Below are 57,671 nucleotides of genomic sequence, written 5' to 3'. Positions count from 1 at the left end.
TTCTCCCGGCTGCGGATGTCCCGGTTCCGGGTTTTCCTCTCCTGGGACCTGTTTTTTTCTCTGCCCTGGCTGCTGCGCCGCTCCGGTCCCGGCAGATCCGGCTTTTCGCTGCCTGTCCGGGCATCTGCCGGCTGACCGGGATTGGCTGTTTCCCCCTGGGAGACTGTCGGATTTCCATCCTTTGAATCTGTGTTTTCTTCACTGCCCCGTTCCGGCCACAGCGTGGAAAACTCCACAAACCGGACCTCTTCCCGGTTTTCCAGCTTGGCCTGCTGCTGGAGCAGATTCATGGACGACAGCCGGTATCTGGTGCCTTCAAAGACCAGCTGGGAATTGATTCTGGGCAGATCGCGCCGCATCTGGGTATAGAGATCATTCTCAAACCGCAGACAGCATTTCAGTTTTCCGCACTGACCGGAAAGCTTTGAGATGTTCAGAGCCAGCAGCTGGTTTTTCGCCATGTTGATGGACACGGTATCAAATTCGCTCATGAACCGGCTGCAGCAGCATTCCATGCCGCAGGAACCGATGCCCCCCACCATTTTGGCTTTGTTGCGGGGGCCCACCTGCCTCAGCTCGATCCGGCAGTGCAGCTGATGAGCCAGATCCTTGAGCAGCTGTCTGAAATCCACCCGTTCATCCGAGACATAGGTGAAAATGATTTTTGCGCAGTCCAGTGTGTACTCGGAACTGATCAGATGCATGTCCAGGCCCAGCCGGCGGATGCACTGCGTGCAGACCGCCAGGGCATCGGCGGCTTTCACTTTGTTTTCTTCCCGTCTGGCCAGATCTTCGGGTGTGGCAAGTCGCAGAACCGGCTTGCAGTCATCTTTGGCTTTCCGGCTGTCAAAGGGCATTGCCGGCATACACACCGTACCGATTTCCTGCCCCCGAACAGTTTCCACCACCACCTGGTCTCCGGTGTCGGCTTTTACATGGGAACCGAAGGAGTATGCTTTTCTGCTTTCTTCAAACTGTATATATATAAGATACGGAAACTCTGTCCGTTCGTGATCATTCATGGTTGATCCCCTTTCTGATGCGGCTGGCCATCTGATCCAGAACCAGTGCAGGATCCGCGGTGCGTTTCACAGCTTCAATGCCCTGAACCAGGGCATCAAAGATCATGGCTTTGTCCCGGATGGGCAGTTCAGTCTGTCTGACCTGCCACTGCAGGGCTTCCAGAAACAGCCTGACCATGGGCCGTGTCGTATGGGCACCTTTAGCCGGAAACAGATTCAGCTGCAGTTCCAGCAGCCCCTCCGGCCGGTCCCAGCCGGAAAGATACTGCCTGGCTGCGGGCATGATCCGGGCATAAAACTCATCCGGTTCCGGAAAGTCCTGCGGTCCATAGCCTGCTGCCGCAGCGGCCTGCCGCAGATCCGCCGGCAGCGTGTCCAGCGAGGCGGATCTGTCTTTTTCGGGCATGGGACGCAGCTGAATGCACAGACATCTGGATTCAATGGTTGGAAGCACGGCACTTCGCTCGGCTGCGGTGAGAATGGCGGTGATTCCCGGCTGCGGTTCTTCAATGAATTTCAGCAGCGCATTGGCTGCCTGCGGCGTGGCTTCGTCAAAATGTTCCAGCACACTTACACGCTGCCCCTGACTGGTGAGAGAAAACTGTTCCTGCAGATCAGCTGCATCTTTTTTCTGAAGCCGCTGATTCCAGTAAAGTCCCACGCCACGATGCTGCAGCACGTTTCGGCATGCCAGACAGGTTCCGCAGCCGAAACCCTCTGCATCCGGATGTTCACAGACCAGAGCCTGCGCCGTCAGCTCCGCCGCTTCCTGCAGAGGAGCTCCTCTGGGTCCCCAGAACAGCAGCGCGTGCGCCATCCGCCCCGTTTCCAGCATCCGCTGCAGAATCCGGGCGGCACCGGGCTGTGCCGCAAAAAAATCACTTTTGTTCATGATTCACACTTCTTTCCCGGTGCCTGCAGTCAGCGGCACCTCAGCGGCACCTCAAAGGATGTGCCGGTCTCTGCATACCCGGAGAATGGCTTCGGTAACCTGCTCCCGGGTCTGAGAACCATCGATCCGCACGATGCGCCCGGGAAACCGGCGCAATGCCGCCAGAAATCCTTCCCGTACCTGCTTTCTGAAATCCCGGCCCTCCAGATCGAAACGGTCCAGCTGTCCTCTTGCCTGAATGCGCGCCAGTGCCTGTTCATCTTCTATGTCCAGCAGAATTGTCAGATCCGGAAGCAGATCCTGCACCGCCGGTTCATTGATTGACCAGACAGTATCAAACCCCAGTCCTCTGGCATGACCCTGATACGCCAGACTGGAATCCACAAACCGGTCGCAGATCACCGTCATGCCCGCTTCCAGCGCCGGACGCACCACTTCCATCAGATGCTGCCGTCTGGCAGCGGCATAAAGAATCGCCTCCGTAACCGGATCCATGGCTGTATTCTCCGGATTCAGAAGGATGCTCCGGATCTGTTCGGCAATGGCTGAGCCGCCAGGCTCTCTGGTCAGCAGGCAGGGAACGCCCATGGCCGTCAGCCTGTTCCGCAGATCGGCAGCTGCAGTGGTTTTTCCTGCTCCATCCGGTCCTTCAATGGTAATGAATGTGCCTGTCATGCTTCCTCCAATCCATGTGATTATACCAAACTCTAGTATAATGAGGAGAACGAAGGAGGTGCCATTCATGTGCGGTCGATTTCAGATGACACCCGAAGCCTGGGCTGCCGCTTCCAGACTCGCATCCGTTCCCGACTTTATCGAAATACCTCTGGGTTTCATCTATCCGGGAACCCCTGCCGGAATCCTGACAGCTGGAAAAGAGGGCCTCACCTCCCGCATCGCCCGGTTTGGCTGGAAATGGAACCCGGACAAAAGACTTCAGATCAACGCCCGCTGCGAGACGGTCTGGAACAGTGCGCTCTTCGGTCCCTGGATGAAAAAGGACCGGGTCGTGATCCCCGCCTCCTGCTTTTTCGAGTGGACACCGGACAAGGAAATGATCCGCTGCATGGAACCCGGATCGAAGGTCCTTTACATGGCCGGATTCCTGGCGGAAAATTCCTTTGTCATTCTCACCACCGCAGCCAATGCCAGCATCCGGGACATTCATCACCGGATGCCGCTTGTCCTGCTTCCGGAGCAGGTGGCTCCCTGGATTCAGGATGAAACCGCTGCCCGGCGGATGACACAGCTTGTGCCCCCCGGGATGGAAACAGCGCCGTATCTCTTCCAGCAGCCCAGGCTGTTCTGAAAGTGCGGAGATGACGGCAACCCCGGGATTCATCAGCCCGAAAAAGCTGCGGCAGCAGCATAGCAGACAGGCAGTGACGGACTGCCTGCAGGAGGACAGAACATGAATGAGAAACTGATCAGGGAAGTGCAGTCCGTTCCCGGACTGCAGCTGGTGGCTGTCACCAAAAAACATACAAAGGAAGAAGTGGACGAACTGGCCCGCCTGGGGTTGCGGGTGTTCGGCGAAAACCGCGTTCAGGAGTTTCTGGAAAAATATGATCCGGCATATGAATGGCACATCATCGGCCATCTGCAGACCAACAAGGTGAAATATCTCATGGGCAAAGTTTCGCTGATTGAAAGCGTGGATTCCATAAAACTGGCTGCTGAAATCGAAAAACAGGCAGCAAAAGCCGGTCTTGTGCAGCCGATTCTGATTGAGCTGAAGATTTCGGATGATCCCAATAAAACCGGCTGCCCGCTTTGCGGGTATCCGGGATTGCTGGATTTTGTTCTGCAGCAGCCGCATCTGCGTCTGGACGGTCTGATGTGCATTGCTTCCCACACAGACGATGAGAACAAAGTGGCAGAGGAATTCGACCAGATGAAGGAATTCTCCCGGCAGCTGCAGCAGAAAGTTCCCGGAGCGGATATCCTGAGCATGGGCATGTCCCAGGACTGGAAGCTGGCTGCCGCCCATGGAAGCACACAGGTCCGGATCGGCACCGCTCTGTTTGAGCCGCAGGACTGATTCCACACAAAAACTCCGCACCGGCATTTCCCGGCTGCGGAGTTTCTGGTGGACAGAACCTGCCTTTATTCTTTGTCTGCCCGGACCTGTTTTTCCTGATGCGTTTCCTCCGGGTCGGGAAACAGGAGCCGTATTTCCTCGATGCGGTTTTTCTGTGTTTTGGTCACCTGCAGCGTTACGCCATCGGGCAGCGTCACCTGATCCCCCAGCCTGGGCAGACGGCCAATGGCATCAATCATGAGCCCGCCAATGGAATCAAAATCCTCGCTGTCCAGATGGAGTCCCAGTTCATCATTGATGTCATGCAGACTCAGATAGCCTTTCACCACATAGGTTCGGTCGCCGATTTTCCGGATGTTCTCGGCTTCATGGGCATCGTATTCATCATGGACTTCACCGACAATCTCCTCAATGATGTCTTCCACCGTGATGATTCCCGACAGCTCTCCATATTCATCCAGCACAATGGCCATGTTCACCGTGGAATTCTTCATCTCCATCAGCAGATCGGAGATGTTTTTGTTTTCCACCGTGAAATACGGCTTGCGCAGCATGGCTTTCAGATCGAACTGGGAAGGATCATCCAGAAGCAGGAGATCTTTCATGTTGACCAGACCAATGATGTTGTCCACCGTGTCTTCGTAAATCGGAATCCGGGTGAACTGCTCCTGCCGGAACAGGGACAGAAGATCTTTGTAGGTACTGCCGGATTCCGCCATGACAACATGCACGCGGGGCACCATGACTTCCTTGGCCCGTGCATCTCCGAAGTCGAAAACATTGTTCAGCAGTTCCTTTTCATCCGACTTGATGACACCTTCTTCATGGGACACATCCACAATGGTCCGAAGCTCGCTTTCTGTCATGGAAGGACCACTGGTGCCGCGGCTGCTGCCAAACAGTTTCAGAATCAGGGAAGAAAACAGATTGATGAACCAGATCACCGGTGTCAGCAGCTTCATAAGCAGGGATATCACCGGTGCATAGAGCAGAGCAAGTTTCTCCGCGTTCTGGGTAGCCAGAGTCTTTGGCGTGATTTCTCCAAACACCAGGATCAGGAATGTGATCACAAAGGTGGCAATGGATACAGCCGCTCCGCCGAATCCGGCTGCAAGTGTCGCCGCGGTGCTGGCCAGCCAGGTGTTCACCAGGTTATTGCCGATGAGGATGGCGCTGAGCATTTTGTCTTCGTGCAGAAAAATGTTCAGCAGCATTTTCGCCCGGTGGTTTCCCTCATCTGCCAGGGTCCGGACCCGGATCCTGCTTACTGCCACCAGACTGGTTTCAGCGGAGGAGAAAAAAGCGGACAGGAGCAGAAGAATGACTACGAGCAGCAGGGAAGATTGTATGTCTCCGTTCATATGATTCAGTTTCAGTTCCTTTCGTGTTTTGCGTCCGCATCGGGCTGTGACAGGATGCGGACACATTCCGCCCCCATGAGCAGACCCGCTGATGCCGGGACAAACATCATGCTGGGCAGCGGACTGCCGGCTTCTGCCGGCTGCGGCAGCTCATCGGAACAGCAGACAGGGATCCTGCCCCGCAGCCGCTGCTTCCGTCTCCAGACTCTGAGCCGTTTGGCCAGCGGGTCGCCGGCCGTCTGATCCAGCTCCGTGATCCGAAGCCGGGAGGGATCCCGGCGTCGGGCCATGCCCATGCTGGACACAAACGGAATCCGGCGGCTGACACAGTATTCAATCAGATCTTCCTTCGCCCGCAGTGAATCAATGCAGTCCAGCACAAAGCCGGGTTTCAGTTCATCCAGCCTGGTGTTCATGTCCCGCTCATAAAAATCATGAATGGCCGTCACCCGGATGGAAGGATCAATCTGTCTGATCCTGTCAGCCAGGACTTCAACCTTGATCTGTCCCACCGTGTTCTGCAAAGCCGCCAGCTGACGGTTGGTGTTGGACATTTCCACTTCATCCCGGTCAATCAGGATCAGATGTCCGATCCCGCTGCGTGCCAGAGATTCCACTGCCATGCCGCCTACACCCCCGCAGCCCACCACCAGCACAGTGGCCTGGCGCAGCCGGCCGGCGCTGTCTTCTCCAATCAGCAGCGCAGTGCGTTCATTTGTCATTCAGCCACCTCTTCACATCCTGTTCGATCTGCTTGTCCTGATCCGGTTCGTACCACTGCATTGGCAGCTGACGGGTGAACCAGGTCCGCTGTCTGCGGGCATACTGCCGGGTATGAATGAATATCTGCTCCAGCACTTCTTCCCGGGTGCTGACTCCCTGCAGACAGGGTTTCCATTCCTTGTATCCAATCCCCTGGAAAGCTGTCGTTTTCCAGGACTCCGGATCATGAAACAGTGACCGGACTTCCTCTTCCAGCCCCGCTTCATCCATCTGCCTGATCCGTTCCAGAAGCAGCGGATCATTGTCCTGTTTTCTGAGCCCCAGCCAGAATACATCGTACAGAGGTTCATGCCGCTGCTCTTTTTCTCTCTGGGACTTGGGCTTTCCGGAGGCTGCAATCATCAAAGCCCGGATGACCCGTTTCCGGTTGTTGGGATGGATCTGCCGGGCACTGTCCGGATCCTGCTTTTCCAGAAGTGCATGCAGCTCACCGGTTTCCATCGCTTCCAGCCGTATCCGCAGTTCTTCATCCTCCGGCTGTTCTTCAAACACATAATCATACAGTGCAGCTTTCAGATACAGTCCGGTTCCGCCGCAGAGAATGGGGAGATGTCCCCGTCCGGCAATTTCGCTGATTTTACTTCGCGCCAGAATCTGAAACTGACGGACATCATACGGATCTGCGGGATCGCAGATATCCAGCAGGTGATGAGGGATCCCCTGCATTTCTTCCTTTGTGATTTTGGCAGTCCCAATGTCCATGCCTCTGTAGACCTGCATGGAGTCTCCGGAGATGACCTCTCCATGCAGCAGGTGGGCGAGTTTTACCGCCAGCCGGCTTTTTCCCGTACCGGTGGATCCTGCAATGACCAGGACTTTCGGAAATGCCGGATTCTTTCTTTGTGCCTCAGCCACGTTCAAACTCCCGGCGAAGCTGTGCATCAGAAAGTGTGATGACCGTTGGGCGGCCATGGGGACAGTGATACGGCTGGACGCATTTCTGAAGATCTTCGACGACCTGTTCCATTTCCTGCATAGTCAGTCCACGGTTGAACCGGATGCTGGAGTGACAGGCCATGGTAGCGGTGATGTGCTTTCGCAGTCCGGCGGGATCCACCAGTTCGGCAGATTCGAACTGATCCAGCAGATCCTGCAGAAAGGCGGTCTCATCTGTATCATTCATCCACACCGGCAGTTCCCGGACTATCACCTGATTCTGACCAAATGCCTCAAAATGCAGACCATGTTCCTGCAGGCGGCTGTTTACGTCTTCCAGACCCGCCAGAACTTTCGGTCCGGCCTGCAGAAGCAGCGGCACCATGAGCGGCTGGGTCCTGCCATCGGGATGCATGATTTTCTCCCGCAGCTGCTCATAGTGATACCGCTCCTGAGCTGCATGCTGATCAATCACCACGAGTCCTTCCGGTCCTTCACACAGAATATAACTGTCCCGAAGCTGTCCGATCACCCGGAGTTCATGGAAAAAGGCTTTTCCCTGAGCCCGTGGATGAAACGTGTCTTCGGTCCGGGAAGTCACCGGAACCGGATAATCGATATCCGCTGATCCGGCAGGTTCCGCAACCCGCATGGACCGGCCAGATTCCGGAGATTGTCCGGGTGCAGAAACAGACACTGTGTCAGCTTGTGTCTCCATCCTGTCAGAGGGCTGTGCAAACAGAGACGGCTGCAGAGAAGGTGCTTCCTGCGGTTTGAAAAACCCCTGACTGATACTGTTCTCCTGCCGGGCTTCAGGTACAGCTGCCTGGTCAGATGAATGCCAGCTCATACCGCCTGCGCCTTTATGTACAGGCTCTTTCTCTTCTTTTTCTGATTGTTCATATGACTGGAAGACGCCTTGTTTCTCCAGTTCCCGGGTCTGCTTCTCAAATCTGTTCGGACCCGGCGCGACGGTTTCCATGGCAGCCGGCGTTATTTCCACCGTCCGCAGCTGCAGATCGAAGGCCTTGCGGACAGACTGACCAATCAGCTCAATCAGCTGCGGCTGTTTTGCAATGCGGACCTCCCATTTGTTGGGATGAACGTTCACATCCACCAGCTGCGTATCCACCGCAATATCCAGAACCGCAATCGGATACCTTCCAGGGGGCATGTAGTCTGAATAGGCGTCAATCAGTGCATCCTGCATCTGTCTGGATCTGACGATCCGTCCATTGACCGACACAAACATATAATGGCGGCTGGCCCGGGAAATTTTCGGCTGGATCACGTAGCCGGTGATGTGGAAATCTTCACTTTTTTCATCGACTGCCACTGCAGCAGCCGCCACATCCCTGCCGTACATCTGATACAGGATTTCCTGACGGGAGCCACTACCGGCCACGTTGAACACCGGTCTTCCATCATGTGAAAGCCGTATCCGCACCTCCGGATGACTCAGCGAAATCTTGCTGATGATATCGGAAATGATGCTGAATTCATAAGCCGGACGCCGCAGATACTTGAACCTGGCCGGTGTCTTCACAAACAGCCCGGACACTTCGATTCTGGTTCCCCGGGGAAACCGGCCTGTTTCCCTGGAGACGAGTTTTCCATAGGAATAATGAAGCCTGGTTCCGGTTTCTCCGTCATCTGTCTGCAGCACCACATCTGCCACACTGGCAATGGAAGGCAGCGCTTCTCCGCGGAATCCCATGGTGGAGATATTGAACAGATCGTCTTCTGTTCTCAGTTTGCTGGTGGCATGACGGCAGAAGGCCAGTTCCGCGTCTTCCGGATCCATGCCAATACCGTCATCTTCGATGATCACTTTGGTGATCCCGCCCTCGAACACTTCCACGGATATCGAATGCGCCTGGGCATCCAGGCTGTTTTCCACGCATTCCTTGACGATATTCGCCGGGCGCTCCACCACTTCACCGGCTGCAATCATATTGGTGAGATGTTCATCCAGAACCTGTATTTTTGCCATCAGTCCTGTGCCTTCTTTCTGAGTTTCTTCAGTTCATACAGACAGTCCAGTGCTTCTCTGGGAGTCATTTCATCCACGTTCAGACTGTCCAGGCGATCCAGCAGCCGGTTTTCTTCCGGACGTTGCCGGTCCGTCACAAACAGACTTGGCTGCCACCGCGTATTGTCTGTATCAGCTTCCAGATCCTGCAGCAGTTCCACAGCCCGATCCGTCACCGACCCGGGCAGATGAGCCAGCCTGGCCACATTGATTCCGTAACTGCGGTCGGATTTTCCTGGAATGATCCGGTACCGGAATTCGATGCTGTCCTTTTTTTCCTTCACATCCACATGAACATTCTGTATTCCGGGATTGGTCTTTTCCAGGGCAGTGAGTTCATGATAATGCGTGGAAAACAGAGTTCTCGCATGAATGGAGCTCTCTATGTATTCCAGAATTGCCTGCGCCAGTGCCATGCCATCATAGGTGGCTGTTCCCCTGCCAATCTCATCAAAGAGAATCAGGGAAGAATCCGTGGCGTAACGCAGAGCATTGTTGGCTTCCATCATCTCTGCCATGAATGTACTGGTCCCAGTGAGCAGATCATCGCCTGCTCCCATCCGCGTGAAAATCCGGTCAAATACCGGAAGCTGTGCCTGCCGGGCAGGAATGAAACTCCCTGCCTGCGCCATGATTACAAGCAGCGCATTCTGCCGCATCCAGGTGGACTTTCCACCCATGTTCGGTCCTGTGATCAGCTGAATGTCCGTATCGCTTTCCATCACCCAGTCATTGGACACAAAGCTGCTCAGCCGGGTATCCAGAATCGGATGTCTGCCTTCTTCAATCCGGACAGATGTTCCTTCGTGAAACGCAGGACGTATGTATCCGTACTTGACCGCCTGCCGTGCCATGGCCAGCAAGGCATCTGCCTGCGCTGCAGTTCTGGCAGCTTCATGGATTTCAAAGAGATGAGCTTCCACTTCCTGCAGCAGTTCCTGAAACAGCTGATTCTCCAGCGCAATCCTCTCTTCATTGGCGGACAGAATCCGGTCTTCTCTTTCCTTGAGCTGCGCCGTGGTAAATCTGGTGGAGTTCGCCAGGGTCTGTCTTGGAATATAGCCAAATTCTTCCTTGATTGCTCCCAGATTTGATTTCCGGACATCAATGTAATAGCCAAACACCCGGTTGTATCCGATTTTCAGAGACTTCACGCCTGTGCGCTCCCGTTCTTTCTGTTCAAGTTCGAGAATGAAAGACTGACCATCCGCCGACAGCCGCCGCAGTTCATCCAGACGGCTGTTGTAGCCATCCCTGAACAGTCCACCATCTTTCAGTGTCAGTGGGATATCATCGTTCAGCGCATTTTCAATGTGGGTCTGCAAATCAGCACAGTCCGGCGTCAGCTGCCATTCCGGCCAGGATTGAACTCCTTTCAGAGCCTCAATCAGTCCGGGAATCTGTTTCAGGGAAATCCCCAGCTGCTGCACATCCCTGGGTCCGGCGGATCCGTAGGCAATCCGCGCAGCCAGTCTGTCCATATCATAAATAGATGACAGATATTCATTCAGCGTCTCCCGCAGCAGAAACTGATCCGTCATCGTCTGTACGGCTTCCTGTCTTTTTTCAATGCCCGCCCGGTCTGCCAGAGGCTGTGTCAGCCACCGGGCCAGAAGCCGGCTGCCCATGCTGGTGCAGCAGACATCCATGAATTCCCAGAGAGAAACGGCTCTGGCTGCACTGGACTGAGATTTGGTGATTTCCAGATGACGCCGTGTTTCCTGATCCAGAATCATGGTTTTCTCCTGCTGCAGAGGCTGCGCCTTCTGCAGGTGACGGATTTTCTGCTTCTGCGTATCCTCAAGGTAATTGAACAGAAGGGACAGAGTTTCCGAAAGCACAGCCGGTTCCGGAGGAACCAGCCCTGCTTCCCCATCGCCCAGTTCTCCTGTGACGGATTCCGACAGAACCAGGCCACCGTCTTCAGCAAGAACCTGTTTCCAGTTCCGGGAAATGCTGCGTGACAGAACTGCTTCGGCAATGTCTTTTTCCTTCAGTGCTTTCTGAAGTGCAATCAGCGACTTCTCCCGGATATCATAAAAAAGCTCTCCTGTTGAGAGTTCACAATACAGAACACAGAGATTCCAGCCATCTGCATGCACAGCAGCCAGATACTGTTCCCTGCGGGAACCGGTCTCTTCCAGAATCGTGCCCGGTGTCACGATTTTGACAATATCCCGGTCCACCAGACCCTTGGACGCCGCAGGGTCGGAAAGCTGCTCGCAGACTGCCACTTTGTAGCCTTTGTTGACCAGTCTCTGAATATAGTTGTCCGCAGCATGAAAAGGAACACCGCACATTGGCGCTTTCTCTCCGTTTCCTGCAGCACGGCCTGTCAGAACAAGATCCAGTTCGCGGCTGACTGTCTTCGCATCCTCAAAAAACATTTCATAAAAATCCCCCAGCCGGTAAAACAGAATGGCATCCGGATTCTGCTCTTTCATACTCAGGTAATGATTCATCATGGGGGTATACTTGGTTTTTTCCATGGCCTGATTATACCATGCGCCGATATGGTAAAATGATTCTCACATGAAAGGGGGATGACAGTGAAACACACCATACATATGGGAAAATGGACCCTGCGGATGGATTTTGGTCTGGTGGCAATTCTGCTGCTGATGGGCGCAACAAGCTGCTTTGCTCTGTACAACGCCTTCAATCTGATTCGCGATGGTTCCGGAATGAGCAATCTGATCAAGCAGATTTTCTGGTACTGTGTCGGATTCGCAGTCATGTTCGTGATTGCGAGCCTGAACCGGAAAACGCTGTTCAAACTGATTCATAAAGCATATACAGTCCTGATGATCTGTCTTCTGTATCTGCTGGCATCCAGCCTTCTGTTCCGCTTCACCGGGCATTCGCTTCCTTTTTCTCCCTGGATCAATGGTGCCTTCTCCTGGTTCCGTCTTGGAGGACTGGGATTCCAGCCCAGTGAATTCATCAAAATCGTGCTGATTGTCATGGTATCTGAAATGCTGTCCGGGTACTGGAGAACACATGCAGCCCCCACGATCCAGGATGACTGGCATCTGCTGCTGAGAATTGCCCGTATAGCTCTGCCACCCCTTGTTCTGATCTTCCTCCAGCCGGATACCGGAGTGTGCATCATCATCGGCTTTACACTGCTGGTACTGATTCTCTGCTCCGGCCTGCGAAAAGAATACATCTGGGCTGTGGCTTTTCTGACCGTGGCTGTCCTGGGGCTGTTCTTCTATCTGTACTTTTTCCAGCGGGATCTGATGATTTCAGTTTTCTCTGCTTACCGACTTCAGCGGATTGATGCCTGGCTGGATCCTGAATCCCACATTCTTGGTTCATCCAATCAGCTGTATACATCTCTGCTGAGTCTGGGAAGTGCCGGGCTTACAGGCTACGGACTGCAGGCCAACATCATTGCCATCCCCGAAGCTCACACCGACTTCATTTTTGCAGCATTCGGCCAGTGCTTCGGACTTCTGGGTACGGTGTTCATCCTGGGAATCTGTCTGATTCTGGACTTGTATCTTTGCAAAATTGCCTACAACATGAAACGTCTCACTGACAGATACATCACCATTGGAGTCATTGCCATGCTTCTGTATCAGCAGATTCAGAACCTGGGCATGATTGTGGGGCTGATTCCCATCACAGGCGTTACCCTTCCGCTTATTTCCTACGGCGGCAGTTCCATTGTTTCCTACTTCATTGCATTTGGTCTGATTCTGAGAGCAAGTCCAAATGCTAAAAAAGAATACCGAATCGGGCGCAAAAAGCAGCAGTCACTGTAAACTGCTGCTTTTCTGTTTCAGTCTGAACTTTTCCCTGCTAGAACAGATTCTTCAATCGCCGGAGATACGAATAAGGTCTGAATCTTGCAAACCGCACCCGATGCTTTGAAAGCCGGATCACCACCTGTGTTTCGCCCTGGAGTTTGTATTTCAGATTATCATAGGAGCAAATCACTTCACGCATCGGTTCAGATCTGAGTTCAATCACTCTGTCCTTTCGCATCACATAGGGATTTCTGAGCGTATGATGATTCCGGTGGGCAATGGGCATGATTTCCACAAGCTGCAGGACGCTGAGTCCTTCATCAATAATTGCACCGTTCAAAGAACGGTTGATGGCTGTGCTGCCTGCCTGTGTGCTGACACAAATTCCTGACCCATTGGATTTCTCAAAATAGTCGCCGTCAATCGTGATTTCCAGAGAAAGAGTCTGACTGATGGACTCCAGCCGGATTTCGTTCAATGCATACAATGTATTTCCGGTTTCCGGAAAAAAGGCTTCGATCAGACTGTACTCTTCCACGCTGGGTTTGCTTTTCAGACATTCCAGCATTGACACAAGCTCATCCTCCGTAAAATCGGTAAAGAATCCCAGTGTTCCTGTATGGATTCCGATGAAGGACAGCTGATCCAGCTGATCCATATATTCGTGAATGGCTCTCAGGATGGTTCCGTCTCCTCCAATGCAGAACACTAGGTCCGGATTTGTTCTGTTCTCTGTCCAGCCTCGTTCAGAGAGCAGACTGATCAGGTATGCTGCTTTCAATCTGGAATTTTTGTCTCCTCTGTCTATGATTGCAAACCGCATTACATTTCTTCCCTTCCGTTCTGGATAACAGTAATATTTTATCAGAAACAGCAGGTGATGAATATGTATGATCAAATCGAGCGGGAACTGAAAGTCCTTATTACAAAGGATCAATATGAGACTCTTCTTCGTTCATATGATTTTGGAAAACCCGTGATTCAGAAGAATGTCTATTTTGATGATGACAAAGGATCGGTCAGGCAGCTGGGTGCACTGCGGATTCGTACAGTGAATGGGAAAAAGATTCTCACTCTGAAAATCCGGAAAGACAGTATCACGCAGACGGAACTGGAAAAGGAAACTGATACAGAGAATATCTCTGCAATTACAGACAGTGAAATCCGAGACTGGTTTGCTCTTTACCAGATTCCGGATACCCTCCATCCATTTGCATCCTCTGAAACTGTCAGAAGGACTGCAGAACTTCCGAACGCTGAGCTGTGTCTGGATATTAGCCGCTTTGGAAATCATACAGATTATGAAATTGAGTATGAATACAAAAAAGACCACGATGGTATTCATTGTTTCAATGAAATTTTGAGCAGAGTTGGCCTTGTGTACAAAAAAAACGCTCCTTCCAAACTGGCAAGAGCGGTTCAATACAGTTCTGATCAGAATTTGTGAAGCAGTCTGTAGAAAAAGGATTTGGAATTATACTCCTCTTCCTTTTTTTTCAGTTCTTCGTATTGCGACTGCATGGATTCGGAAGACTCCAGCTTTTCTTTCAGTTTCTGATTTTCCTTTTCCAAATCAGATATTCGTTCATCTTTCGTCTGTGTTTCCAGCAAATATGTTTTCTTTGAATTCTCCAGTTCCAGCATCAGCCTCTGATTATAAAGAGTCTCTATCTGTGTAAAGGCTTTTTCCTTTTCTTCTATAATTGCTTTCAGTTTCTCATTTTCATATCTGAGTTCCATCTCCACTGCTGATACTTCATGTTTTTCTTTTCGGAAATAGGTACTCAGACGTTCAACACCTTCAGCTTTGATTGTAATCCGCCTGGTTTCTGGATTTTTGTATTTCCAGTCCTTGTCCGGATTGTCTTTTACCAGCTTCGCAATAGCCTTGTCGACAGTATTACGGGACTTGTTGAAGTGCTGGCAGATCTGTGCAATGTCCATATCATAAAAGACATCTATCGCCTTGTCTGAATCTGACATATCTTCCACATCCTTTCATACCCTGATTCATATCCATCGCTGTATTCTGAACTACCATAATATCATTCACATGACATTGCGGGTGCATTATAACACAGTGGTTTTTGACAATCTATCAATTCATATGATATGTGGCGAAGTCTTTGTATTCACTATCTGCATATCTGATGTTCTTCTATACGATTATGTGATAAGTTTCCATGTTTTCTAAATCGTGTGAAACTCCGATATTCTTATCCATTGTCACAGGATAATAATCTGAACAATATATGTTTCTGTTATCCATCACTGCAGTCTGTAAATCAGATCGGATCACATTTCATATGATTATACAAGCAGTATTGATTCTCACCGATTGTACACTTACACACGTTTTATAGAATATGTGATTTTCCTATCCGCTTGTACCTCTCTTATTTCTTTCTCATATGAAATAGATGTTTCATGTTTTTATAAGTAGATATACAAACCTGGTAAGGAATCAGGTATTGGATCTAATATGAGAATTAATCTGATATTCATATTTTACTGAAAACTGCGAACACCATCAAAAGTCAATAAAAGCACCGGCTGTTCTTTCTTTGTTTCTTTTTCCTATATATGTCATATGAATTAGCAGAAATCATTGCTGTGTTACTTTCCAAAGTATTATAGTCATATTATCGTTGAGCGGATGGTCTGAACTGGATTTCTGATTGTTCATATTTTTCAGAATTATATTCTATGAATATCCTATTTTGCTGTAATTCCTATTGTTTTTTTTTTTTTTTTTATATGATTAGCTGAATATGTTTATATTCATGGTTACATCAGAAGATGTGCCCTATGGAATATGAATTTGAAGAATTCTTTGTGATTGGTCATTCCTATTTATTTCGTATGACCATTCATAACTTATTCTTATTTTCTCTATTTACCTGAACGTTTGTGCCTTATAAGTATGGGATTTTCATCTGGTTGGCATATTTTTGTTATCTGTGGATTCCTTTTATCCTGGCTCGCTGTTTCTTTGTTTTGATTTTTCCGACAGAATTCCTGTGATTCGTCATATGGATATTTATTCAATTATGAAAAAGAAATCAGAATCCTATCTTCTGATTTCTTTTTCATATGAACTTTTCATTCAGTTGTATCGGCTGCAGTTCTGCCTGTAAATGCTCTTTGCAGCGTACGCGTATCAGCATAATCAAGTCTGCCGCCCATTGGAATTCCATTCGCAAGTCTTGTAACTTTTACTTTGTCTTTCAGTAATCGCGTCAGATAGAGTGCTGTAGTTTCTCCATCTACTGTCGGTTCCGTTGCCAGTATGACTTCATTGGTTTTTTCATTTATTCTGTTCAATAGAGAATTGATATTCAAATCATCTGGCATTATGCCTTTTGAGGTATTGATCGTACCGTTCAATACATGATATACGCCATGAAAGATGCCTGTCTGTTCCAGAACCTGAACATCCTTCGAGGTTTGTACAACACAGATTGTGCTGCTGTTCCTGTTGGAATTCCGACATATTTCGCATAATTCTCCTTCACAGATATTGCCACAGATTCTGCATATTCCTATCTCCGGAATTTGATGTATACTCTTTTCAAATTCCATTCTGATTTCTGGATCCCAGGATAAGGCTTCATAAGCAAAACGCTCAGCTGTTTTCTGCCCAACACCTGGCAGTCTTCTGAATGAAGCAATCAGATTTTCAAATTTGGCAGGGTACATGATAATCCTCCTTAATCATGTATGATTTTCAGATTTGGAAATATTTCTCTCATATCTTCTTCTGTTGTTTTCATATGATTCTCTTTTTTCCCGGTTTGCCTGACTTCAGGGGGGGTTGGAAATGTACCGGATTTCATGCACTCTCTGAACATCGCCAATGCATCTTTGTATTGAGAGACTGGAACCGCAAATATCGTCTTGCTGGTTCCTGTCAGTTTTTCCATAAACTCTGAAAAACCATCATCCAGCTGCAGATCGTTGATTGCATCTGCTTCCAGCTGTCTCGGTGTATACACAACCATATAGTTTTCTCCGGAAGCAGCCAGTACACCCGAAGATATCATACGTGTATATTTCCCATATTGAAGAGAGGTACCATACAAAGACCTGCGGTCCCATGCAATCATATCCTTCTGACGCCTGGTCTTATCTGCAGAATGCAGCAATCCTACAATCTCTTCTGTGGTATATCTGATTTTCCTGTCCACTGTCTGAGATTCTTTTTTCTTCACAGATGTTTCACGTGAAACATCAGATTCAGAATTCATACCATCGCTTTTCTTCTGAGCTTCATCTGATTTTGATGTGATTTCTGCAGAATGAATATCATTCCTTCTTTCAGAAGATCCGATTGATTCATGATTGGCTTTCACATCTTTATCAGATACCTCTGAATTCTCAGGACCGATATATCTCAGAATCACAGCTTCCAGATAATCAAGAACACTGGAGGCGTGTGCAAATTTCGGATACAGTTCCATGAGAGCATTCAGCAGATCCTTTCTCCAGGAAAGAGGTGAATTCAGAAATTTTTCAGATAGAAGTTTTTTCCGGTCTGCTGCAATCAGAGTCGTTTCTTCGGAATATGCGAGAATCAGACTGTCTTTGATCAATGAAATCAGATCTGCTGTAAATCTTTCCAGGTCCAGGCCGTTGTCGTAAATCTCCTTCACTGACCGAATGACAGTTTCAGCATGGCCATGAGCCATATCACTGAAAATTTCGGCAATATCAGCAGGGGCTACAACCCCATACACAGTTCGTATATCTTCAGCCTTTAAATGCTCAGATTCATAGGCAATACACTGATCCAGAATGGACAGTGCATCACGCATTCCACCATCCGCCAGCATGGCTATCTGTGCTGCTGCTTCCGGATCCAGTAGTGTATTCTCCCGCTGAGCAACAGACAGCAGCCGTTCTTCAATCTCGTCATCTGTGACTTTCTTGAAATCAAATCTCTGACATCTTGAAAGAATGGTGGGCAGGACTTTATGCGGTTCAGTGGTTGCCAGGATAAATACAACATGTGCAGGGGGTTCCTCTATTGTTTTCAGAAGTGCATTGAATGCTCCGGCTGTCATCATATGAACTTCATCAATGATATAGACTTTGTATTTACCAAGCATCGGGGTGTATTTAACTCTTTCCACGAGATTTCTGGCTTCTTCCACCCCATTGTTGGAAGCAGCATCTATTTCTATGATATCGGGATGATCCGCTGCCAGACAGTTTTCACAATGACCGCAGGGCCGGGTTTGATCTGAAGTACAGTTCAATGCACGGGCGAATATTTTGGCTGCAGATGTTTTGCCTGTTCCTCTAGGCCCGCAAAACAGGTAAGCATGAGAGATCCTGTCTGCTGCAATCGCGTTCTGCAGCGTCTGTACAATCTGTTTCTGACCTGCCATATCTTCGAAAACTGCTGGTCTGTATTTTCTGTATAATGCCTGGTATGTCATGAACATCTCTCTTTCTGTCATTCATTATAACGTAAAAAGAAGGTCCGGCTCTTACTGCTCCGGACCTGTCATATCGAAACTCTTTCTCTTCTTCAGTTTCCTTTTTTTTCGGAAATAGTCCGTTAGAATCTGACCGCAGCGCTCTTTGAGACAGCCCCCTTCTGATGATGGGTGGTGATTGAATTCTTTTGTGTCGAACACATTCAGACAGGAACCGCAGCAGCCGCCTTTGGGATCATAAGCACCGAATACAACTCTGGATATTCTGGACTGGATGATGGCGCCGGCACACATGCAGCATGGTTCCAGAGTCACATACAGGGTGCATCCATCCAGATGCCAGGTCTCCAGTTTTTCTGCTGCTTTGCGTATTGCCATGATCTCTGCATGACCGGCTGGATCCTGCTTAGTCTGCCTGGAATTCCAGCCCCAGGAAATGATTTTTCCATCTTTCTCAATCACACATCCCACTGGCACTTCATCCAGCGATTCTCCCCAGGCAGCCACTGCCAGAGCTTTTTCCATATACCAGGCATCGTTTCTCTTCATATTATTTATGTCTTCCCATAAAAAAAACTGCCGCACATAACAGAGCATTACTTAGGGCTGCTTAGTTCCCTATCTGACCCGGTTCATAAGATGCTATTGCAGCAGCAGAATCAATATATCATCTTCATAAAAAAAAGTGAAGAGATTATCCCTTCACCTTAGGCTCAATTCTGGTTTTGCCGCCCATGTATGGCTGAAGAGCTTCAGGAATCAAGACACTTCCATCTGCCTGCAGGTTGTTTTCCAGGAAGGCAATCAGCATTCTGGGAGGAGCGACACAGGTATTGTTCAGCGTATGCGCGAAATACTTGTTTCCGTCTTCTCCACGTACTCTGATTTTCAGACGTCTTGCCTGAGCATCTCCCAAATTGGAGCAGCTGCCGACTTCAAAGTATTTTTTCTGTCTGGGACTCCAGGCTTCCACATCTACAGATTTGACTTTCAGATCCGCCAGATCGCCGGAGCAGCACTCCAGTGTCCGGACCGGAACATCCAGTGTCCGGAAAAAATCCACCGTATTCATATACAGTTTTTTGAACCAGTCAGCGCTGTCTTCCGGTTTGCAGACAACGATCATCTCCTGTTTCTCAAACTGATGAATCCTGTACACTCCCCGCTCTTCAATACCATGTGCACCTTTTTCTTTTCTGAAACAGGGGGAATAGGAAGTGTAGGTATAGGGCAGATTTTTTTCATCGAGAATCTGATCTATGAATTTGCCGATCATGGAATGCTCACTGGTCCCAATCAGATACAGATCTTCGCCTTCGATTTTATACATCATACCATCCATCTCTGCAAATGACATCACTCCGGTGACAACATTGGAACGGATCATATAAGGCGGAATGACGTAGGTAAATCCACGGTCAATCATAAAATCTCTGGCATAACTCAGAATGGCAGAATGGAGCCGGGCAATATCTCCCATCAGATAATAAAAACCATTTCCGGACACTCTGCCTGCGCTGTTCAGATCGATACCATCGAATGCTTCCATGATTTCCGTATGATACGGAACATCGAAAGCAGGAATCAGAGGTTCTCCGAAACGCTCCAGCTCAACATTCTCGGAATCATCTTTTCCTACAGGCACAGAGGGATCAATCATCTGCGGAATCTGCATCATCCTGGCAGTAACAGATTCCCGCAGTTCATTCTCTCTGGCAGACAGCTCCTCAAGTTTTCCGGCTATGCCTGCCACTTCCTTCTTGACAGCATCAGCTTCCTCTTTTTTTCCCTGTTTCATCAAACCGCCGATTTCTTTCGACACAGTTTTCCTTCGGGAACGAAGCTGATCAGCTTCCTGCTGAACAGTACGAAGCTCACGGTCTTCGGCAATGACTTCATCTACCAGAACCAGTTTATGGTCCTGAAATTTTTTCTTTATGTTTTCTTTGACAGCCTCCGGATTCTCCCGGACAAATTTTATATCTAGCATGTTCCCTCCTGTCATCTTCAGTGATTATATCACAGGCAAAAAGTTGCCCCGGGAATCCCGGAGCAACTTGAATATCTTATGAAGCGCTCTGAATATCTGTATCCTGACCGACAGCAGGATCATCGTTATTCTGAATCGGATTTGCAGTACTGGAAGCATCAGATGAATCTGTGATTTCGACAATTTCATCTTCCAGGCTTTCATCCTCCGGATGAACCAGAGACAGTTTGGTGACTGTTGCGCCATCATTGAGATTGATCAGCTTCAGTCCCTGGGTCTGCCTGCTGTATTCTCCCACATCTTTCAGAGTTATCCGGATCATAACCCCGTCACTGGCAACAATCATGGCATCTTCATCACCATGAACTGCCATCAGAGAAACAAGAGGTCCGGTTTTTTCTGTCATATGAATGGCATACATTCCCTTACCACCGCGGTTTCGGCAGCTGAATTCATCCACACTGGTCCTTTTTCCAAAACCGTTGGCGCTTACGGAGAGCAGTGAATCTCCTTCATGACTCAGAGCAAGCCCCACGACTTCTCCTCCATCCGTATTGAAACCGGAGACACCAGCTGCTGTTCGACCCATCATCCGGATCTGTTTTTCGGAGAACCGGATGGCTTTTCCGTTGCTGCCGGCAATCAGAACATCATCGTTTCCGGTCGTGCCTTTGACAAACTTCAGTTCATCCTCTGGCCGGAGTGTGATGGCAAGTTTTCCATTGCGGTTGATCGAATCAAATTCGCTGACCGGCGTCCGTTTGACCACTCCATTTTTGGTCACAAATATCAGACTCTCGTACGCATCCTTGTTTTCCGGAACAGGCAGAAGCGTCCGGATGGTTTCTCCTGGCTGAAGATCCATGACGTTTACAATCGGAGTTCCCTTCGCTGTTCGGGATGCATTTGGAATGTTATATCCCTTCAGCCTGTAAACCCGTCCCAGGTTTGTGAACAGCAGAAGATGGCTGTGCGTGGACATGGAAATCATATGTTCCACGTTGTCCTCCTCATTCAGCGTAAGAGACTTGATGCCTTTGCCTCCGCGGTTTTGAGAATGATAGGTGCTCACAGGCTGCCGCTTGATGTATCCAGTGGCAGTCATGGTTATGATGACATGTTCCTTCGGAATTAGATCTTCATCATCCATATCCACATAATTTGATGAAATCTCTGTGCGGCGTTTGTCACCATATTTATCAACAACTTCTTTAAGGTCATCCTTGATGATCTGAACGACCCGTTCTTCCCGGTTCAGAATATCTTTGTAGTCTTCTATCGCCTTGAGAAGAGTTTCATACTCAGACTCAATTTTGTCACGTTCCAAACCGGAAAGACGTTTCATCTGCATAGCCAGAATCGCCCGGCTTTGTTCATATGAAAATCCGAAGCGGTCGCACAGTTCCGCATTCAGACCCGCTTCATCACTGCGGCTGCTGCGAATGGTATTGATGATTTCATCCAGGTGATCAAGGGCTATGCGCAGTCCTTCCAGGATATGCGCCCGTTCCTGTGCCTTTTTCAAATCAAAGGCTGTTTTCCGGCGGATGACTTCAACCTGATGTTCTACGTAATCATGGATGATTTCCTTCAGAGTCAGTTGTTTCGGTCTGCCGTTTTCCAGTGCCAGCATATTGATCCCGAATCCTGACTGCAGAGGTGTAAGGTGGAACAGCTGATTCAGGATGACATCTTCCTGTGCATCCTTCTTCAGATCCATGACAATACGGATTCCCTCCCGGTTGGATTCATCATTCAGATAGGTAACACCCTGAATGGCCTTATCCCGGATCAGAGCGGCCATTTTGGCAATCAGACTGGCTTTGTTCACGGAAAACGGAATTTCGTAGAAAATAATTCTCTTTCTCCCACCCGTGAGCTCTTCCACCCGGTACCGGGAACGGACCTGCAAAGATCCTCTCCCTGTTTCATATGCCTGCCGGATTCCCCGGCGTCCGAGAATGATGCCGCCTGTAGGAAAATCAGGTCCGGGCAGGAACTCCATCAATTCAGGAACTGTGATATCCGGATTGTCCATAAATACACAGATTGCATCCGCTGTCTCCTTCAGGTTGTGCGGTGGAATGTTTGTGGCCATGCCTACTGCGATTCCCATCGATCCATTGACCAGAAGGTTGGGAATACGGGAAGGAAGAACCACAGGTTCCTTCTCTTCACCATCATAGTTGTCCACAAAATCAACTGTATCCTTGTTGATGTCCCGCATCATTTCCATGGAGATTTTTGACATCCGCGCTTCGGTATACCGCATCGCAGCTGCCTCATCTCCATCCAGTGACCCGAAGTTTCCATGACCATCCACAAGTGGATAGCGGTAGGAGAAATCCTGAGCCATACGGACCATGGAATCATATACAGCCGTATCTCCATGCGGGTGATATTTGCCGATGACTTCCCCTACAATACGGGCACTCTTTTTATGTGCAGAACCAGGTGTCATATTCAGAGCATTCATTGCGTGAAGAATTCTGCGGTGCACCGGTTTCAGACCGTCTCTGACATCAGGAAGCGCACGCTGCACGATAACGGACATAGAATAATCCAGGAATGAGTCCTTCATTTCATTCGCAATGTCCACTACTTCAAATCCAGTGTTCTTTTCTTTTTCTTCCATGAATCCTCCTAGTAATCAAGGTTGGCGTAAACGGCGTTTTCCTGAATGAATTCCCGACGAGGATCAACATCATCTCCCATCAGCATGCTAAAGACTGAGTCGGCTTCCATGGCGTCGTTGATGGAGACCTTCTTCAGAATTCTCTGCTCCGGATCCATTGTGGTTTCCCACAGCTGTTCTGCATCCATTTCGCCAAGACCTTTGTATCGCTGTATTTTCACCCCATCTCCGAAATCAGACAGAATTGGAGCCATTTCAGCATCCTTGTAGGCATATGCCACTTTTTTGCCTTTCTGCACTTTGAACAAAGGCGGCTGGGCAATGTATACATAACCGCCTTCAATCACTGGTTTCATGAAACGATACAGGAAAGTGAGCATCAGCGTCTGAATGTGGCTTCCGTCCACATCCGCATCGGTCATGATGATGATTTTGTGATAACGGAGCTTGGTAACATCCACCTCGTCCTGAACTCCGCACCCGAAGGCTGTGATCATGCTGCGGATTTCAGCGTTTTCAAAAATCCGGCCAATGCGGGCTTTTTCCACATTCAGGATCTTTCCGCGCAGAGGCAGAACAGCCTGGGTTTTGGCGTCTCTGCCCTGCTTGGCACTGCCGCCGGCTGAATTACCCTCGACAATGAAAATTTCACATTCTTCCGCGTCCTTGGAACTGCAGTCTGTCAGTTTACCAGGAAGTGAAGCAATACCATCCAGTGCAGATTTTCTTCTTGTCAGTTCTCTGGCTTTTCTGGCAGCTACGCGGGCTTTGCTGGCTACCAGGGCTTTGTCCACAATGGTTTTGGCAGCAGCCGGATTTTCCATGAAGAAACGTGTCACTTTCTCGCCCACAATGCCGGAGACGATTTTTCTTACCTCGGAATTTCCCAGCTTGGTCTTGGTCTGACCCTCGAACTGAGGATCTGGATGTTTGATAGAGACAATGGCCACCAGACCTTCCTTGACGTCGTCCTGAGTCAGAGATTCATCGGCTTTGATCATTTTGTTTTCTCTGGCGTATTTATTGATGACCCGGGTCAGTGCCATCCGGAAACCGTCTTCGTGAAAGCCACCTTCATGGGTGTGAATGTTGTTGGCAAAAGAATAAATCTGTGTCTGATACCCATCGTTATACTGCAGGGCTGCCTCTGCGAAGATCCCATCCTGGAGTCCTTCCACATAGATGACCGGTTCGGATACCACTTTTTTCCCTCTGTTCAGGAAAGAAACGTATTCAATGATACCGCCGTCGTATTTGTAATCATGCCGGATTGCCGGATCCACGCGCTGGTCTGTCAGTGTCAGCCGGATGTCTTTGTTCAGAAACGCCAGCTGCCGCAATCTTGTATTCAGCTGCTCAAAATCGTAAATGGTTGTTTCGGTAAACACAGTCGGATCTGCTTTGAACCGCACCAGCGTGCCGGTTTCATCGGTGGACCCGATTTCCTTCAGTGGTGCCACTGTATGTCCGCCATTCTCAAAACGAATGAAGTATTTCTTCCCATTCTGGAAGATGGTGACTTCCATCCACTCAGAAAGGGCATTGACCACAGAGGCACCCACACCATGCAGACCACCGGATACCTTGTAGGCTCCACCACCGAATTTTCCTCCGGCATGCAGAACAGTCATGATGGTCTCCACGGCACTCAGACCGGTTTTCTCATGAATGCCCACAGGCATGCCTCTGCCGTTGTCCCGTACAGAAATCACGTCACCTTCTTCGATGACCACGTCAATCTGACTGGCATAGCCGGCAAGGGCTTCATCAATGCCGTTGTCCACAATTTCCCAGACCAGATGATGAAGGCCCCGGGAGCTTGTGGATCCGATGTACATACCAGGACGCATTCGTACAGCTTCCAGTCCGTCCAGGACCTGAATGTCGTCAGCGGTATATGAATGATCCACATACGTGGCTTCATTTTCCAGTTCCTCGAAACGTTTTATCTCTTCATTGTGGCTCATGCTGTCCATCCTTTCCTTTCGATTTCTTGCGGATATGGTGTACGCAGACCTGGCGGCCTTTAAAATCGGCCTGTACAGGTTCTGCAGCTGTTATAAATACCTGCATATCTTCCGGAAGCAGGTCAATAAGTTTCTGCCGGCGGTCCGGATCCAGTTCGCTGAACACATCATCCAGCAGGAACACCGGATACTGACCGGTTTTTTCTTTTATAATGGCGCAGAGTGCCAGTTTCAGTGCCAGCAGGGCAGAGCGCTTCTGTCCCTGGCTGGAGACTGCAGGCATCGGATATCCGTCAAGCAGAAAAACAAGGTCATCCTTGTGAATGCCATCACCGGTTGCACCAAAGCGCCTGTCCCTGTCCAGATTTTTCTCATAGATGATTTTCATCTGTCTTCCGGTGTCTTTTTCAGGATCGGCAAATGTTTTGTACTGTATCTCCAGTGTTTCTTCACCTTTTGAAAAAACAGGATACAGTTTCTTCAGCTTTCTGTTCAAATGCATGACAAAGCGCTGTCTTTGCTGAACCACCGTCTGCTGCTGGGCTATCAGTCCATCTGTATAAGTATCCAGAAGAAGCTGGTCAAACTGCCTGCGTTTAAGCAGAGCGTTCCGTTCCTTCAGCAGTTTCTGGCAGCTGCGCAGAGCCTCTGTGTAGGCTGATGAAAGCTTTACCAGTTCTGTATCCAGAAATCGGCGCCGGAGCGCCGGAGCGCCTGTAAAAAACATCATGTCGTCCGGCGAGAAAAGCACCGCATTCAGGGTTCCGACAAATTGAGAAAAGGACGGAACCGGATTGCCATAGCGGAACAGCTTCTTCTTCCCGTCTTCATGATGAATGCGCAGATTTTCCCTGCGGCCCTGGCTTTCACAAATGGCATCAATGGAAAATCCCGAAGCTGAATGTTCAATCAGATCCCGGACATTTCTCGTGCGGAATGACCGGAGATTGGATACATAGGAGATGGCTTCGATAACATTGGTTTTTCCCTGGGCATTGGCCCCTTCCAGAATGTGAATCGTGCCCGGATCAAAGTGAAACGCGGCCTGGTGATAGCTCCGGAACTGATGAAGCCGCAGTTCCAGCAGATTCATTTGATGTTTATGGTTATGCCATCTGTTTCCACGCTGTCACCGGATCTGAGCTTGCGGCCCCTGCGGTTGTCGGGTTCACCGTTGACGAGCACGGTTTCAGAAGCCAGATACGCCTTTGCTTCTCCGCCGCTGGATACGATGTTGCAGACTTTCAGAAGCTGCGACAGGGTGATGTATTCGTCATTGATTTCTATCTGCATAATTTCACCTCATCATATATCATGATATCATAAAATGATACATTTTACCATGGGATAATCAATGATTACAAGCAGAAATCCTGAAAATGCGTAAAAAAAGCAGAGAATCGCCAATCATGCCAATTCTCTGCCAGAAACTGCCAGTAAGATTAAATATCAGTCGAATGAACGTACAGGTACAACAACCATCAGTGTGCTGGAATTATCCACGTCCATAAGACGTATCGGTTTCAGCTGCCCGGAAAAGGAAAACTCGGTCCGTTCACCTTTCAGGGCTTTCAGCGCATCCAGTACGTAGGAACCGTTCAGAGTTACATTCATAGGCTCCCCTTCCCATTTTGCGTCTTTCAGTTTTTCATCTGAATTTCCGATTTCCGCAGCCCGTACTTTGATCCGGACTCCTTCCTCGCTGCAGTCCAGTTTGATCAGGTGAACATTTGCATTCTTCATGAAATTCGTCCGGTCAATTGCCCTGGAAAGTTCCTGCGTATCCACCACCAGCCGGCTGCTGAATTCCGTGGGAATGATCCGCTCCACAGGCGGGAAGGCACCATCAAGAAGCCGGGACTGGATGATCGTTTTGCCAAATACGAACTGAACCTTCCGTTTGTCAGTGTAAATATCAATTGGGTCGGAGTCGGACAGCGACTTCATGACTTCGTTCAGAGTCCTGGCTGAAATGGTCATATTGAATGACTGATTTTCATTCAGTTCCAGAGTTTTGCGGGCGAGCCGGTACGTATCCGTGCCGCTGCAGTGAAGTTCATTTCCGGAGGCATGAAAATTGACACCGGAAAGAACTGGTTTGCTTTCCTTGTCGGAGCAGGCAAAAGCCGTGCTGGAAACAATCTGACGGAAGTCTTCCGGAGTCAGCATGAAATGATCTTTCGGTCTTGTGAAGTCAACCACAGGATATTCATCTGCCGAAGAACTGTTGATGTTGAAGGTTCCATTATCTGTGGTGAGACGTACAAGTGTGTAATCCATCAGTTCCAGTTCAACGGTATCGCAATCCAGTTTTCTGACTATATCCAGAAGATACTTCGATTCCACACAGGCAGAACCGGTGGAATCTATTCGAAGCTGATTCAGTTCACCTGGAACAATGGTGGTCTGGATGGCAATGTTGGAATCACTGCCGGTAAAGATAATGCAGTCATCTTTGACCTGGATGAGAATTCCGGATAATGCCGGCAAGGGAGAAAAAGGACTTACAGCCCGTGCTGCAGTGGACAGTCTGTCCTGCAGATATCTTCTGTCAATGCTGAATTTCATGATGTCCTCCGGTTATCTATGATGAACGCTTTTGTCCGAGTGCGTTTTTTCTCGTTCGCCGTTAATCTTAGCACAAAATCCGAGGCTTTTGGAAAGCCGCGGAAGCGGTTTTTGGATATGAATTTTTTCTTAAGTCATAACCATAAGGGCGGGGAAAACGGGGGAAAACTCAGGATTGAGCTCTGTTTAAAGGAAGATATCGTCAAATGGAACGGGGGATAAACCGGGGATTTACTGGAGAGAATCCTGAATGCGTGTGACAGCAAGAGTAAAGGCCTGGTCCTGTGCCAGAAGCTTTTCAGCCCGTTCATAAGAGCTTGCAATGGTTTTATGATCCCGCCCTCCCAGCTGAATGCCAATTTGTGAATAGGATGTATGAAGCAGTTCACGTGCCAGATAGACACAGATATGACGTGCATTCACGATGGCTTTCTGGCGCGATTTTCCTTCCAGATCCGAACAGGTCAAGCCATAGAAATTTGTTACGGCTTTTTCTATTTTCTGAAGCGTCAGTTCTTTCTGTTTGTCCACGATGGGTTCATTGACAAGAACGGCTTTCGCAAATGCAGTATCAATCACATCCGGATTTTCCAGGGTGGCTGAAAAAATCAGACGGTTCAGAGAACCTTCCAGATTTCGGACATCATTGGAAAAGGTACTGGCCAGGTAATCAATTACATCATCCTGAATGCGGATCTGATCTTCCTTTCCTTCGATCCGTTTTCGGAGAATTGCTCTGCTGGTATCGAATTCCGGACGGCTGATGGAGACTGTAAGCCCGGATGTGAAACGGGAAACCAGCCGGGACTGAAGGCCTGACAGTTCCTGTGGATGAATATCCGAAGTCATCATGATCTGCGTATTCTGGGCAATCAGTTCATTGTATACGGTAAAGAAAATTTCCTGACTGCTGGAACGGCGAAGATTCTGTATGTCATCCAGCAGAAAATAATCACAGTCTGTCAGGCGGCTTTTCACACTCTCCACAGTCTTGGATTTCATTGCTTCAATCAGCAGGTCCACGAAAGAATTGGCATCCATGTAAATAACTTTGTCTTCCGGGCGGTTCAGCCGCAGCCAGTTGCCGGCTGCATGAAGAAGATGTGTTTTTCCAAGACCGGAATTTCCGTAAATCATGATGGGATTGAATGCACGCAGCCCAGTCTGGATACAGCTGTTGTAAACAGCTGCATAGGCTTCCTTGTTGCTGGATCCCTCGACAAAACTGTCAAAGGTATATTCCGGATTGAATTTTGCCTGCAGAAGAGGAACCGGCGGGGTGACAGCTGCAGATGGAGAAAAAGCAGCTGTCTGCTGAGGAGACGGCTGTTCACTCATCCTGTCTGTCAGCTGAATGGAGACAGGCTCGCCGGCCTGTTCGCTGAGAAGCGTTTCGAACAGAGCCTGTTCCTGGCGCAGTATGGACTGCGTGATGCGGGAAGGACAGTAAATCAAAGCAGTCTGGTTTTCTATGTATACAAGCTTTGTACGGGAAATCCAGTCTCTGCAGGTTACAGGATCGATTTCTCCCTGGGATCTGATGTTTTCCAGTACATTCTGCCAAAGCTGCTGCAGATCAGGGAACATCTTCACAGCCTCCTTTCCTTCTATGGGCGTTTCCTACTTATTATACTGAAAACACCTGCATAAATATCCAGGTTTTCGAAATCCCCGGGGAAAACTCTGCAGAAGCCCGGGGCCTTTTTTCTCCCCAGGGGGAAAAATGGGGAGAACGGGGTCCATAATTATCCCCAATCCCTGCTTAATCCCCATTGAATTCAGTATGAAATACAGGCTGTTTAAAGGGAAAAACCTGTCTTTTCCCCATAGTTTTCCCCAGCTTGGATTTATATGGGGAAAACTATGGGTATTGGGCAATCATTATGGGGAAAAGCAGGAGAAATTGTCCCCATAAACCAGGAATATTCGGAGAAAATAATCAGGGAATGGGGAAAACCCGGGGGAAAACTTTTATGGACTGGGGAAAAGTGGAACAATGAATTGTGCAAGCAGGAGATAAGAGACTGAAAAAATCGTATTATTAATCGTATTATTATAAGGAATAGAATTCTTGAAGCGGAGGAGAATCCGGTGCTGCATATTCTCTTCTCAAATGGAATTTTCCGTTGACATCTCCAATTGACAGTGAGTATAATCATAGGGCAATCTTATGTGATCAATATAAAACGCAGACTGGGGGGTGTAGACACATGAAACGAACATATCAGCCGAGTAAGATCAAGCATCAGAGAACGCATGGCTTCCGTGCCCGCATGGCAACAGTCGGCGGCCGCCGGGTACTGTCCCGCAGACGTGCAAAAGGCAGAAAAGTATTATCCGCTTAGAAATCACCGGAAGGTGATTTTTTTGCGATTGGGGAAATAAACATGAAAAAACGAGACAGAATACTGAAAAACCGCGAGTTCTCCTCCATTATTTCTCAACGGCGAATTGTAAAGACACCCAGCTATATTCTGTACTGGCAGCCAAAAGCGCAGGATCATCCCAGAGTGGGGATTTCCGTAGGAAAGAAACTGGGGAATGCAGTGCACAGAAATCTTGTCAAGCGGCAAGTACGTTCCATGGTGGATTGTATATTTCAATTCGATGAGGACTATGATACGATTTTAATCATCCGGCCTGTTTACGCCCGGCATTCTTATCAGGAGAATCTTGAGGAACTCCGGAATGCCAGAAAACGTCTTGGCCAGACTAACCGAAACATGAAAAGGGGGAACCGCAAACATGCGCAGTAAGTGGAAAGTTCTCTTTCTATGCGGATTTGTCCTCATGGGGCTGGCAGGCTGTTCAGCGCCGCGGGGGACCGATGGAAAGACGAAAGTAGATCAGATCATCGCCAGCGAGACCATAGAAATTCCGAAAAGCCAGGTCAATACAACAGAGATCAGCGATGAGAAACAGAAAAGTGAATACAAGAAACTGAAGGACGACGAAGTCATTACCATCCCGGCTACCGGATTCGGTGAAACTCTGTCCCAGAGCTGGTTTGACGGACTGATCGTCTGGCCTATCGCGCAGCTGATCAATGTGTTTGCCGGCTGGACCGATGCGGGCATCGGAATTATCCTGACCACACTGCTGATTCAGCTGATTGTCTTTGCCTTTACCTACAAGTCCCAGATGGCATCTCAGCGCATGCAGGAGATTCAGCCGGAACTGACACGGATTCAGAACAAGTACAAAGACAAAACCGATGACCGTTCCCGGATGCTGATGGCGCAGGAAACACAGAAACTGTACCAGAAATACGATATTCATCCCTTTGGCACGATTCTGGTGACTTTCATTCAGCTGCCAATCATGATGGGAATGTACTATGCCACCATGCGGGCAAGTGCTGTGGTATATGGTTCATTTCTGGGCATGTCCCTGTCGGAAACACCCATTGAGGCGTTCAAAAGCCTTGGGTCGGGCAGTGTGCAGTGGGGCCCCATCATTATTTATCTGCTCATGATTGTCATGCAGATCGTTTCACTGAAACTTCCTCAGTGGATGAAAAAATACGATGACAAGAAAAACAACGTCCGCAAGAAGAAATACCTCAAGGAAAACGACAATCCCATGACCAGCACAATGAACATGACGATGTATTTCACCACCGCCATGATTGCCTTCATGTATCTGTCATGGCCCATTGCGATGTCCTTTTACTGGTTTGTTTCCAGCTGTGTGAGGGCTCTGATGCAGCTGTATATGCATTTCGTCATGATGAAGAAACAGAAAACTGCGTAAGCAGTTTCAAGAGGGAACAAGTATGGAGTTTTCCAGATTTTCAGGCAAAACACTGGAGGAAGCACTGCAGGCTGCGGCAGCTGCAAAGGACTGCGCAGTGGAAGAACTCACCTATTCTGTCACAGAAGAAAAGGCCGGGTTTCTGGGGATTGGACGCATCGTTGAAGTGGAAGTCTGGTGCGAAAAAGATGTCAGGTCGTTTATCCACGACTACATTCAGACCTACTTTGAAAATGCAGAACTGGACGGACATACTGATATTGAACAGGACGCTGACGGTTTTTACAGGATCACTGTGGATACCAGCAATAATGCCATCCTGATCGGCCGGGCCGGAAAAAGCCTTCAGGCGTTCAACCGGCTTGTCAAATCAGCAGTTTCAGCTCAATTCCGGAAGCGGATCCGTCTGCTGATTGACGTGAATGGCTACAAGCAGGAGCGGTACGAGAAGATCACCCGGATGGCCATACGGCAGGCGAAGGATGTCCGCCGCACCAAAGTGGATGCAGTGCTCGATCCCATGCCCGCAGATGAGCGGAAAGTGATTCACAGTGCCCTGGCGGATATGAAAGACATTTCCACAAAAAGCGAGGGAGAAGGGACGGCCAGACGCCTTCACATTCTCTATACGCCAGGCAAGGAAACGGAATAGAGACAACGGGAGGTCCTCCCGTTTTTTCTGTTCAGTTTTTATAATCATTGAATGAGCAGACGAAAACAAGGAGCAGATATGAAAATCATTGCAGGACTGGGGAATCCAGGATTGAAATACGAGAACACACGCCACAACGCCGGTTTTATGGCTGTGGATGCACTGGCAGAGAAACTGGGACTGGAATTCTCACAGGAAAAGTTCTCCAGCAAGTTTGCCAAAGGCAGGATCAGCGGTGAGGATGTTGTTCTTCTGAAACCGCAGACTTACATGAATGACTCAGGCATCGCTCTGCGGCAGTGTCTGGATTTCTATAAAGCCGCACCTTCTGATGTGGTCATTCTCTATGATGATGTGGATCTGCCGGTAGGACGAATCCGCATCCGTCAAAAAGGAAGTGCCGGCGGACACAATGGAATCAAAAGCATCATCCATTGTCTTTTTACGGAAGAATTTGACAGAATACGAATTGGTGTGGGCAAAGATGTGCAGATACCGATGATTTCCTGGGTACTGGGGAAATTCCCGCCGGAACAGAAACAGAGTCTGGATCAGGCGCTGGATATGGCAGCAGAAGCCGGAGAAGATATCATCCGGAAAGGAACCATGCATGCCATGAACAGATACAATGCAAAAAAGGTATGATGCATCTATGACACAGGAAATACGGGACTGGCTGAAGGAAAACCCGGCAGTCAAAGAAATCATGGAAGGAGGAAACAGGCTGGGCAGTCTGTTTCCCATGGAAGAAGCACTGGTGCTGGCCAGTGCCTTTTCTGCTGATCAGAAAACACGGATCATCGTCAAAAAAGACAGATATGCGGCGCAGCAGCTGTATGCCCGCCTGAGTCCGCTGGTCCAGGATACACTGCTGTTTACAAGTGATGAGAGTCTCCGGGTGCAGGAAATTGCTTCCAGTCCGGAAGAAAAAGAAGAACAGCTGGATGTGCTTCGGCAGCTGGTCACAGAAAACAAACCACGCCTGATCATTACCAATACCGCGGGATTTCTCCGTTTCCTGCCCTCCAGAGATCTGTTCGCATCTCTGATTTTTGAACTGAAGCCGGGTATGACGATGGACATGGCCACACTGAAGAAAAATCTGAACCGTGCCGGATATGCCAAAGTGAATTATGTGGACCGGCCTCTCACGTACGCCAGCCGTGGTGGAATCGTGGATATCTTCACGCTGGAATACGATCATCCCGTGAGGATCGAGTTTTTTGATACAGAAATAGACTCTATCCGCTTCTTTGATGAAAATACGCAGAGGACAATCAGAACAGTGGACAGTGTTCAGATTGTCCCTGCCACGGACTTGCTGTTTACGGAGGAACAGACAGCCCAGATTGAAGCCGGTGCCAGACAGAAGCTGGAATCCGCCATTCAGGGACTGGATCCGGAAGCAGCCCAGGTGCTGACAGATCAGGTGGAGCAGGATCTGCGGGGAGTGCAGTCCTATGACACTTCTCCTTCTCTGTACAGAATGTTCGCTCTGACTTCTCCTGGATGTCTGCTGGATTATGTGCAGGGAGATGTGATCCTTTCCAGTGAGGAGCAGGTTTATGAAGCGGAGAAGAAAATACGGACAGACAATATATCGTTTGTCCAGGAACTGGTGACAGATCACAAAAGTCTGCCGGTTTATACGCTGTTTCATGATCTGATCAGCCTTCAGAAAGACCGGAAATTTCAGGTCATTCACGAGTTTGATGATCTGCATCATCCGATTTATTCTGAAATCCGGCCTGTGGACCCGGTGCAGGAACCACTGGACATATTTCTGAAAAACATGCGTCTTCAGACGTATTTTGCTGTCAGCGATGCAGAAGCGAAGCTTCTGAAAGACCGGGCCGAAGGCAAGAAGATCCGGCGTGTGGAAGGCTGGTATTACGAAGGGTTCCGTTCTCCGGAGTTTGATGTATATACCTCCCGGGAACTTTTTGCCAAACCTGTCCGGCATCAGCGGTATCAGAAGACATTCAAGGAAGGCCAGATGCTGTCCAATGTGCTGGAACTGGAACCGGGGGATTATGTGGTGCACAGTCAGTACGGCATCGGGCAGTACATGGGAACGGTTCAGCGAAATCAGAAAGGCAGAACCCAGGATTATCTGCATGTGGTGTACCGGGGCGGAGATGAACTGTTTGTTCCGCTGTCTCAGTTTCAGCTGGTGCGAAAGTACATATCCAAGGAAGGATCCGGTGTCCGTCTTTCACAGCTTGGTTCCGGTCAATGGCAGAAGACCAGAGAACGGGTCAGTCAGAAAGTGGAGGAAATTGCCGGGCGTCTTGTGGAGCTGTATGCGGAACGCAATGAGGAAATCGGATTCGCCTTTCCCGAAGATGATGCTCTTCAGCGGGAATTCGATGAAGCGTTCCCCTATGTACCCACCCCGGATCAGCTGCAGGCGACAGAAGAAATCAAGGCGGAGATGGAAAAGGCAAAACCCATGGATCATCTTCTGTGCGGCGATGTCGGGTTCGGAAAAACAGAAGTTGCCATGCGCTGTGCCTTCAAGGCCATTGAAAGCGGCAAACAGGTGGCTTTTCTGTGTCCCACGACGGTGCTTGCGCTGCAGCACTATAAAACGCTGGAGAAGCGGTTTGCCTATACAGGTGCGTCCGTTGAAATGGTAAGCCGGTTCACACCGGCCCGAAAGATGAAGGAAATCCGGGAAGGCCTGAAAAACGGTACAGTGGATATTGTGGTGGGAACCCACAAGCTGCTTTCCAAAACCATCAGATACAAGGATTTGGGCTTTCTGATCATTGACGAGGAACAGCGGTTCGGTGTGGAACACAAGGAAAAAATCAAAGAGATGAAAAATACCATTGATGTACTGTCCCTGTCTGCCACTCCCATTCCCCGCACCCTTCAGATGTCCCTGATTGGAGTGCGGACGATTTCCCAGCTGAATACTCCTCCTGCCCACAGACATCCAATCCAGACCTATGTCATGGAAAAACGGAGTACAGTGGTGCAGGAAGTCATTGCCCGGGAACTGGCCCGGGATGGACAGGTGTTTTACCTGTACAATCACGTATCCAACATCAATGCTGTGGCAGCTCATATACAGGCACAGTTTCCGGATGCGCCGGTTGCTGTGGCTCATGGCAGAATGAACCGGGATGATATTGAACAGATCATGCTGGATTTTGCTCAGGGAAAATACAAAATTCTCGTCTGCACCACCATCATCGAGACAGGTCTGGATATTGAAAACGCCAACACGATGATCATTGAAGACGCGGATCACTTCGGTTTGTCGCAGCTGTATCAGATCCGGGGCCGGGTGGGACGCCGAGACAGGATTGCCTACTGTTATCTCATGGTTCAGCCTCACAAGCAGCTGACAGAACAGGCAGCCAAGCGCCTGCGGTCCATCCGGGAATTCACACAGCTGGGATCCGGATACAAAATCGCCATGCGGGATCTGACAATCCGGGGAGCCGGGGATATGCTGGGTCCGCAGCAGGCCGGATTCATTGATCAGGTTGGTCTGGATCTGTATCTGGAAATGCTCTCGGAAGCCATTGCCCGCAAACAGGGCAAGCCGGTGGAGAAAAAAGAGCCGGAAAAGACTTCATCCATTCAGGTGGGTGGTTATATTCCGGCGGGATTCACAGACAATGACGGAGACAAACTGGCGTTGTATCAGGAGATCCGGGATGCAAAGACTCCCGTACAGCTGGCTGCCTGCGAGAGCCGGGTCAAGGATCTGTTTGGCCGCATCCCGAAGGATGTTCTGGAACTGTTTGAACAGCGTCGTCTGGATCTGTTTGTGATGCAGCCCGGTGTAGCCGGGCTGAAAGAGACACCGGCAGCCTACGTTGTTACGATGGATGCCGAATGGTCGCGGACTGTGGATGGAAGAAAGCTGTTTGATGAAGTATCGGCTTTGTCCCGGCAGGTGAAACTGCGGATGAAATCCGGCCAGATTGAGATCCTGGTGGACCGGAAAAGCCGCCGGGCGGTGGAACTTCTGCTGAAACTCTCCGAACTTCTGCTGCGGGAGGATCTGAAAAAAGCGGCTGTCTGATTCTGCGGACCATCAGATGGCGAATAACGCAGGACTGCAGGTGTATTTGCAAAGAGAAAGAAAGAGGAAATCATGAGACTGGATAAATATCTGAAAACAGCCAGGATACTGAAGCGCCGGGAAGCGGCAAAGGAACTGGCTCTGCAGGGAAGGATCACAGTGAACGGACGGCGCGCAAAACCCGGGACCGAAGTGGAAATCGGTGATGTGCTGGTGCTGAAGTTCGGAAACCGGTGCCTGACGGTCCGGATCACTGATGTAAAAAAACAGGTATCGAAAAGCGCTGCGGCATTGCTGTTTGAAGTGGTGGAAGAAACGAGAATCGATGAGTCCTGCGAGGGGCGTTCATCAGCGGATTCTCTGTCTGACACTGCCGGAATATCTGCAGATGCAGGAGACGAGCGTGAAAACGATTGAAGTGGTATGCGGTGCTCTGGTAAAGGACGGCAGAGTTCTCATTGCGCGGCGGGTATCCGATGTAGCGGATGGATGGTATGAATTTCCCGGCGGCAAAATTGAACCTGGGGAAACGGCACAGGAAGCACTGATACGGGAATGGCAGGAAGAAATGGGAATCAGAATCCGGGATATTCAGTATCTGGCAAGTGGTCAGGATCAGCAGGGGGAGGATATGATCAGACTGACATGTTTTACCTGTACCAGCGATCAGACTCCTGTCATGCATGTGCATGATGATCTTGTCTGGACAGAACCGGACAAGATATACAACTGGAAATTCTTTGAATCTGACAGGCATCTGGTCAAAGCCCTGGAAAACCGGATGACTTCGCAGTACAAGCCGGCAGCAGATCAAAAAGAATGACAGAAGAATACATGCTGACCGGACTGGAAGAGCCGCGGGTTCTTCGGGATCCGATTCATGGATACATCCATATCCGGTCGCCTCTGATCTGGCAGCTTCTGGACACACCGGAGTTTCAGAGACTCAGACGGATCCGTCAGCTGGGTGGCGTATTTCAGGTTTATCACACAGCGGAGCATTCCCGGTTTTCCCACTCTCTGGGTGTATATGAAATTGTCCGGCGCATGACAGAGGAAGTGCCGGATATAGCCCGGGAGCTGAATCAGCGGGAAAAGCTGCAGGTCATGTGCGCGGCCCTGCTTCATGATATCGGGCATGGTCCTTTCTCTCATTCCTTCGAGCGGCTTTCTGCCTGTTCACATGAACAGATGACCATCAATCTGATTTTGCAGGATACAGAAATCCATCGGATTCTGGCAGCTGCCGATTCCCGGCTGCCGGCAGAAACGGCAGCGATTATTCAGGGGACGCATCCGAAAACGCTTCTGTGCGATATGATTTCCGGACAGCTGGATGCAGACCGGATGGACTATCTGCTGCGGGATGCCTATGAAACCGGGACCAGCTACGGTACATTCGACCTGGAGCGGATTCTGCGCTGTCTGCGGGTGAGCAGCGGCCGGCTGTGCATCAAGGAAAGCGGCATGCATTCGGTGGAAGACTATATCATGACCAGATACCACATGTACTGGCAGGTCTATCTGCATCCTGTGGCCCGTTCCTTCGAAGTTCTGCTTCAGCTGTTTTTTGACCGGTACAGCCAGATCCGGCAAAAGACTCCGATCATGCTTCTGGAAAATGTCTACGAACTCAGTCAGCCCTGCCGGTTTCTCGAACTGGATGATTACAGACTGAGTGCCGGACTGCAGCAGGCTGCTGCATCTTCCGACCGGCTGCTGGCGGATCTGGCAGACAGACTGCTGAACCGCCGTCTGCTTGACTGGGTGGAGGATCCTTCTGTCAGGCAGCAGCAGGCACTGCAGAGAGCACTGGAGCGTCTTGAGCTGCCGGAAGAGTTTTATCTGAAAGAAGATGTAGCCGGCAGCAAAGTATATCTTCCCTATCATGAAAGCCAGGCACAGATTCTGGTACTGGATCCCCGGGGACAGATCCATGTGCTTTCTGAAAGAAGCGCCATTGTCTGTGCCCTGGACAAGATGGAACCCGTTGTCACCCGCCGCCTGTATTTTCCCCGGGAGCTTTATGGGGATGCCGGCTTGGAAATGGCTGTGAAGAGGGAAAAATGATTGAAATCAATCCGGACCATGGTACGATACTAGCGCCATGTCAGACATTCGATTAACGGAAAACAACAGGCTTCTTTATGCAGGTCCGGGTGATCTGGAAGAAACCCCGCAGGGGCAGAAGCTGCAGTTTGAAACTCCCGAGTCCCGGCAGACCTGGATTGTGGGAAAAGACAGACTGGAAATCATTTCCCGAACGGAACTGACAGTCCGGATGCAGCTTCGTGCCCAGGCTGTGTGTCCGGTCATCATTGACAGTCCCTGGGGCTGTCTGACAGCTGCAGCTTCAGTGGGAAAACTGAAAACAGAGGACTGCAAAGCGGAAGTGGAATATGAACTGGAAGGTGACTGCCGGCATTTCCGGCTGGAATGGACAAAGGAGTGACCAGGATGGAATCAGCAGATACAAAACTGAAAAGCGCGGTCAGCGAAGCGCTGAAGCGGGCTTTTGATCTGGACAAACCCGCAGAGGAAATTGTCATTGAAACGCCCCGCAGCAAAGAACATGGGGATTTTGCAGCGAACACAGCGATGCAGCTGGCAAAAGTCCTTCACCGGAATCCCCGTCAGATTGCAGAAAAGATTGCGGAAGCCCTGGACAGGGAAACCTACGGGATTCAGTCAGTGGAAATTGCCGGACCCGGGTTTCTGAACTTCACCATGGCCAGAGATTCCTTTGCGACAGCCGTGAATCAGATTCTCCGGAAAGGACCGGAGTATGGAACCGGAGAACCCAACGGAATCAAAGTGAATCTGGAGTATGTATCCGCAAATCCCACCGGGTCTCTGCACCTGGGTCACGCAAGAGGTGCAGCCTGGGGAGACTCTGTGAGCCGGATCATGAAAAAAGCCGGATACGATGTCACCCGGGAATACTATGTGAATGATGCCGGCAATCAGATTGCGAATCTGGCCAGATCCCTGCAGGCGCGGTATCTGCAGGCTCTGGGACAGGAAGCTGAAATCGGCGAAGACGGATATCTGGGTGAAGATATCCGGATCAAGGGCAAAGAACTTGCAGATGAATACGGGGATGCTTATATAGAAGAGACTCCGGAAAATCTTGATTTTTTCCGCAAGGAAGGCATTACCTTTGAACTGGACAAGATTCGCCGGGATCTGGATGATTACCGTGTGGGATTTGATGTCTGGAGCAGTGAACAGAGCATCCGGAATGCAGGTCTCGTGGATCAGGTTCTGGACCGTCTGAAAGAAGACGGAGAGAGTTATGAAAGCGATGGCGCCACGTGGTTTGCCTCCACAAAGTACGGAGATGACAAGGACCGGGTGCTGCGCAAGCAGGATGGATCTCTGACGTATCTTGTTCCGGATCTGGCTTATCACGACACCAAGTACAGCCGGGAATATGATGAAATCATTGATTTCTTCGGAGCCGATCATCACGGCTACATTACCCGCCTGAAAGCAGGCATGCAGGCGCTGGGCAATGATCCGGAAAAACTGCATGTGGACATCATCCAGATGGTCCGGCTGGTGAATGATGGCGAGGAAATGAAGATGTCCAAGCGCCTGGGCAATGCCACCACGATCCGGGAACTGTGCGAGCGCGTAGGAGTCGATGCGGCCAGATATTTCTTTGTTCAGCGGGCTCTGGACTCTCATCTCGATTTCGACATGGAACTGGCGGCGAAAAAATCCAACGAGAATCCGGTGTACTATGCGCAGTATGCTCATGCGCGGATGTGCTCCATTGCCAGAGGGGCCGCTGATCTGCAGCCCGCAGAAGATGTGACAGGTCTGAGTCATGAAAAGGAACTGGCGCTGATGAAAGTGCTGGCGGAATTCCCCCGTGTGGTTCAGGATGCAGCCCGGACCCGTCAGGTTCATAAAATGGTGCACTACATTCAGAATCTGGCTTCTCATTTCCACAGCTTCTACAACGCCTGCAAGGTCATCGACCGCAGCGATCCGGAACTGTCTGCCCGGCGGCTGGCTCTGGTCAATGCCACCCGGATCGTTCTGGCAGAGGCTCTGAATCTCATTGGCGTAAACGCGCCGGAAGTGATGTAATCATTCAAGGAGGTTTCCATGAAGAAATCAATGACTGAAACAGCCTATGATATTCTGTCAAAATCCGAAGGACCGCAGTCATTCATCAAGCTCTGGTCCAGTGTGGTCAAGGATATGGGACTGACACCCGCTCAGGCTGACAATCAGATTGCACAGTTTTATACAGATTTGTCCATTGATGGACGGTTCTTCAGTCTGGCGGGCAACCGCTGGGATCTGAAATCCCGCTATTCTTCCGCAGAAAGCAACGTCGATACAGATTCTCTCTCCGTGGAAGATGATGAGGATGAGGAAGAAGACGAGAAAGAGGATCAGGGAGAAGAGTAATCATTTTCAGTCTCCTGATGATCCGGACAAGATCGCAAACAGATCAGTCTGCTGTCAGACTGGTCTTTTTTTGAGAAACCTCTGATTTTCCTGTGTGCAGGAGAAACAACAGTCAGAATCCGCGATTTGACGTATCATTAAGGATAAGAAGAAAAAAGGACCATGGTCCTTTGATTCTGTGAAACATGTCTGGCGGATCCGGAATCCGCCCGTGCAGAAAGGAGTGTGGCCCGTGTTTACAGCCATGCGCTATGTGATCAGGGAAAATTTCAGCAACCTGTATCGCATTTACAGCATTTCAAAATATGAACTGCTTGCAGATATGCGGGATTCCAAATTCGGCATTGTCTGGAATTTTCTCTCCCCGGCCATTCAGGTTCTGACATACTGGCTGATTTTCGGCATTGCCTGGAACCGCAAGCCGGTGGAAGTCAATGGAATCACCGTGGCTTATCTTCCCTGGCTGGTGGTGGGGTATGCCTGCTGGTGGTTCGTGCAGCCCTGCATCACAAATGGGTGCAATGCCATTTTTTCCAAGGTGAATGTCATTACGAAGATGAAGTTTCCGGTTTCGGTTCTGCCTGCAACTGTCATCTGCAAGGAGTTCTTCAATCACGGCTGCATGCTGGTGATTGCCCTGGTGACGCTGCTGGCCTGCGGCTACTACCCGCAGTGGTGGTGGATTTCCCTGCTGTATTACATCTTCGCGGCTTTCTGCTTTGTGGAGGCAGTGGCACTGATTCTGTCGGTTCTGACCATGCTGTGGCGGGATGTGCGGAAACTGATTGTATCCCTGACCCGCATGCTCATGTATTTTTCGCCGATTATCTGGGACTGCCAGTTCGGAAGTCATGTTCCGTTTGCAAAAGCCATCAATCTGATCATGAAAATCAACCCGGTGTATTATCTGGTCAACGGGTACAGAGAATCGATTTTCTACCACAAGTTTTTCTGGCAGCATCCGGCGCAGACTCTGTGCTTCTGGCTGATTGTTCTGGCGCTGTTTGCAGCCGGCTGTCTGCTGATGTACAAGTTCAAGAAGAAGTTCATTGATTTGATCTAGGAGGTGTTTCATGGAAGCGGATATTGCGGTTCGGGCCACAGATGTTTCAAAAATCTATGACCTGAGGAACAAGGACAACCAGCACAAAACTGATTCCTCCAGATTCTATGCTTTGAAAAATGTATCCTTTGAGGTAAAAAAAGGCGATGTGGTGGGGATACTGGGGACCAATGGATCCGGAAAATCCACACTCTCGCTGCTGCTGTCGGGAATTTCCGATATTGACTCCGGAACCATTGAAGTCAACGGTGAGCAGAGTCTGATTGCCATCAACACAGGACTCAACAACCAGCTGACTGGTCTGGAAAACATCAAAGTGAAAGGAGCTCTTCTGGGGCTGAAAAAGAAGCGTATTGAAGAAATCACGCAGGATGTGATCAATTTTGCGGAAATCGGAGATTTTCTCTATCAGCCTGTGAAAAAATACTCCTCGGGTATGAAATCCCGTCTGGGTTTTGCCATTTCCCTGGCATTGAATCCGGATATATTCATTGTCGACGAAGCCCTGTCCGTGGGTGACAGAGGATTTGCAAAAAAATGTCTGGACCGCATGATGCAGCTTCGCAATGACGACGGAAAGACAATCTTCTTCATCTCTCATTCCCTGGACCAGGTCCGCAATTTCTGCACCACCGGAATGTGGATCGAAGGCGGACAGCTGGTGGAAATGGGACCGGTGAATGAAGTTGCGGATCACTACGCCGCCTATGTGGAAAAGCTGAATGCCATGAAGGGACAGGAAAAGCGGGATTTTCTGGATGAGAAATTCAAGAAGCGGCTGCTGCCCAAAGAGCCGAAAAAAGGCTGGAAACGGCTGTTTTCGTGAAATTCATGACGATATACGGGATGGCAGAATTGTCTGCTGTCCTGTTTTTCGGTTATCTGTTGGCCAGCTGCATGAGTATTGCCGGGATGTGACAGGTATACAGCCTGACAGCCGGGGACAAAAACGGAGGACGGGTCCATTCCATGACGGATGTATTTGACAGATATGACAAATCGGTAAATTATATCGTGGAAGTGCATTCATATCGTTCGCAGGTCAAAGCATTCATTGAAATTGTTAAAACCGCCGGAATGGAGGACAATATACCTGTACAATGCAGAAATATTGCCCTGATTCGTGAACTGAAACAAGTGTTTTGGGGGCTGGTCCCTCCTGCTGCCGATGATGGATCCGGGAGATCCGGAAAGGCCTGACTGATTCGGATGTGGATATCATTTCCGTGAACCGGACAGGGTTCAGCAATGCGGTGAGGCATTTTGCACGGATGACACCGCAATGGCGCAATACATGACAAGGAGAAAAATCTCATGAAAAAAGTAATCACATATGGAACTTTCGACCTGTTCCACATTGGTCATCTGAATCTGCTGAAACGGGCAAAGGAACTGGGGGACTATCTGATCGTGGGTGTATCCAGTGATGCCTTCAATGCAGTCAAGGGGAAAAAATGCCAGATCAGCGACAAGGACCGCATGGAGATCGTCAAAGCCATCCGCTATGTGGATGAAGTGATACCGGAAACCTCCTGGGATCAGAAAGTCAGGGACATCCAGGACCACGATGTGGATGTGTTTGTCATGGGGGATGACTGGAAAGGAAAGTTCGACGAGCTGAAAGAATACTGCGAGGTTGTCTATCTTCCCAGGACTGAAGGGATATCCACGACCCAGCTCAAGGATGAACTGGGATCGAAGAAAGCCGAAAGAAAGGATGAAAATCCTGCAGACGGTGACGGGAAGGAGCTGGGGATTGAATGAGCACATTCACCAGGACCTGGAAAGCCATCAAACGGAACGTCCGCAGTTTTCGAAAAAACCGCGCGTACCGGGCGAGATTTCATTTCACCAGTTACTACGAAAAAGAACCCATTGATGAAAAGCTGATTTTTTTCGAATCCTACAGCGCCAATAATTTTTCCGGAAATGTTTTCTACATTTACAAAGCCATTGCCGAAGACCCGAGACTGAGTGATTATCATAAAGTCATTGCCTGCAACCGGAAAAACCATGAAGAAGTGCAGCGTTTTCTGGATTTCCATGGTTTTACTGATTACGAACTTGTGGAAGTGCACTCCCATCAGTACTGCAAGGCTCTGGCCACAGCGAAGTATCTGTTCAACAACTCTACCCTTCCTGTCTATTTCATCAAACGACCGGAACAGATGTATTTCAACACCTGGCATGGCACGCCTTTGAAAACCCTTGGGCGCTCCATCATTTCCGCTCCCAATGAAATCGGCAATACGCAGAGGAATTTCTTCATGGCAGATTATCTGCTGTATCCCAATGAATTCACGTTTTCTCACATGCGGCGGGATTACATGCTGGATGAACTGTTCCCGGGAAACTACTCGCTGAACGGATATCCAAGGAACTACGTATTTTATCAGACAGAGCAGCAGCAGCGGCTCCGGGAAAAGCTGGAACTGACAGAATATCAGATCATTGCCTACATGCCCACCTGGCGGGGAACTGTGGCAAAACGGTCCGTGCAGGAACAGCTGCTGGCGGTCCGCTACTTTTTGATGGAAATTGACAAACGCCTGCGGGATGATCAGATATTCTATGTGAATCTGCACAACTTTCTCAATGCGGAACTGGAATATGAAGGCTACCGCCATATCCGGCCATTCCCCAAAGAATATGAAACCTACGAATTTCTGTCCATTGCGGACTGTCTGGTGACCGATTACTCCAGCGTGTTCTTTGATTTTGCGAACACTAGACGGAAAATCGTTCTCTTTGCCTATGACGAAGATGAATACTTTGCCACCCGCGGGGTGTACATGGATTATGAAGAACTGCCGTTTCCCAAAGCTGATACCGTTCAGAAACTGATCCGGGAAATCAATGATCCGGAGGTTCGCCCTTATACAGAGTTCATTGAGCGTTTTGATCCCTGGGATCATCAGGATACAGCGGCAATGATCAGAGACCAGATTTTCTTCGGAAAGCATGATCTGCATCTGATTGACGGAAAATCCTACCGGAACGGGAAGAAGAATGTGCTGATTTTTGGCGGGTCTCTGGCGCAGAACGGTTTGACCACATCACTTCGGGGACTGCTGAATCATCTGGATACAGAAAAATACAACTTCTTTGTCATGTTCTTCAAACAGAGAGTACAGCGCTACAATTATGTGATTTCCGACTTTCCCAAAGATATATCCTATATCTCCATCCAGGGATGGAAGGATATCACGATCATGGATGCCTTTTGTCAGCTGCTGTATTACAGATTCAATATCACTTCCAAATTTGTTCTGAAACGCATAGATGCGATGTTCCAGCGGGAAGCCAGGCGGATTTTCGCAGAAAACCAGTTCTCGGACGTGATCCACTTTACCGGCTACGAGCGCAACATTGCTGCTTTGTTCGGACAGCTGAAAAATACTCACCGGGTTATTTATGTCCACAATGATATGCGCAAGGAAAAGGATACGCGGTCAAATTATCACATTCCGTCCATTCTCAGGGCCTATGAAGATTACGACACCATTGTGCCGATCCGGGAAAGCATGGTTCCGGAAATCAAGGAACTGGTGCCCGGCATTGCCGATGAAAAAATCAAAGTGGTGCACAACGTCAACAATATCGAGCGCATTCATGAGAATGCGGCGCTGCCATTCGCTTTTGACGCCAATACAGAATCCACGCATACAGAAAAGGAAATCGAAGAGATACTGAATGATTCTTCGCTGTACAAATTCATAGACGTTGCCCGGTATTCTCCGGAAAAAGGCCTGAAGCGGCTGATCCTGGCATTTGAAGAATTCCACCGGAATCATCCCCAGTCTGCCCTGTTCATCATTGGCGGTCATGGTCAGGAATACAGGGAACTCTGCGAATATTGTCAGGATCACGGACTGGACCGCGTGATTCTGATTCAGTCACTCTCCAACCCCTTCCCGGTACTGGCCAAATGTGACTGCTTCATTCTGTCTTCCTTCTATGAAGGACTTCCCATGTCCATCATGGAAGCCCTCATTCTGGACAAGCCGGTCATTTCCACCAATATCACCGGCCCCAGGGAGTTTCTGGAACAGGGATATGGCGAGCTGGTGGATGACAGCCAGCAGGGGCTGTATGAAGGCATGATCAAAGCCTATGATCACACCCTGAAGCTGAAGCCCTTTGATGCAGAAGCCTTCAACAGGCAGGCGCTGCAGGAATTCTATCAGATCCTGGAATGACAGCCACCGCAAGCAGAAACCCGGTCCTGGACTATGCCAAGGGAATTGCCATCATCCTTGTGGTGACAGGGCATCTGATGACAGGAGAAACCGGGCTGGAAAAATGGATTTACTCCTTTCATCTGCCGCTGTTTCTGACAGTCAACGGATATCTGCAGGGAATGAAGCCGGTGCGTCAGACATTCGGACAGTATGCCCGGAAGGAAACCCGGGTGCTGCTGTATCCCTTTGCTGTTTTCTCCTTTCTCAAGGCAGTCATCAATTTCTTTGTGGAGAGCGATCCTGAGGAATTCATTGATCCCATCAGCCGGCTGCTGCTGTTTTCCGGTGACGGCGCCCTGTGGTATCTTCCTGCGTTCTTTCTCTCGGCTCTCCTGTTTTTCTTTTTGCGGAAAACCGGACTGCTCAGATGGGAAGGACTGCTGTGTCTGATCACGCTGTTCAGCTCCGGTGCAATCGCTGCCCATGATCCCTATCAGCCCGACAGCCTGATGTTCTACTGCAATCTGATCAACCGGACTCTGGTCCTGTCTGTGTTCACCAGCCTCGGATACTGGTACCGGCGTCATGAGAACAGACTTCCAGTGAGCCTGCTCAACGGTTTTCTGCTGGTGGCAGTCGGGTTTGTCACCGGCATGCTCAATGCGCAGCCGGATATCCACTATTCCATTCTCGGAAATCCCGTTCTGTTTTTTGCATCCGCTTCGGCGACCTGTATGGGGATTCTGATGATGCTTCAGAATCTGCACCTCAGAATGAACTGGCTTGGCTGGTGCGGCCGGAATTCCATGCTGATTTACCTGACCCATACGACATTTCACTACACAGGGATGGCCCGAGACATTATGGAAATGTGGACAGCCAGTCCCTGGATGATCACCGCAGGGGCGGTGTGTCTTGTCATGCTGGCAGAGATTCCCACGGTCTGGCTGCTGCAGAACCCGCTGAAATGGCTGGTTCAGTGTTCTTTTTTCCGGAAAGCAGGTGCAACCCATGAAACTGCTCAGAGTTCTTAAAAAATCACTGGTTCCGCTTTTTGCTTTTCTGTACCGGATCCTGTGCCGGCTGGTACCCGTTGACCGGCATATGATTCTGTTTCTGGCTTTCCACGGCCGAAGCTGCAGTGACAATCCCCGGGCGATTTATGAAGCCATGCAGAAAGATCCGCAGTTTTCCGGGTATCGGTTTGTCTGGGTACTGCGCAGTCCGGAACAGGAAACTATTCCCGGTGCCAGTGTCATCCGCTACCTGTCCCTTTCCTATTTTTTCCATCTGGCCAGGGCGAAGGTCTGGATCTTCAACTGCAAGATGCCGGTGTACCTGTATAAAAAGAAAAACCAGATCTATCTGCAGACCTGGCACGGCACGCCGCTGAAAAAACTGGGACACGACATTGATGCGGCGCCGGGGCAGACATTTTACCGCTCCGGATTGTCATATGAACAGATGTGCGCCACCTATGATACGGACTCTGCCAGATATGATGCCATGATCAGCCCCAATGCCTTCTGCACAGAAGTCTTTCCCCATGCATTCGGCATACAGCCGGAGAAGCTGATTGAAACCGGATATCCCCGGAATGATTTTCTGTCTTCCTGTACCGAAGAGGATGTGCAGCGGATCCGCAGGGAACTGGGAATCCCGGCGGGTAAAAAGGTGATTCTCTATGCCCCCACCTGGCGGGATGATTCCTGGCAGGCATCCGGGTACACGTTTGACTTGAAGGCGGATTTCAGAAAATGGAAAGAAAAACTGGGACCGGATACGGTGGTCCTGTTCAAGCCTCATTATCTGATTGTAAACAGATTCCGGGATGATCCGGATCTGAAGGATTTTCTGATCTCAGTACCGGCGGATTCGGATATCCGGGAGCTGTATGTGGTCTCGGATGCGCTTGTAACGGATTACTCCTCGGTGTTCTTCGACTATGGCATTCTCAGACGGCCGGTGTATTTTTACATGTATGATCTGGAAAGCTATGCCGGCGATCTGCGGGGCTTTTACATGGACATCGAAACTGAACTTCCCGGAAAGATTTACCGGCAGGAAGAGTCTCTGCTGGAAGATCTGGCAGCGGGGGAATTCGACGATTCCCGGTATCCCGTGTTCACAAAACGGTATAATAACCGGGAAGACGGCCATGCAGCCGCCAGAGTGCTGGACTGGCTGGCCGGCAGACTGAATGCCGGAACCGGGCCTGAAGACAGCTGAAGCCCGGGCCAGGCGCAGCCGCATCGGCAGTGAAGAAGGAGGTGAGGGTCATGGGACTGAAAATACTGATACTGAATTTCTGTCTGCGGATTGTGGATATCTGCACGTTCTGGATCAAGCCCAAACCCGGGACCATCACCTTCATTTCTCTGACGCACAATCGTCTGACCAGTGATTTCGCACTGATTGATGAGCAGCTGAAAAAGGATGGACGGTGGGAGATCCGGTATGATCTCATGGTATTCCGGAAGAATCTCTGGGGGGACTTCCTGTATTTTCTGAACTGTCTGCGGCAGCTGGTGGAGATCAAGCGCAGTCAGCTGGTGATTCTCAATGACAACAACTATGTGATTTCGCATATGAAACCGAAATCGACGAAGGTGCTGCAGGTGTGGCATGCGTGCGGGGCGGTGAAGCGGTTTGGCAACCAGATCCGGCGGAAGTACACGGTGAGCAATTATGATGCGGTTCTGGCCTGTTCCCCGGTGTGGCAGCGGGTTTACAGCGAGGCGTTCGGGGTTCAGCCGGCGCAGGTGCAGGTAACAGGGTGTCCCAGGCTGGATACACTGCTGGATGCCGGGGCAATGGAGAAAAAAGCCCGGGTGCTGCTGGAGAAGTATCCGCAGCTGAAGGGAAAGAAAATCCTGTTGTATGCACCGACGTTTCGGGGAAATATCATGGATGGCATGCGGCCTGCTTCGTTTTCGGCGCAGGCAGTGGTGAAGGATCTGCCGGAGGACTGGATCCTGGTGTCCAAGTATCATCCGCTGCTTCGGCAGACGATTGAGGTGGATGACAGGAGTCTGGATCTTTCGGGGGAGGATCTGTATGCGCTGATGCATCTGAGCACGGCGATGGTATCGGATTTCTCTTCGGTGATTTTTGACTATTCTCTGCTGCAGAAACCCATGATCAGCTATGTGCCGGATCTGGAGGAATACAGAAACACGATAGGGCTGAACATGCCCTATGAAGCGGATTTCCCGGGTGCTGTGACGTTCAGTGAACAGCAGCTGGTGCAGGCGGTGAAGGACTTGGATCGGTATGACTGGAAGAAGCTGGACGATTTCAGGGACAAATACCTGACTCATACCGGCGGCGGCAATACACAGCGGGTATGTGCGCTGATTGATGAGATGATGGAAGCAGGATCCCAGGCGTGAGAGGCGGCGAAGAGCTGAGAACTCACGCTTTTTTTGTGTAATCCGGGAGGCAGGTCCCGGTTTTCAGGTGGATGGCTGCAGGGTCCGGATAAACAGAATCCCCCTGGTGCGACAAAAGGCACCAGGGGGCAGCGGACTGGATGAAGGATTCGGGAGCGGATCAGTGCATCATGCGGCTGATGTCCAGAGCAAGGACACGGTCAATGTGCGTCATGAGCTCATTGCGGAAGCAGCGGGCGGGGCTTTCCCACATCAGATACAGCGTGTTGTCCAGGGCATAGGGCTGTTCGAGGCAGGGAGGCAGCTGCCAGGAGCGGATGGCGTCGCTTTTCAGAAACCGGGTTGCGGTTCTGGGGTAAGCGCACAGGGTGCTGGGGATGTAGGGTCCGTAGGAGAAAGTCAGAAAAACATAGTCGTCCGTGAAGGTGATTCCCTGACACTGCTGGCCGATGATGGCACTGCCGGCTATGGTCCCGCTGCGGGCCATGCGTCCGGGAGGAATCAGATCGAAGCTCTGCAGACGCATGGTGGGTTCGTCCAGCGTGAAGGTTCCGGCATACAGACGGCTGTCGTAACAGGTCATGAAGGAATTTCTGGTGAGCTGGGTGAGTTTCTGTGTCCGGTACCAGGGCAGCGGTTTTCCGGTCTGGGAAAAGCTGTATTTTTCGATGTCCCGGATTCGCAGGTAGCTGGCGCTGGCGTTGTTGGTGTAGCCGGTGGAGACCCACAGATGTTTCCAGACGGGATCCCAGCACACAGATCCTGCATGGGGCTGGCCTTCCAGAACAATGGTTTTGACAAACTCGTGGCTGTCCCGGCTGATCATGTACAGAACGGAATTGTGTTCTTTTTCGTGGCAGTAGGCAGAGATGAAAATATAGTCGTCGGTGACTGCCAGACCCTGGGGGGTCATGTCCACACAGGTATCCGGACGTCCGTCTCTGTCCATGGACAGGGTGGATTTCATGCCGGGGATGACGTAGGTGCCGGCGTTTTTTTCCTGTTCATGGGCCTGCAGACCGGCCTGAGTGAGGACCGGCCAGGCGGCTAGTTCCTGCTGCATTTTCGCGATGGTTTCGTAGCTGACCGGTTCCGTGCCTGTGCGGTCGGGAACTTTGAGCACGGCGGTTTTCATCATGAGCTGGGGATAGGGAATGCTGTTGACGATCAGCAGTCCGGTTGTCAGAAAAGCAAGAAGGCGCTTCATGTGTTGTCTTCTGCGCCTTCTCTGAATTCAACCTGTACTGTGTAGACATCCCGGATGCCGTCCGTGAGTCCGAGGATTTCCGTAATGGCTTTCACGGTGTTTTCCTTTGCTTCTTCGAATACCGGTTTGGAGCGGATTTCCTCTTCGACTGCTTCCTTCTGCCGGGAGGCGAATTCCTTGTAGTCGTTCACGCTGATGGGATTGAACAGGTTCTTCGATTCGTCGTAGACTTCGATGCTCTTTTCATCAATGGAGCTGGAGAGAATCTTCACCGGGTCCAGCGTGACGGTGATGGTTTTTGCGGATTTGTTCACATCCACCTGGGCGGTGTCCAGATCGCAGCCCAGGAGTGCCTGTCCATCGTAGGTGAGGATGAAGAATTTGTCGGTGAGGGGAATGCTCCAGCCGTTGATTTCCAGAGAATTCTCGTACTTTCCGACTTTGCTGTAGTTGTAGCGGGTGGTGATCAGGCTGCTGGCAGATTCCAGCTCCCGCAGCACCACTTTGCCGGTTACTTCAGGCTGTGACTGTACAATGTTCAGGTTCACGGCGCCGAAGAACAGAAATGCGCCGGCGATCACACCGATCAGCAGTGCCGCCAGCAGACTGGTCATTCTTTTCATGGCGTAATTGTATCATACCGATGTGATATAATGGCGGGTACAGAAGAGGGAGAATTCGTCAATGACTGAACAGGAATTCCGGACTGCCTGCCTGGACAGAGGCATCAAGCTGAGCGATAACCAGATGCAGCAGTTCCGTACATATACAGATTTGCTGATTGAATGGAATGAAAAGATGAATCTGACGGCGATTACAGAGCCGTCTCAGATCTGGGAAAAGCATTTTCTGGATTCCATTCTGCCTTTTGCGGACATGGATATCCGCACACTGGCGGATATCGGAACCGGTGCGGGATTTCCGGGTATTCCTGTGAAAATCACATGGCCGGATATTCAAGTCACACTGGTGGAACCGCTGAAGAAACGCTGCCGGTTTCTGGAAGCAGTGAAGGATTCTCTGCAGCTTCAGGGACTGGAAATCGTGCCGGAGCGGGCGGAGGAGTTTGCGGCGGACCACCGGGATTGCTTTGATGCGGTGTGCAGCCGGGCGGTAGCCAGGCTGTCGATCCTGCTGGAGCTCACGGCACCGCTGGCCAGGCCCGGGGGACTGATCATTGCACTGAAGGGCCCCGGGGCGCAGGATGAACTGGCGGCTGCTGCACCGGCGCTGAAGGCACTTCATCTGAAACTGATCCGGGAAACGGATACGTCCCTGGAAGCAGGAAACCGTGTCAATCTGTATTTTGAAAAACAGGGGCTCTCGGACCGGAGATATCCCCGCAATTTCGGTCAGATCAAGAAACACCCTCTGGAGGATGATGCATGGCAAAAGTGATGGCGATTTCCAATCAGAAAGGCGGCGTGGGAAAAACCACCACAGCCATCAATCTGGCTGCAGGCCTGTCTGCCGCGGGCAAAAAAGTGCTGCTGGTGGATTTCGATTCCCAGGGCAATGCTTCCCAGGGACTGTCGGCGTTTTCCACGGAGGACCAGCCCACGGTGTATTCCGTTCTCATGGAGGGTGTTCCGGTGCAGGAGGCAGTGGTGCACAGCGAGGCCAACGGCTTTGACATTCTGCCCGCGAATCTGGCCCTGGCCGGGGCGGACCTGGAAATGGACAAGCTGGATACCGGAAAGGAACAGCTGCTGGCGCAGGCGCTGGCGCCGCTGAAGGAAGACTATGACTATATTCTCATTGACTGTCCTCCTTCCCTGGGGCTTCTGAACACCAACGCTCTGACAGCTGCGGACACCGTGCTCATTCCGGTGCAGTGCGAATACTATGCCCTGGAAGGAATCACCCAGCTGCTGATCACAATCCGGCTGGTGCAGCATACGTCCAATCCCCGTCTGCGGATCGAAGGCATTCTCATGACGATGTATGACATCCGGACAAGGCTGTCGGTGGAGGTGGCCCAGGAAGTGCGACAGACTTTCGGCCGTCTGGTGTACCAGACTTCCATTCCGAGAAATGTCCGGCTGTCGGAGGCTCCCAGCCGCGGACTGTCCATTTTCCAGTACGATCCCCGGTGCACAGGAGCGCAGAAATACGAGGCTTTGACAGAGGAGATTCTGGAACGTGCCCGACAGGAGGAAGAGAATGAGTAAAAACACCGGCCTGGGCAAAGGCCTGGGGGCCATTTTCAGCGGGGATGTGACCCGGGTCCTGGATGATATTCAGAATGGTCAGCAGGATGAACGGGTCCGAGAACAGACAAAGATACCCGTCAGCGAGATCCGGCCGAATCCCTATCAGCCCCGGAAAGTATTTGATCAGGCGGGTCTGGAGGAACTGTCCCAGTCCATCCGGCAGCATGGTGTGTTTACGCCGGTTCTGGTGAAGAAAAGTGTGCAGGGATACGACCTGATTGCCGGAGAACGGCGTCTGCGGGCGTCCCGTATGGCAGGACTGGGGGAAATTCCGGCGATCATTGTGGAGATGAGCGACCAGGAGATGATGGAGGTTGCACTGCTGGAGAACATTCAGCGGGAAGATCTGAATGTCATCGAGGAAGCCCGTGCCTATCAGCAGATGATCAGGAGTCTGAACTATACGCAGGATCAGCTGGCTCACCGCATCGGCAAGTCCAGGGAGCACATTGCCAATACGCTGCGGCTGCTGCGGCTGCCGGAGGATGTGCAGCAGTATGCCATCCGCAAGGAACTGTCCATGGGACACATACGGGCGCTGCTGTCTTTGAAAAGTGAAGACCAGATGCGCAGAATCGCCAAAACAGCTGTATCTCAGGGTCTGTCTGTCCGGAAAGTGGAGCAGCTGGTCAGACAGGAGAATATGAAAAAGCCGGAGAAACTCAGTCCGGCGGATGATGTGTTTGTGAAGGATGCCGCCAGAAAACTGGAAGGTTTCTTTCAGACAGGAGTCCGCATCAGCGGTTCGTCCGTGAGCATCCATTACGAAAATGATGAAGATCTGACCCGGATCCTGGAGCTTCTGGGTCTTACCGAGAAAGAGGCATGACCGGATCTGCAGCGGCTGCCTTGCTGCTGCAGGAAGGAGCGTGTTCAGGAGAAGAGAGAATTATGAAGAATCTGGATTTCGGGCGGGGTGCCCAGCCATTGTATATGCAGCTGAAGGAAATCATCCGTCAGGACATCGAAAATGGCGTATATGCGCGCCATGAGACGATTCCGGCAGAAATCGTGTTTCAGAACCAGTATGGTGTGTCCCGGATCACTGTGCGCCAGGCAATATCCAGTCTGGAGCAGGAAGGCTATGTGGAGCGTTCCCGGGGACGCGGTACACAGGTGATCTGGCGCAAGGGCATTGAAGAAGACGTGAATCAGCTGATCAGTCTGACGGCGGAATTTGAACAGCAGGGTCATGCCATTGACACGCCTTTTGTGCAGGTGGTGCGGGAAGTGCCCCCTGTTGAAGTGCAGGCAGCGTTTGAGTCCGGCAAAGAGTGTCTGCGGATCGACCGGATCAGAACCGCAGACGGCGAGCCCATTGTGTTCTTCCGCACCTGGATTCCCTGCGGTCTCGGATTTCCGGAAGACCGGGATGCATACAGCGGCTCACTGTATGGTCTCTATGAACAGATCACCGGCAGTCAGCCGGCACTGTCCCATGATGAGCTGTATTCCGATCTGGCTTCCGGTCAGGTGGCAGAAAAACTGGGGATTCCGGAAGGGTCGCCGCTGCTGGTTCGTCAGCGGACGGGATACGACCTGCGCAATGACCCGGTGGAATACACCATTTCCTATTTCCGGGGAGACCGTTACCGGTACCGGATCGACCTGAGTTCCAGACAGAGCCATTGAGAAATCTGTTAAAGTTCTGTATAGTGATTCCATTCATGGAGTCAGAAACAGCATAAGCGCCAGGACTGCCTTCGCAGTTGACGAGGACCAGATTGATCGAAAGATTCGGCGGATGATCTGGAGGCAGGTACAGCCTGAGGCAGCAGACAAAACCAGTTCGCGAGAGCTGAACAGACCTGCTGCCGGTACCCTCCATGAAGAATGGAGGTTTTTTTATGTGTGGAATCACAGCCTGTGCAGGCAGCACGCCTGCACTGCCTTTTCTGATGCAGGGACTGGAAAAGCTGGAGTACCGGGGGTACGACTCTGCAGGGGTCACACTGGTGTCCGGTCAGGGACTGACAACAGTCAAGGCAAAAGGACGTCTGGCCACGCTGGCGGCGTCCATGGAAGGCGGCCGGTGGCCGCAGACCACGGGCATTGGTCATACCCGGTGGGCGACCCACGGGGTCCCAAGCAATCTGAATTCGCATCCTCATGTGAATGAGACGGAAACCATTGCCATTGTGCACAATGGCATCATTGAAAACCACCGGCCGATCCGGGAGTTTCTGGAGGATGCAGGATACCATTTTCATTCCGAAACCGACAGCGAAGTGATCGTGCATATGCTGGATTACTACTACAGGGGAGATATGCTGGAGGCTGTCCGGAAAACAGTCCGGTATCTGGATGGAAGCTTTGCCCTGTGCGCTGTCTGCACGGATTTTCCGGATACCGTCTATACTGCCCGGAAGGATTCTCCTATGGTCCTGGGGCAGACAGAACAGGCTTCCCTTTGCGCCAGCGACATTCCGGCTTTGCTGGCATACACCCGGGATATCGTGGCGATGGAAGACCGGCAGATTGCGGTACTGAAACCCGATGGGATCCGCTTGTATGATTTTGACGGAAAACCTGTCCAGCCGGTATGGCTGCATGTGGACTATGACGTGCAGGCAGCACAGAAAGGCGGCTTTGACACGTTTATGGAAAAGGAAATGCATGAGCAGCCCTATGTGCTTTCGGAAACGCTCCGGGGGCGGATTTTCCAGGAAGATGTGAATATGCCGGAGCTGGACTTTCTGGATATGCACGACATGAAAGCCGTGTATTTCATTGCCTGCGGCACCGCCTGGCATGCAGGACTGTATGCGCAGTATCTGTTCCGGAAATGGATCCCGGTTCCCTGTTTCTGCATTCCGGCCAGTGAATTCCGGTATGGAGACTATCCCCTGGGACCGGACACACTGTGTCTGTTCATTTCTCAGTCCGGAGAAACTGCGGATACGCTGGCGGCGCTGAAGGAAGCGAAAAAAGCGGGAGCTCCCTGTGTGTCGGTGACCAATGTGCTGGGATCCAGTCTGGCCAGACAGTCGGACGCCGCACTGTACACCTGTGCGGGTCCGGAAATCGCCGTGGCCAGCACCAAAGCCTACACCACGCAGCTGGTGCTTCTGGCAGCCATCGTGCTGAAGCTGGCGGACCTGTACGGCGCACTGGTGCCGGACCGGCGCAGGTTGGTACAGGATCTGGCCCGGATGCCCCGGGTGGCCCAGGATATGCTGGAGGCTGTTCCGGACGGGATCAGTCATGGGGCAGAGGCGCTGAAAGACCGTCACGATGCGTACTTCATTGGCCGGCAGCTGGATTATGTCAGTGTGCTGGAAGGAGCGCTGAAGCTGAAGGAAATTTCCTACATTCATGCGGATGCCTATTATGCCGGTGAGCTGAAACACGGACCGATTGCCCTGATCGAAGAGGGGACCGTGGTGATTGCTCTGGCAACGCAGCCGGAGGTGGCTGCCAAAACGATTTCCAACATTCGGGAAACTATGGCCCGGGGTGCAGATGTGACGCTGATCACGGGACAGAGTCAGAACGCCGAAGGATTTCAGGACGTGATCCGGATCCCGGATGTGCACCCGTATCTGGCGGTGATTCCGGTCACGATCCTGCTGCAGCGGCTGGCTTTTGAAGCGGCGGAAAAGCGGGGATGCGATGTGGACAAGCCCCGGAATCTGGCCAAAAGCGTAACCGTGGAGTAAGATTGCAGCTTTCAGACATCCCTGTCAGCACAGGTCGGTGAAACCTGACGGTTTGGACAGACAGGATACGAAAAAGCCGGATGTCCGCAGGAACGACAGTTCTCCTGCGGGGATCCGGCTTTCCGGTGCGGGACCATGCAAAGCGGACAACACATGCATGCCTGTTCTTTTTTCATATGAACAGGCAGAGATCAGCATCACAGTGGCAACATCTGCTCCAGTCCTGCCGGCAGATAGACCCGGCGGATGAAGTCCAGCGTCAGGTCCAGACCGTTGTCAGCCAGGTATTCCAGCAGATATTCCAGATCCCGTGCAGTTTCCGGATGGATCATGATCCGGTCTTTGCCGGCCCGGTAGTATTCCAGTGCAGAACGGTCCGTGTACTTGTCTTTCTGATACACCATGCTGGCAGCGACCCGGTCGCAGAACATTTCCGCCACATAGCGGCGTTCCATTTTCACCGGATGAACGCCCTGCGGTCCGTTGTCCAGCCAGTATTCCCAGTGGTGGGGATTGCGCCCCTTGTGATGGAGCCAGGAAAAGGAATAGCCTTCCTGCTCTTTCTGCGCGTCGATGGGGGAACGGTTTCCCTGGTAATACCGGAATCCGGTTTTCAGTTCCAGGGGACTGTATTTGGAAAGATCATGCAGAATCCCCTGTCTGTACAGGCCGCAGCGAAAGCACAGCCGCATGACAAGGGCTTTGTGGACGTTAATGGTGTGAAGATGGCCTTTGATGTTAGCTCTGGTGATCATCCTGTTCCTCCTGTGTGGTGCCGGCAGCAGGCTGCGCTGCCTGATCTCTTCGGTCGGTGAGAACTGCCAGGTTTGTCAGAAGCCAGCGTCTGGCGGGTTTCACATCTTTTCCGTGAATGGGAACAGATACGGCCAGTTTGGCCTGGTTTTTGTGCAGAGACGAGCACCACACCTGCACCTCTTCCTCCGGCAGTTTCTGCGGACAGCCGGCAGCGATGCCGCTGGCTTTGGCAAGGGCTTCGGTCACGTTGCCCGGCAGCGGATAATGCAGATGCACGGTCAGATGCAGAAGCGGATCCCTGCTCCAGTTCACGATCGTATCGCTGACCAGCAGGGAGTTGGGAATGATGACTTCCTTGCTTCCATTGGTCCGCACGGTGGTATACATCAGCTCAATGCCGGACACAGTCCCCTGATTGCCGCCCACGGAGATGTAGTCTCCCACGGCAAAAGGGCGGGTGAGGAGAATCTGCAGCCCTCCGGCCACATTGGCCATGTTGTCTTTCAGAGCCAGTGTCATCCCCAGTCCCACTGCCGAGAGCAGGCTCAGCGTGCCGGACATTTTGAATCCCAGCTGTTCCATGGCCAGCAGAAAGGACAGGCCCATGATCACCACATTGACCAGGGAAGCCAGAAACGTCAGCACCCCTTTGTTGGGGGCCTTGCGGGCCATGCGCAGAATCATCCGCTTCACAAAGGGCCCCAGAATCAGCCCGGCACAGATTTCCAGAACAGGCAGCCACAGCGTGGTTCCCAGTTTCTCCCAGTTGATGTCAGCAGACATGGCAATCACCTCCCGGATATCGTACCATGGGCGGTCTGTTTTTCAGAGCCGGGTCCCTGGCTTCGGGAGACACAGGATGATGGTTTTTGTTTCTTCGGGATTGCCCGGACTGATTTTTTCTGTTACCATCCCGTCTTTTACAGTTTGAAGCGTGAAATCGGCGAGAAGCCCTTTACCTAAAG

52 protein-coding genes, 1 other RNA gene and 1 pseudogene (1 of these 54 running past the window's edge) are annotated in these 57,671 nt (G+C 50.7%); 29 read left to right on the top strand and 25 right to left on the bottom strand.

Features of this window, described 5'->3' with window-relative positions; genetic code table 11:
* The 3 genes in view from ricT to tmk are tightly spaced (at most 51 nt apart) and all read right to left on the bottom strand, a layout consistent with a single transcriptional unit that may run on beyond the window.
* A protein-coding gene (gene ricT / locus QZ305_RS02375) for a regulatory iron-sulfur-containing complex subunit RicT (RefSeq protein WP_294729892.1) crosses the window boundary here: on the bottom strand, positions 1–1,022 show its 5' portion. The gene continues 148 nt to the left of window position 1, outside the view; the window shows 1,022 of its 1,170 coding nt (coding positions 1–1,022); it begins with the start codon at positions 1,020–1,022; its stop codon lies beyond the left edge, outside the window.
* Positions 1,015–1,914 carry a DNA polymerase III subunit gene (locus QZ305_RS02370; protein ID WP_294729891.1) on the bottom strand — a complete coding sequence of 300 codons (900 nt, stop codon included), beginning with the start codon at positions 1,912–1,914 and terminating at the stop codon, positions 1,015–1,017. The genes ricT and QZ305_RS02370 overlap by 8 nt, the downstream gene beginning before the upstream one ends.
* Positions 1,915–1,965: 51 nt before the next feature.
* Positions 1,966–2,589, bottom strand: coding sequence for a dTMP kinase (gene tmk, locus QZ305_RS02365; protein WP_294729890.1), 624 nt, complete (start codon positions 2,587–2,589; stop codon positions 1,966–1,968).
* 67 nt (positions 2,590–2,656) lie between these two features.
* On the opposite strand from tmk, the gene QZ305_RS02360 reads away from it, so the two are divergent.
* Positions 2,657–3,223, top strand: a complete 567-nt coding sequence (locus QZ305_RS02360; RefSeq protein WP_294729889.1) for an SOS response-associated peptidase family protein — start codon at positions 2,657–2,659, stop codon at positions 3,221–3,223.
* A 102-nt stretch (positions 3,224–3,325) separates the two neighbouring features.
* Positions 3,326–3,955 carry a YggS family pyridoxal phosphate-dependent enzyme gene (locus QZ305_RS02355; protein WP_294729888.1) on the top strand — a complete coding sequence of 210 codons (630 nt, stop codon included), beginning with the start codon at positions 3,326–3,328 and terminating at the stop codon, positions 3,953–3,955.
* A gap of 65 nt (positions 3,956–4,020) precedes the next feature.
* Here QZ305_RS02355 and QZ305_RS02350 read toward each other — a convergent pair whose 3' ends face one another.
* Genes QZ305_RS02350 through mutS form a run of 5 tightly spaced genes read right to left on the bottom strand, consistent with a single transcriptional unit; the run spans position 4,021 to position 11,496 of the window.
* Positions 4,021–5,316: an HlyC/CorC family transporter gene (locus QZ305_RS02350; RefSeq protein WP_294729887.1), complete on the bottom strand. Its 1,296-nt coding sequence runs from the start codon at positions 5,314–5,316 to the stop codon at positions 4,021–4,023.
* 11 nt (positions 5,317–5,327) lie between these two features.
* Positions 5,328–6,038, bottom strand: coding sequence for a ThiF family adenylyltransferase (locus QZ305_RS02345; protein WP_294729886.1), 711 nt, complete (start codon positions 6,036–6,038; stop codon positions 5,328–5,330).
* Entirely contained in the window at positions 6,028–6,954 is a 927-nt protein-coding gene (gene miaA / locus QZ305_RS02340) for a tRNA (adenosine(37)-N6)-dimethylallyltransferase MiaA (RefSeq protein WP_294729885.1), read from the bottom strand. Before miaA ends, QZ305_RS02345 begins: the two co-directional genes overlap by 11 nt.
* Positions 6,947–8,968 (bottom strand): DNA mismatch repair endonuclease MutL, encoded by a 2,022-nt coding sequence (gene mutL / locus QZ305_RS02335; RefSeq protein ID WP_294729884.1) that lies wholly within the window; start codon positions 8,966–8,968, stop codon positions 6,947–6,949. Before mutL ends, miaA begins: the two co-directional genes overlap by 8 nt.
* Entirely contained in the window at positions 8,968–11,496 is a 2,529-nt protein-coding gene (mutS, locus tag QZ305_RS02330; RefSeq protein WP_294729883.1) for a DNA mismatch repair protein MutS, read from the bottom strand. The genes mutL and mutS overlap by 1 nt, the downstream gene beginning before the upstream one ends.
* A 54-nt stretch (positions 11,497–11,550) precedes the next feature.
* On the opposite strand from mutS, the gene QZ305_RS02325 reads away from it, so the two are divergent.
* A complete protein-coding gene (locus tag QZ305_RS02325; RefSeq protein ID WP_294729882.1) occupies positions 11,551–12,777 on the top strand; it encodes an FtsW/RodA/SpoVE family cell cycle protein in 1,227 nt (408 codons plus the stop codon).
* 37 nt (positions 12,778–12,814) lie between these two features.
* Here QZ305_RS02325 and QZ305_RS02320 read toward each other — a convergent pair whose 3' ends face one another.
* Positions 12,815–13,543, bottom strand: coding sequence for an NAD(+)/NADH kinase (locus tag QZ305_RS02320; RefSeq protein ID WP_294729881.1), 729 nt, complete (start codon positions 13,541–13,543; stop codon positions 12,815–12,817).
* 105 nt (positions 13,544–13,648) lie between these two features.
* Between QZ305_RS02320 and QZ305_RS02315 the strand changes: the two genes are divergently transcribed.
* A complete protein-coding gene (locus QZ305_RS02315; protein ID WP_294729880.1) occupies positions 13,649–14,209 on the top strand; it encodes a CYTH domain-containing protein in 561 nt (186 codons plus the stop codon).
* Here the strand turns inward: QZ305_RS02315 and QZ305_RS02310 are convergent.
* From QZ305_RS02310 to dnaA, 12 genes are all read right to left on the bottom strand, one after another.
* The gene (locus tag QZ305_RS02310; protein ID WP_294729879.1) at positions 14,197–14,745 is read right to left on the bottom strand and encodes a hypothetical protein; all 549 of its coding nucleotides are present in this window, start codon (positions 14,743–14,745) and stop codon (positions 14,197–14,199) included. The two genes, QZ305_RS02315 and QZ305_RS02310, sit on opposite strands and share 13 nt — an antisense overlap.
* Before the next feature lie 1,119 nt (positions 14,746–15,864).
* A complete protein-coding gene (gene recR / locus QZ305_RS02305; RefSeq protein ID WP_294729878.1) occupies positions 15,865–16,461 on the bottom strand; it encodes a recombination mediator RecR in 597 nt (198 codons plus the stop codon).
* 11 nt (positions 16,462–16,472) lie between these two features.
* The gene (gene dnaX / locus QZ305_RS02300; RefSeq protein WP_294729877.1) at positions 16,473–18,224 is read right to left on the bottom strand and encodes a DNA polymerase III subunit gamma/tau; all 1,752 of its coding nucleotides are present in this window, start codon (positions 18,222–18,224) and stop codon (positions 16,473–16,475) included.
* Positions 18,225–18,254: 30 nt separating this feature from the next.
* Positions 18,255–18,752 (bottom strand): tRNA adenosine(34) deaminase TadA, encoded by a 498-nt coding sequence (gene tadA, locus QZ305_RS02295; RefSeq protein WP_294729876.1) that lies wholly within the window; start codon positions 18,750–18,752, stop codon positions 18,255–18,257.
* 21 nt (positions 18,753–18,773) lie between these two features.
* An RNA gene (gene ffs, locus QZ305_RS02290) (signal recognition particle sRNA small type) lies at positions 18,774–18,860 on the bottom strand.
* A 37-nt stretch (positions 18,861–18,897) separates the two neighbouring features.
* Complete coding sequence (gene serS, locus QZ305_RS02285) at positions 18,898–20,193, bottom strand: serine--tRNA ligase (RefSeq protein ID WP_294729875.1); 1,296 nt, start codon at positions 20,191–20,193, stop codon at positions 18,898–18,900.
* A 76-nt stretch (positions 20,194–20,269) separates the two neighbouring features.
* On the bottom strand, positions 20,270–22,828 hold the full coding sequence (gyrA, locus tag QZ305_RS02280) for a DNA gyrase subunit A (protein WP_294729874.1): 2,559 nt from the start codon (positions 22,826–22,828) through the stop codon (positions 20,270–20,272).
* Positions 22,829–22,836: 8 nt separating this feature from the next.
* Complete coding sequence (gyrB, locus tag QZ305_RS02275) at positions 22,837–24,795, bottom strand: DNA topoisomerase (ATP-hydrolyzing) subunit B (protein ID WP_294729873.1); 1,959 nt, start codon at positions 24,793–24,795, stop codon at positions 22,837–22,839.
* The gene (locus QZ305_RS02270) at positions 24,782–25,888 is read right to left on the bottom strand and encodes a DNA replication/repair protein RecF (RefSeq protein WP_294729872.1); all 1,107 of its coding nucleotides are present in this window, start codon (positions 25,886–25,888) and stop codon (positions 24,782–24,784) included. Before QZ305_RS02270 ends, gyrB begins: the two co-directional genes overlap by 14 nt.
* Positions 25,885–26,088: a S4 domain-containing protein YaaA gene (yaaA, locus tag QZ305_RS02265; protein WP_294729871.1), complete on the bottom strand. Its 204-nt coding sequence runs from the start codon at positions 26,086–26,088 to the stop codon at positions 25,885–25,887. Before yaaA ends, QZ305_RS02270 begins: the two co-directional genes overlap by 4 nt.
* Positions 26,089–26,244: 156 nt before the next feature.
* Complete coding sequence (gene dnaN / locus QZ305_RS02260) at positions 26,245–27,363, bottom strand: DNA polymerase III subunit beta (RefSeq protein ID WP_294729870.1); 1,119 nt, start codon at positions 27,361–27,363, stop codon at positions 26,245–26,247.
* Positions 27,364–27,594: 231 nt separating this feature from the next.
* Positions 27,595–28,950, bottom strand: a complete 1,356-nt coding sequence (dnaA, locus tag QZ305_RS02255; protein ID WP_294729869.1) for a chromosomal replication initiator protein DnaA — start codon at positions 28,948–28,950, stop codon at positions 27,595–27,597.
* A gap of 623 nt (positions 28,951–29,573) precedes the next feature.
* On the opposite strand from dnaA, the gene rpmH reads away from it, so the two are divergent.
* The 20 genes and pseudogenes from rpmH (at position 29,574) to QZ305_RS02155 (ending at position 48,871) form a co-directional block, all read left to right on the top strand.
* Complete coding sequence (gene rpmH, locus QZ305_RS02250) at positions 29,574–29,708, top strand: 50S ribosomal protein L34 (RefSeq protein ID WP_075884638.1); 135 nt, start codon at positions 29,574–29,576, stop codon at positions 29,706–29,708.
* Between the two features lie 42 nt (positions 29,709–29,750).
* Entirely contained in the window at positions 29,751–30,119 is a 369-nt protein-coding gene (gene rnpA, locus QZ305_RS02245) for a ribonuclease P protein component (protein WP_294729868.1), read from the top strand.
* Positions 30,109–31,116, top strand: a complete 1,008-nt coding sequence (locus QZ305_RS02240; RefSeq protein ID WP_294729867.1) for a YidC/Oxa1 family membrane protein insertase — start codon at positions 30,109–30,111, stop codon at positions 31,114–31,116. The genes rnpA and QZ305_RS02240 overlap by 11 nt, the downstream gene beginning before the upstream one ends.
* 22 nt (positions 31,117–31,138) lie before the next feature.
* Positions 31,139–31,768, top strand: a complete 630-nt coding sequence (locus tag QZ305_RS02235; protein WP_294729866.1) for a R3H domain-containing nucleic acid-binding protein — start codon at positions 31,139–31,141, stop codon at positions 31,766–31,768.
* 78 nt (positions 31,769–31,846) lie between these two features.
* On the top strand, positions 31,847–32,413 hold the full coding sequence (pth, locus tag QZ305_RS02230; protein ID WP_294729865.1) for an aminoacyl-tRNA hydrolase: 567 nt from the start codon (positions 31,847–31,849) through the stop codon (positions 32,411–32,413).
* A 7-nt stretch (positions 32,414–32,420) separates the two neighbouring features.
* A complete protein-coding gene (gene mfd, locus QZ305_RS02225) occupies positions 32,421–35,810 on the top strand; it encodes a transcription-repair coupling factor (RefSeq protein WP_294729864.1) in 3,390 nt (1,129 codons plus the stop codon).
* A gap of 72 nt (positions 35,811–35,882) precedes the next feature.
* The gene (locus tag QZ305_RS02220) at positions 35,883–36,227 is read left to right on the top strand and encodes an RNA-binding S4 domain-containing protein (protein WP_294729863.1); all 345 of its coding nucleotides are present in this window, start codon (positions 35,883–35,885) and stop codon (positions 36,225–36,227) included.
* Positions 36,214–36,633, top strand: coding sequence for a (deoxy)nucleoside triphosphate pyrophosphohydrolase (locus QZ305_RS02215; RefSeq protein WP_294729862.1), 420 nt, complete (start codon positions 36,214–36,216; stop codon positions 36,631–36,633). Before QZ305_RS02220 ends, QZ305_RS02215 begins: the two co-directional genes overlap by 14 nt.
* The gene (locus QZ305_RS02210) at positions 36,630–37,880 is read left to right on the top strand and encodes an HD domain-containing protein (protein WP_294729861.1); all 1,251 of its coding nucleotides are present in this window, start codon (positions 36,630–36,632) and stop codon (positions 37,878–37,880) included. The genes QZ305_RS02215 and QZ305_RS02210 overlap by 4 nt, the downstream gene beginning before the upstream one ends.
* A 37-nt stretch (positions 37,881–37,917) precedes the next feature.
* A complete protein-coding gene (locus tag QZ305_RS02205; protein WP_294729860.1) occupies positions 37,918–38,262 on the top strand; it encodes a hypothetical protein in 345 nt (114 codons plus the stop codon).
* Between the two features lie 5 nt (positions 38,263–38,267).
* Positions 38,268–39,908, top strand: coding sequence for an arginine--tRNA ligase (gene argS, locus QZ305_RS02200; protein ID WP_294729859.1), 1,641 nt, complete (start codon positions 38,268–38,270; stop codon positions 39,906–39,908).
* A gap of 18 nt (positions 39,909–39,926) precedes the next feature.
* Positions 39,927–40,235: a DNA-directed RNA polymerase subunit delta gene (rpoE, locus tag QZ305_RS02195; protein ID WP_294729858.1), complete on the top strand. Its 309-nt coding sequence runs from the start codon at positions 39,927–39,929 to the stop codon at positions 40,233–40,235.
* A gap of 232 nt (positions 40,236–40,467) precedes the next feature.
* Complete coding sequence (locus QZ305_RS02190) at positions 40,468–41,298, top strand: ABC transporter permease (protein WP_294729857.1); 831 nt, start codon at positions 40,468–40,470, stop codon at positions 41,296–41,298.
* Positions 41,299–41,308: 10 nt separating this feature from the next.
* Entirely contained in the window at positions 41,309–42,124 is an 816-nt protein-coding gene (locus QZ305_RS02185) for an ABC transporter ATP-binding protein (protein ID WP_294729856.1), read from the top strand.
* 143 nt (positions 42,125–42,267) lie between these two features.
* Positions 42,268–42,498, top strand: coding sequence for a hypothetical protein (locus QZ305_RS02180; RefSeq protein ID WP_294729855.1), 231 nt, complete (start codon positions 42,268–42,270; stop codon positions 42,496–42,498).
* 114 nt (positions 42,499–42,612) lie between these two features.
* Positions 42,613–42,999: pseudogene (tagD, locus tag QZ305_RS02175) on the top strand (glycerol-3-phosphate cytidylyltransferase); the annotation flags it as partial.
* A 59-nt stretch (positions 43,000–43,058) separates the two neighbouring features.
* Positions 43,059–45,497 (top strand): glycosyltransferase, encoded by a 2,439-nt coding sequence (locus QZ305_RS02170; RefSeq protein ID WP_294729853.1) that lies wholly within the window; start codon positions 43,059–43,061, stop codon positions 45,495–45,497.
* Positions 45,494–46,513 carry an acyltransferase family protein gene (locus QZ305_RS02165; RefSeq protein ID WP_294729852.1) on the top strand — a complete coding sequence of 340 codons (1,020 nt, stop codon included), beginning with the start codon at positions 45,494–45,496 and terminating at the stop codon, positions 46,511–46,513. The genes QZ305_RS02170 and QZ305_RS02165 overlap by 4 nt, the downstream gene beginning before the upstream one ends.
* Entirely contained in the window at positions 46,491–47,708 is a 1,218-nt protein-coding gene (locus QZ305_RS02160; RefSeq protein ID WP_294729851.1) for a CDP-glycerol glycerophosphotransferase family protein, read from the top strand. The genes QZ305_RS02165 and QZ305_RS02160 overlap by 23 nt, the downstream gene beginning before the upstream one ends.
* A 50-nt stretch (positions 47,709–47,758) precedes the next feature.
* Positions 47,759–48,871, top strand: coding sequence for a CDP-glycerol glycerophosphotransferase family protein (locus tag QZ305_RS02155; RefSeq protein ID WP_294729850.1), 1,113 nt, complete (start codon positions 47,759–47,761; stop codon positions 48,869–48,871).
* A gap of 160 nt (positions 48,872–49,031) precedes the next feature.
* On the opposite strand, the gene QZ305_RS02150 is transcribed toward QZ305_RS02155, so the two are convergent.
* Entirely contained in the window at positions 49,032–50,078 is a 1,047-nt protein-coding gene (locus QZ305_RS02150; RefSeq protein WP_294729849.1) for a hypothetical protein, read from the bottom strand.
* Positions 50,075–50,701, bottom strand: a complete 627-nt coding sequence (locus QZ305_RS02145) for a DUF4230 domain-containing protein (RefSeq protein ID WP_294729848.1) — start codon at positions 50,699–50,701, stop codon at positions 50,075–50,077. Before QZ305_RS02145 ends, QZ305_RS02150 begins: the two co-directional genes overlap by 4 nt.
* 61 nt (positions 50,702–50,762) lie before the next feature.
* Here QZ305_RS02145 and rsmG point away from each other — a divergent pair, with 61 nt between their 5' ends.
* The 5 genes from rsmG (at position 50,763) to glmS (ending at position 55,950) form a co-directional block, all read left to right on the top strand.
* Complete coding sequence (gene rsmG, locus QZ305_RS02140; protein ID WP_294729847.1) at positions 50,763–51,476, top strand: 16S rRNA (guanine(527)-N(7))-methyltransferase RsmG; 714 nt, start codon at positions 50,763–50,765, stop codon at positions 51,474–51,476.
* Entirely contained in the window at positions 51,464–52,249 is a 786-nt protein-coding gene (locus tag QZ305_RS02135) for a ParA family protein (protein ID WP_294729846.1), read from the top strand. Before rsmG ends, QZ305_RS02135 begins: the two co-directional genes overlap by 13 nt.
* The gene (locus tag QZ305_RS02130) at positions 52,242–53,120 is read left to right on the top strand and encodes a ParB/RepB/Spo0J family partition protein (protein ID WP_294729845.1); all 879 of its coding nucleotides are present in this window, start codon (positions 52,242–52,244) and stop codon (positions 53,118–53,120) included. Before QZ305_RS02135 ends, QZ305_RS02130 begins: the two co-directional genes overlap by 8 nt.
* 62 nt (positions 53,121–53,182) lie before the next feature.
* Complete coding sequence (locus QZ305_RS02125) at positions 53,183–53,923, top strand: GntR family transcriptional regulator (RefSeq protein WP_294729844.1); 741 nt, start codon at positions 53,183–53,185, stop codon at positions 53,921–53,923.
* Between the two features lie 215 nt (positions 53,924–54,138).
* Positions 54,139–55,950 (top strand): glutamine--fructose-6-phosphate transaminase (isomerizing), encoded by a 1,812-nt coding sequence (gene glmS, locus QZ305_RS02120; RefSeq protein WP_294729843.1) that lies wholly within the window; start codon positions 54,139–54,141, stop codon positions 55,948–55,950.
* A 197-nt stretch (positions 55,951–56,147) separates the two neighbouring features.
* On the opposite strand, the gene QZ305_RS02115 is transcribed toward glmS, so the two are convergent.
* Together QZ305_RS02115 and QZ305_RS02110 are read right to left on the bottom strand one after the other, a co-directional pair.
* A complete protein-coding gene (locus tag QZ305_RS02115; RefSeq protein WP_294729842.1) occupies positions 56,148–56,705 on the bottom strand; it encodes a DUF5662 family protein in 558 nt (185 codons plus the stop codon).
* Positions 56,689–57,489 (bottom strand): mechanosensitive ion channel family protein, encoded by an 801-nt coding sequence (locus QZ305_RS02110; RefSeq protein ID WP_294729841.1) that lies wholly within the window; start codon positions 57,487–57,489, stop codon positions 56,689–56,691. The genes QZ305_RS02115 and QZ305_RS02110 overlap by 17 nt, the downstream gene beginning before the upstream one ends.
* Positions 57,490–57,671: the final 182 nt, after the last annotated feature.

It is taken from the genome of uncultured Faecalibaculum sp. (assembly GCF_910588395.1).
Classification (GTDB): domain Bacteria; phylum Bacillota_I; class Bacilli_A; order Erysipelotrichales; family Erysipelotrichaceae; genus Faecalibaculum.
The sequence above is the reverse complement of the archived record's forward strand: the minus strand, read 5'-3'. Positions and strand labels throughout refer to the sequence as shown.

What these genes read in the sequence shown, in the direction of transcription:
- QZ305_RS02370 (WP_294729891.1), bottom strand. Translation starts at nt 1,914, where the DNA reads ATGAACAAAAGTGATTTTTTTGCGGCACAGCCCGGTGCCGCCCGGATT.
- tmk (WP_294729890.1), bottom strand. Translation starts at nt 2,589, where the DNA reads ATGACAGGCACATTCATTACCATTGAAGGACCGGATGGAGCAGGAAAA.
- QZ305_RS02360 (WP_294729889.1), top strand. Translation starts at nt 2,657, where the DNA reads ATGTGCGGTCGATTTCAGATGACACCCGAAGCCTGGGCTGCCGCTTCC.
- QZ305_RS02355 (WP_294729888.1), top strand. Translation starts at nt 3,326, where the DNA reads ATGAATGAGAAACTGATCAGGGAAGTGCAGTCCGTTCCCGGACTGCAG.
- QZ305_RS02350 (WP_294729887.1), bottom strand. Translation starts at nt 5,316, where the DNA reads ATGAACGGAGACATACAATCTTCCCTGCTGCTCGTAGTCATTCTTCTG.
- QZ305_RS02345 (WP_294729886.1), bottom strand. Translation starts at nt 6,038, where the DNA reads ATGACAAATGAACGCACTGCGCTGCTGATTGGAGAAGACAGCGCCGGC.
- mutL (WP_294729884.1), bottom strand. Translation starts at nt 8,968, where the DNA reads ATGGCAAAAATACAGGTTCTGGATGAACATCTCACCAATATGATTGCA.
- mutS (WP_294729883.1), bottom strand. Translation starts at nt 11,496, where the DNA reads ATGGAAAAAACCAAGTATACCCCCATGATGAATCATTACCTGAGTATG.
- QZ305_RS02325 (WP_294729882.1), top strand. Translation starts at nt 11,551, where the DNA reads ATGACAGTGAAACACACCATACATATGGGAAAATGGACCCTGCGGATG.
- QZ305_RS02315 (WP_294729880.1), top strand. Translation starts at nt 13,649, where the DNA reads ATGTATGATCAAATCGAGCGGGAACTGAAAGTCCTTATTACAAAGGAT.
- QZ305_RS02310 (WP_294729879.1), bottom strand. Translation starts at nt 14,745, where the DNA reads ATGTCAGATTCAGACAAGGCGATAGATGTCTTTTATGATATGGACATT.
- recR (WP_294729878.1), bottom strand. Translation starts at nt 16,461, where the DNA reads ATGTACCCTGCCAAATTTGAAAATCTGATTGCTTCATTCAGAAGACTG.
- dnaX (WP_294729877.1), bottom strand. Translation starts at nt 18,224, where the DNA reads ATGACAGAAAGAGAGATGTTCATGACATACCAGGCATTATACAGAAAA.
- tadA (WP_294729876.1), bottom strand. Translation starts at nt 18,752, where the DNA reads ATGAAGAGAAACGATGCCTGGTATATGGAAAAAGCTCTGGCAGTGGCT.
- serS (WP_294729875.1), bottom strand. Translation starts at nt 20,193, where the DNA reads ATGCTAGATATAAAATTTGTCCGGGAGAATCCGGAGGCTGTCAAAGAA.
- gyrA (WP_294729874.1), bottom strand. Translation starts at nt 22,828, where the DNA reads ATGGAAGAAAAAGAAAAGAACACTGGATTTGAAGTAGTGGACATTGCG.
- gyrB (WP_294729873.1), bottom strand. Translation starts at nt 24,795, where the DNA reads ATGAGCCACAATGAAGAGATAAAACGTTTCGAGGAACTGGAAAATGAA.
- QZ305_RS02270 (WP_294729872.1), bottom strand. Translation starts at nt 25,888, where the DNA reads ATGAATCTGCTGGAACTGCGGCTTCATCAGTTCCGGAGCTATCACCAG.
- yaaA (WP_294729871.1), bottom strand. Translation starts at nt 26,088, where the DNA reads ATGCAGATAGAAATCAATGACGAATACATCACCCTGTCGCAGCTTCTG.
- dnaN (WP_294729870.1), bottom strand. Translation starts at nt 27,363, where the DNA reads ATGAAATTCAGCATTGACAGAAGATATCTGCAGGACAGACTGTCCACT.
- dnaA (WP_294729869.1), bottom strand. Translation starts at nt 28,950, where the DNA reads ATGTTCCCTGATCTGCAGCAGCTTTGGCAGAATGTACTGGAAAACATC.
- rpmH (WP_075884638.1), top strand. Translation starts at nt 29,574, where the DNA reads ATGAAACGAACATATCAGCCGAGTAAGATCAAGCATCAGAGAACGCAT.
- rnpA (WP_294729868.1), top strand. Translation starts at nt 29,751, where the DNA reads ATGAAAAAACGAGACAGAATACTGAAAAACCGCGAGTTCTCCTCCATT.
- QZ305_RS02240 (WP_294729867.1), top strand. Translation starts at nt 30,109, where the DNA reads ATGCGCAGTAAGTGGAAAGTTCTCTTTCTATGCGGATTTGTCCTCATG.
- QZ305_RS02235 (WP_294729866.1), top strand. Translation starts at nt 31,139, where the DNA reads ATGGAGTTTTCCAGATTTTCAGGCAAAACACTGGAGGAAGCACTGCAG.
- pth (WP_294729865.1), top strand. Translation starts at nt 31,847, where the DNA reads ATGAAAATCATTGCAGGACTGGGGAATCCAGGATTGAAATACGAGAAC.
- mfd (WP_294729864.1), top strand. Translation starts at nt 32,421, where the DNA reads ATGACACAGGAAATACGGGACTGGCTGAAGGAAAACCCGGCAGTCAAA.
- QZ305_RS02220 (WP_294729863.1), top strand. Translation starts at nt 35,883, where the DNA reads ATGAGACTGGATAAATATCTGAAAACAGCCAGGATACTGAAGCGCCGG.
- QZ305_RS02210 (WP_294729861.1), top strand. Translation starts at nt 36,630, where the DNA reads ATGACAGAAGAATACATGCTGACCGGACTGGAAGAGCCGCGGGTTCTT.
- QZ305_RS02205 (WP_294729860.1), top strand. Translation starts at nt 37,918, where the DNA reads ATGTCAGACATTCGATTAACGGAAAACAACAGGCTTCTTTATGCAGGT.
- argS (WP_294729859.1), top strand. Translation starts at nt 38,268, where the DNA reads ATGGAATCAGCAGATACAAAACTGAAAAGCGCGGTCAGCGAAGCGCTG.
- rpoE (WP_294729858.1), top strand. Translation starts at nt 39,927, where the DNA reads ATGAAGAAATCAATGACTGAAACAGCCTATGATATTCTGTCAAAATCC.
- QZ305_RS02185 (WP_294729856.1), top strand. Translation starts at nt 41,309, where the DNA reads ATGGAAGCGGATATTGCGGTTCGGGCCACAGATGTTTCAAAAATCTAT.
- QZ305_RS02180 (WP_294729855.1), top strand. Translation starts at nt 42,268, where the DNA reads ATGACGGATGTATTTGACAGATATGACAAATCGGTAAATTATATCGTG.
- QZ305_RS02170 (WP_294729853.1), top strand. Translation starts at nt 43,059, where the DNA reads ATGAGCACATTCACCAGGACCTGGAAAGCCATCAAACGGAACGTCCGC.
- QZ305_RS02165 (WP_294729852.1), top strand. Translation starts at nt 45,494, where the DNA reads ATGACAGCCACCGCAAGCAGAAACCCGGTCCTGGACTATGCCAAGGGA.
- QZ305_RS02160 (WP_294729851.1), top strand. Translation starts at nt 46,491, where the DNA reads ATGAAACTGCTCAGAGTTCTTAAAAAATCACTGGTTCCGCTTTTTGCT.
- QZ305_RS02155 (WP_294729850.1), top strand. Translation starts at nt 47,759, where the DNA reads ATGGGACTGAAAATACTGATACTGAATTTCTGTCTGCGGATTGTGGAT.
- QZ305_RS02150 (WP_294729849.1), bottom strand. Translation starts at nt 50,078, where the DNA reads ATGAAGCGCCTTCTTGCTTTTCTGACAACCGGACTGCTGATCGTCAAC.
- QZ305_RS02145 (WP_294729848.1), bottom strand. Translation starts at nt 50,701, where the DNA reads ATGAAAAGAATGACCAGTCTGCTGGCGGCACTGCTGATCGGTGTGATC.
- rsmG (WP_294729847.1), top strand. Translation starts at nt 50,763, where the DNA reads ATGACTGAACAGGAATTCCGGACTGCCTGCCTGGACAGAGGCATCAAG.
- QZ305_RS02135 (WP_294729846.1), top strand. Translation starts at nt 51,464, where the DNA reads ATGGCAAAAGTGATGGCGATTTCCAATCAGAAAGGCGGCGTGGGAAAA.
- QZ305_RS02130 (WP_294729845.1), top strand. Translation starts at nt 52,242, where the DNA reads ATGAGTAAAAACACCGGCCTGGGCAAAGGCCTGGGGGCCATTTTCAGC.
- QZ305_RS02125 (WP_294729844.1), top strand. Translation starts at nt 53,183, where the DNA reads ATGAAGAATCTGGATTTCGGGCGGGGTGCCCAGCCATTGTATATGCAG.
- glmS (WP_294729843.1), top strand. Translation starts at nt 54,139, where the DNA reads ATGTGTGGAATCACAGCCTGTGCAGGCAGCACGCCTGCACTGCCTTTT.
- QZ305_RS02115 (WP_294729842.1), bottom strand. Translation starts at nt 56,705, where the DNA reads ATGATCACCAGAGCTAACATCAAAGGCCATCTTCACACCATTAACGTC.
- QZ305_RS02110 (WP_294729841.1), bottom strand. Translation starts at nt 57,489, where the DNA reads ATGTCTGCTGACATCAACTGGGAGAAACTGGGAACCACGCTGTGGCTG.